The 57,671-nt window shown below is 45.0% G+C and carries 42 protein-coding genes (1 of these 42 running past the window's edge); 39 read left to right on the top strand and 3 right to left on the bottom strand.

Features of this window, described 5'->3' with window-relative positions; translation table 11 throughout:
* From SFV55_RS05245 to SFV55_RS05225, 5 genes are all read left to right on the top strand, one after another.
* On the top strand, nt 1-752 hold the 3' portion of the coding sequence (locus SFV55_RS05245) for an acyl-CoA desaturase (RefSeq protein ID WP_320028418.1). It extends 433 nt beyond the left edge of the window; only the last 752 of its 1,185 coding nucleotides appear in the window; its start codon lies beyond the left edge, outside the window; its stop codon occupies nt 750-752.
* Nucleotides 724-1,431, top strand: coding sequence for a DUF2334 domain-containing protein (locus tag SFV55_RS05240; RefSeq protein WP_320028417.1), 708 nt, complete (start codon nt 724-726; stop codon nt 1,429-1,431). The genes SFV55_RS05245 and SFV55_RS05240 overlap by 29 nt, the downstream gene beginning before the upstream one ends.
* Complete coding sequence (locus SFV55_RS05235) at nt 1,419-2,165, top strand: glycosyltransferase (protein ID WP_320028416.1); 747 nt, start codon at nt 1,419-1,421, stop codon at nt 2,163-2,165. Before SFV55_RS05240 ends, SFV55_RS05235 begins: the two co-directional genes overlap by 13 nt.
* A 64-nt stretch (nt 2,166-2,229) precedes the next feature.
* Nucleotides 2,230-4,806 carry a DUF5686 family protein gene (locus SFV55_RS05230; protein ID WP_320028415.1) on the top strand — a complete coding sequence of 859 codons (2,577 nt, stop codon included), beginning with the start codon at nt 2,230-2,232 and terminating at the stop codon, nt 4,804-4,806.
* Nucleotides 4,807-4,818: 12 nt separating this feature from the next.
* Entirely contained in the window at nt 4,819-5,259 is a 441-nt protein-coding gene (locus SFV55_RS05225; protein WP_320028414.1) for a DUF2141 domain-containing protein, read from the top strand.
* Nucleotides 5,260-5,348: 89 nt separating this feature from the next.
* Here the strand turns inward: SFV55_RS05225 and SFV55_RS05220 are convergent, their stop codons facing one another.
* Nucleotides 5,349-5,756, bottom strand: a complete 408-nt coding sequence (locus SFV55_RS05220; RefSeq protein ID WP_320028413.1) for a PepSY-like domain-containing protein — start codon at nt 5,754-5,756, stop codon at nt 5,349-5,351.
* A gap of 151 nt (nt 5,757-5,907) precedes the next feature.
* On the opposite strand from SFV55_RS05220, the gene SFV55_RS05215 reads away from it, so the two are divergent.
* The 4 genes from SFV55_RS05215 to SFV55_RS05200 are packed head-to-tail and all read left to right on the top strand — an operon-like array spanning nt 5,908 to nt 12,237.
* Nucleotides 5,908-7,146, top strand: coding sequence for a TolC family protein (locus tag SFV55_RS05215; RefSeq protein ID WP_320028412.1), 1,239 nt, complete (start codon nt 5,908-5,910; stop codon nt 7,144-7,146).
* A 20-nt stretch (nt 7,147-7,166) separates the two neighbouring features.
* Nucleotides 7,167-8,108 (top strand): efflux RND transporter periplasmic adaptor subunit, encoded by a 942-nt coding sequence (locus SFV55_RS05210; RefSeq protein WP_320028411.1) that lies wholly within the window; start codon nt 7,167-7,169, stop codon nt 8,106-8,108.
* A gap of 10 nt (nt 8,109-8,118) precedes the next feature.
* Nucleotides 8,119-9,135 carry a YncE family protein gene (locus SFV55_RS05205; protein ID WP_320028410.1) on the top strand — a complete coding sequence of 339 codons (1,017 nt, stop codon included), beginning with the start codon at nt 8,119-8,121 and terminating at the stop codon, nt 9,133-9,135.
* A 21-nt stretch (nt 9,136-9,156) separates the two neighbouring features.
* Nucleotides 9,157-12,237 carry an efflux RND transporter permease subunit gene (locus SFV55_RS05200; RefSeq protein ID WP_320028409.1) on the top strand — a complete coding sequence of 1,027 codons (3,081 nt, stop codon included), beginning with the start codon at nt 9,157-9,159 and terminating at the stop codon, nt 12,235-12,237.
* Between the two features lie 15 nt (nt 12,238-12,252).
* Here the strand turns inward: SFV55_RS05200 and SFV55_RS05195 are convergent, their stop codons facing one another.
* Together SFV55_RS05195 and SFV55_RS05190 are read right to left on the bottom strand one after the other, a co-directional pair.
* Nucleotides 12,253-13,512 (bottom strand): HAMP domain-containing sensor histidine kinase, encoded by a 1,260-nt coding sequence (locus tag SFV55_RS05195; protein WP_320028408.1) that lies wholly within the window; start codon nt 13,510-13,512, stop codon nt 12,253-12,255.
* Nucleotides 13,509-14,189 carry a response regulator transcription factor gene (locus tag SFV55_RS05190; RefSeq protein ID WP_320028407.1) on the bottom strand — a complete coding sequence of 227 codons (681 nt, stop codon included), beginning with the start codon at nt 14,187-14,189 and terminating at the stop codon, nt 13,509-13,511. Before SFV55_RS05190 ends, SFV55_RS05195 begins: the two co-directional genes overlap by 4 nt.
* Before the next feature lie 81 nt (nt 14,190-14,270).
* Between SFV55_RS05190 and SFV55_RS05185 the strand changes: the two genes are divergently transcribed.
* The 30 genes from SFV55_RS05185 (at nt 14,271) to SFV55_RS05040 (ending at nt 57,579) form a co-directional block, all read left to right on the top strand.
* Nucleotides 14,271-14,819 (top strand): hypothetical protein, encoded by a 549-nt coding sequence (locus tag SFV55_RS05185; protein WP_320028406.1) that lies wholly within the window; start codon nt 14,271-14,273, stop codon nt 14,817-14,819.
* A gap of 67 nt (nt 14,820-14,886) precedes the next feature.
* Nucleotides 14,887-17,073, top strand: a complete 2,187-nt coding sequence (locus tag SFV55_RS05180) for a TonB-dependent receptor family protein (RefSeq protein WP_320028405.1) — start codon at nt 14,887-14,889, stop codon at nt 17,071-17,073.
* A 194-nt stretch (nt 17,074-17,267) separates the two neighbouring features.
* Nucleotides 17,268-17,687, top strand: coding sequence for a hypothetical protein (locus SFV55_RS05175; RefSeq protein ID WP_320028404.1), 420 nt, complete (start codon nt 17,268-17,270; stop codon nt 17,685-17,687).
* Between the two features lie 78 nt (nt 17,688-17,765).
* Nucleotides 17,766-22,121: a CusA/CzcA family heavy metal efflux RND transporter gene (locus tag SFV55_RS05170; RefSeq protein WP_320028403.1), complete on the top strand. Its 4,356-nt coding sequence runs from the start codon at nt 17,766-17,768 to the stop codon at nt 22,119-22,121.
* A gap of 11 nt (nt 22,122-22,132) precedes the next feature.
* Nucleotides 22,133-23,383 (top strand): efflux RND transporter periplasmic adaptor subunit, encoded by a 1,251-nt coding sequence (locus SFV55_RS05165; RefSeq protein WP_320028402.1) that lies wholly within the window; start codon nt 22,133-22,135, stop codon nt 23,381-23,383.
* A gap of 72 nt (nt 23,384-23,455) precedes the next feature.
* Entirely contained in the window at nt 23,456-24,187 is a 732-nt protein-coding gene (locus SFV55_RS05160) for a ZIP family metal transporter (RefSeq protein WP_320028401.1), read from the top strand.
* A 40-nt stretch (nt 24,188-24,227) separates the two neighbouring features.
* Nucleotides 24,228-26,249: a heavy metal translocating P-type ATPase gene (locus tag SFV55_RS05155; RefSeq protein WP_320028400.1), complete on the top strand. Its 2,022-nt coding sequence runs from the start codon at nt 24,228-24,230 to the stop codon at nt 26,247-26,249.
* 126 nt (nt 26,250-26,375) lie between these two features.
* Nucleotides 26,376-26,780 carry a hypothetical protein gene (locus tag SFV55_RS05150; protein ID WP_320028399.1) on the top strand — a complete coding sequence of 135 codons (405 nt, stop codon included), beginning with the start codon at nt 26,376-26,378 and terminating at the stop codon, nt 26,778-26,780.
* 72 nt (nt 26,781-26,852) lie between these two features.
* Nucleotides 26,853-28,382 (top strand): efflux RND transporter periplasmic adaptor subunit, encoded by a 1,530-nt coding sequence (locus SFV55_RS05145; RefSeq protein WP_320028398.1) that lies wholly within the window; start codon nt 26,853-26,855, stop codon nt 28,380-28,382.
* An 11-nt stretch (nt 28,383-28,393) separates the two neighbouring features.
* Entirely contained in the window at nt 28,394-31,483 is a 3,090-nt protein-coding gene (locus SFV55_RS05140) for an efflux RND transporter permease subunit (RefSeq protein ID WP_320028397.1), read from the top strand.
* Nucleotides 31,480-32,664: a TolC family protein gene (locus SFV55_RS05135; RefSeq protein WP_320028396.1), complete on the top strand. Its 1,185-nt coding sequence runs from the start codon at nt 31,480-31,482 to the stop codon at nt 32,662-32,664. Before SFV55_RS05140 ends, SFV55_RS05135 begins: the two co-directional genes overlap by 4 nt.
* Before the next feature lie 92 nt (nt 32,665-32,756).
* A complete protein-coding gene (locus SFV55_RS05130; RefSeq protein WP_320028395.1) occupies nt 32,757-33,959 on the top strand; it encodes a di-heme oxidoredictase family protein in 1,203 nt (400 codons plus the stop codon).
* 4 nt (nt 33,960-33,963) lie between these two features.
* Nucleotides 33,964-34,404, top strand: a complete 441-nt coding sequence (locus tag SFV55_RS05125; RefSeq protein WP_320028394.1) for a ubiquinol-cytochrome c reductase iron-sulfur subunit — start codon at nt 33,964-33,966, stop codon at nt 34,402-34,404.
* On the top strand, nt 34,401-35,636 hold the full coding sequence (locus tag SFV55_RS05120; protein WP_320028393.1) for a hypothetical protein: 1,236 nt from the start codon (nt 34,401-34,403) through the stop codon (nt 35,634-35,636). The genes SFV55_RS05125 and SFV55_RS05120 overlap by 4 nt, the downstream gene beginning before the upstream one ends.
* Nucleotides 35,637-35,749: 113 nt before the next feature.
* Nucleotides 35,750-36,196: an HYC_CC_PP family protein gene (locus SFV55_RS05115; RefSeq protein WP_320028392.1), complete on the top strand. Its 447-nt coding sequence runs from the start codon at nt 35,750-35,752 to the stop codon at nt 36,194-36,196.
* A gap of 145 nt (nt 36,197-36,341) precedes the next feature.
* Nucleotides 36,342-37,229 carry a DUF2911 domain-containing protein gene (locus SFV55_RS05110; RefSeq protein WP_320028391.1) on the top strand — a complete coding sequence of 296 codons (888 nt, stop codon included), beginning with the start codon at nt 36,342-36,344 and terminating at the stop codon, nt 37,227-37,229.
* Between the two features lie 52 nt (nt 37,230-37,281).
* Nucleotides 37,282-38,307, top strand: a complete 1,026-nt coding sequence (locus SFV55_RS05105) for a YncE family protein (RefSeq protein WP_320028390.1) — start codon at nt 37,282-37,284, stop codon at nt 38,305-38,307.
* Nucleotides 38,308-38,374: 67 nt separating this feature from the next.
* Entirely contained in the window at nt 38,375-39,382 is a 1,008-nt protein-coding gene (locus SFV55_RS05100; protein WP_320028389.1) for a heavy metal-binding domain-containing protein, read from the top strand.
* A 39-nt stretch (nt 39,383-39,421) separates the two neighbouring features.
* A complete protein-coding gene (locus SFV55_RS05095) occupies nt 39,422-39,817 on the top strand; it encodes a heavy-metal-associated domain-containing protein (RefSeq protein WP_320028388.1) in 396 nt (131 codons plus the stop codon).
* Nucleotides 39,818-39,890: 73 nt separating this feature from the next.
* Entirely contained in the window at nt 39,891-43,037 is a 3,147-nt protein-coding gene (locus SFV55_RS05090; protein WP_320028387.1) for an efflux RND transporter permease subunit, read from the top strand.
* Between the two features lie 2 nt (nt 43,038-43,039).
* On the top strand, nt 43,040-44,206 hold the full coding sequence (locus SFV55_RS05085; RefSeq protein ID WP_320028386.1) for a TolC family protein: 1,167 nt from the start codon (nt 43,040-43,042) through the stop codon (nt 44,204-44,206).
* Nucleotides 44,207-44,247: 41 nt separating this feature from the next.
* A complete protein-coding gene (locus SFV55_RS05080) occupies nt 44,248-45,957 on the top strand; it encodes an efflux RND transporter periplasmic adaptor subunit (protein ID WP_320028385.1) in 1,710 nt (569 codons plus the stop codon).
* Between the two features lie 43 nt (nt 45,958-46,000).
* Nucleotides 46,001-46,450 (top strand): 5-fold beta-flower protein, encoded by a 450-nt coding sequence (locus SFV55_RS05075; RefSeq protein WP_320028384.1) that lies wholly within the window; start codon nt 46,001-46,003, stop codon nt 46,448-46,450.
* A 140-nt stretch (nt 46,451-46,590) separates the two neighbouring features.
* Nucleotides 46,591-47,880 carry an efflux RND transporter permease subunit gene (locus SFV55_RS05070; protein WP_320028383.1) on the top strand — a complete coding sequence of 430 codons (1,290 nt, stop codon included), beginning with the start codon at nt 46,591-46,593 and terminating at the stop codon, nt 47,878-47,880.
* Between the two features lie 2 nt (nt 47,881-47,882).
* Nucleotides 47,883-49,808: an efflux RND transporter permease subunit gene (locus SFV55_RS05065; protein WP_320028382.1), complete on the top strand. Its 1,926-nt coding sequence runs from the start codon at nt 47,883-47,885 to the stop codon at nt 49,806-49,808.
* A complete protein-coding gene (locus SFV55_RS05060) occupies nt 49,795-51,048 on the top strand; it encodes a TolC family protein (RefSeq protein WP_320028381.1) in 1,254 nt (417 codons plus the stop codon). Before SFV55_RS05065 ends, SFV55_RS05060 begins: the two co-directional genes overlap by 14 nt.
* A gap of 17 nt (nt 51,049-51,065) precedes the next feature.
* Nucleotides 51,066-52,367, top strand: coding sequence for an efflux RND transporter periplasmic adaptor subunit (locus tag SFV55_RS05055; protein WP_320028380.1), 1,302 nt, complete (start codon nt 51,066-51,068; stop codon nt 52,365-52,367).
* A gap of 2 nt (nt 52,368-52,369) precedes the next feature.
* Nucleotides 52,370-53,578 (top strand): efflux RND transporter periplasmic adaptor subunit, encoded by a 1,209-nt coding sequence (locus tag SFV55_RS05050; RefSeq protein ID WP_320028379.1) that lies wholly within the window; start codon nt 52,370-52,372, stop codon nt 53,576-53,578.
* Between the two features lie 135 nt (nt 53,579-53,713).
* Entirely contained in the window at nt 53,714-55,408 is a 1,695-nt protein-coding gene (locus SFV55_RS05045; RefSeq protein ID WP_320028378.1) for a multicopper oxidase domain-containing protein, read from the top strand.
* 92 nt (nt 55,409-55,500) lie between these two features.
* Nucleotides 55,501-57,579 carry a M43 family zinc metalloprotease gene (locus tag SFV55_RS05040; protein ID WP_320028377.1) on the top strand — a complete coding sequence of 693 codons (2,079 nt, stop codon included), beginning with the start codon at nt 55,501-55,503 and terminating at the stop codon, nt 57,577-57,579.
* Nucleotides 57,580-57,671: the final 92 nt, after the last annotated feature.

Raw genomic sequence — 57,671 nt, 5'->3', positions numbered from 1 at the left:
AGCATGACTCAGATATGGAACTGACTTCGCTCATTTTACTTGATCTCGATACAGCAGAGGTAAAATGGTATCATCGGTACCAACATCTCTATGCACCATTTTTGTACAGTTTTGCGTCCTTTTACTTACTTTTTGTTCAGGATTTTAAATTTTTCTTTCAAAAAAATCATGCTAATCTCCACATTGCTAAAATTCCGACGATTGAATGGGTGAAAATGATTGCGTTTAAAATCCTTTATTTCGGACTTGTCTTTGGGTTGCCTATGACTTATGCGGGGATTGGATACTGGAAAATTGCCTTAGCTTGGGCTTTGGTGCAAATGGTGATTTCTATTTTTGTAGCCTTCACTTTTTTTATTTCTCATCACGTTTCAGAATTGAAATATATAGCCCCCAACTCAAAAAATAACTTAGTGGCTGACTCTTGGATTCACCACCAAATCACCACGACAATCGATTTTGAGCCTGAAAACCGGATTGCAAACTTCATTTTTGGTGGGTTCAATGTACACGTAGCACATCATGTTTTTCCCGAAGTATCACACGAACATTATCCTGAACTAACACGCCTGATTCGAGAAGTTTTGGCAGAAAACAACATAGCCGATTGGTACAAATCTTTCTCCTTTATGAAGGGTTGTGTGTCACATTTACAGCACTTGAAGAATGTTGCACAGCAGGCATTTGACATTAAGAAAAAAAGACCAATCAATTTACCATCTCATGAAAACAGCCATCATTTCTTTACATGATGTTTCTCCACGTTTCAACACCGAGGTCAAAACAATTCTACAGCATTTCGAGGATTTACCATTGTCGTTGCTTGTTACGCCATTATGGGACGGGCAAAATCGACTAACAACCGATTTTGTCAAAATTTTGGGTGGACTTGAAAAAGTGCTGCATGGCTTAACGCACTACAACAACCGCCAGGATTGGATTGGTAAAATCTCTTCTTTGAGGCAACGTTCTGATCGTGAATTGTTTGGACTAACTCAAAATGAAACGGCCAACTTGATTGTCAAAAGCAAATATTTGTTTGAGGATGCTTTCGGTGAATCCCCTACCGGGTTTGTGCCGCCAGCTTGGTGCCATAACCAATATTCCACAGGTTTACTTCAGAATATGGGCTTTTCATATACGGAATCTGCTTGGCAACTTTGGGATTTGAACCGCAAAGAAAAGGTAAAAACACCTGCTATTTGTTATGACTACGGAAATAACGCCATGGTAGAATGGTTTTCTATCTCTTTTTGGTCACAGGCCCTTAAATACACTTCGCCTGATTTGGTGAGAATCTCTATACACCCCAGCGACCTCGAAAATGGTTTCCTATGGCATCTTGATCAAATAATTGTCTTACTTAGGGCAAAAGGTTACATTTTTCAAACTTATCAAGGTTTTTTAAAAAACAGGCCATGCTTTCAATAATCATCTGTACCCTTAACGAGGAACTTTACCTACCAAAACTTTTAGATAGCCTTGGCGCTCAAACTTACCGCTACGACTACGAAGTTCTGGTTGTTGATGCTGGTTCAACCGACCAAACAGAAGTGGTAGTTAGACAATACCAGGTCTCCAGGCCTTTCTCTTTGCGTTTTGTGGCGTTCAATCAACGTGGTATTGCCCGCCAACGCAATGAAGGAGCAAACCTCGCTCAATATGAACAACTCCTTTTTCTGGATGCTGATGTGGTATTGGATGAAAAGTTTCTGACGACAGCAATGCAGCAAATCGCAAAAAAAAAATTGCCGATCGCAGGAACGAAACTTTACGCAGCTGAGCCTGCTATCGGATTTCGGGCGGCTTATTGCCTCTACTCAAACATCTATCTACCGATCATACGATGGTTCAATCCGATTATTCATGGCTGCTCAATTTTTGTTACCAAAAAAATGCACCAACAAATTGGTGGCTTTAAAGAAGGCATCTTGTTTGAAGATCATTTCTATGGCTCGGAGGCTGCCAAAATTTTTCGCCCGCCTTTACTCAAAGGGCGGGCATATGTACGCACTTCGGCGCGGCGGTTCTACAATTTTTCGCCAAAAGCAATTGGAGAACTGGTCTGGGGAAGTTTCCAGTCTTTTTACAAAGCAGGTATTGACCCTGCTACAATGTCGAGTTACGAGCAAAACACGGGAAATCATACCCCACCACACTATTGACTGAGTACAGAATATTTAGTGATCTGTGGATTGAAAAATTCATAATTAATCCAATGTCAAAGCAATGAAACGGAATATAATCGGTTCCATTTTCCAAAACATTTTTGTTGCCAGTTTTTTCTTATCACAGATAGTGATCGGAAAAATGGTAGCTCAAACTACTATGATTGAAGGCTATATCGTCGATGTGCTCAAAGGAGATACTATTCCTTACGCAAGTATTGGCCTTGTTGGTACTTCAATGGGTACATCGGCAGACGAACATGGCTATTTCTATTTTGCTTTTTCAGACTTAAAAGATACTTTAGAAATTTCAGCAGTGGGCTATAAACCATTCCTTCAGCGCGTTCAAATTGGCAAATCCCAATTGTTGACCATTCGACTAGAAAACGTAGTTGTTGACTTGCAAACGTTCGTCGTGCGCCCTGCCCGTTATCGAAATCGTAGCAATCCCGCAGTAGACCTCGTTCAAAAAGTCATTGCCCACAAGGCTGCCAATAGAATTGAAAGCCACAATTTTTACCAATATGAACAGTATGAGAAAATGACGTTGGCTCTGGTAGACGTTCCCATTAAGGTCAAGAATGGACGGCTTTTAAAGAATGTAAAGTTCTTTTTCGCAGATGCCGATACCGCTTCAATAAAGGGAAAAGAGTTGATACCTGCCTACCAAAAGGAAACGGCAACGGAGGTTTATTTCCGAAAATCGCCTAACACTAAAACGACTATTGTACGTGGGACAAAACATACTGATTGGGTAGGCGCGTTCGATGATAATGGCGTAGCAGCTTATTTGAAGCACCTATATATTGATGCGGATATTTACGACAATGAAATCCTTCTATTCAAAAAAGCTTTTCTTAGTCCTTTATCTCCTTTATCACCCCAATTGTACCGATTTTATATTCTCGATACTTCAATAGTTGACGGCCAACGCTGCATTAATTTGGCATTTTTTCCTCGCTCAAAAACAGATTTGACTTTTAAAGGAAATCTCTATATCACTGATGATACAACTTATGCAGTTCGGAAAGTAGAGATGAGTATCCCAGGGAACATCAATATCAATTTTGTCAATGGCTTGAACATTATTCAGAATTTTGACCTGCTCCCTAATATAGGCTGGAATCTTGTGCGGGATGAAGTCAGTATCAATTTTTTAGGAGGCGACGATTCAACCAAGACTTTCGGTGTCTATGGTAAAAAGACTACTTTTCGAAAGCAGTTTGTTTTCGACCAAGCGGCAAATACGGAATTTTATCGCAGCGACCAGGCTATTGTCAAAATAGCTGATGCCGATAAACAGCCCGATAGTTTTTGGTCAACTTTCCGCCAAGAACCCCTCAGTATCAGTGAACAAGTGGTATATGCGAAAGTAGATAGCCTAACCAAAACCGCAGATTACAAGCTATTTGTAGGTTGGAAATACTTTTGGACAACAGGTTATTGGAAGAACAAGGGCCTTGAGTTCGGTCCTTTTGGAGCATTGTATAGCCACAATGCACTTGAGGGTGGCCGTATTCGCCTAGGTATAAGGACAACCTATGGCTTGAGTCATCATTGGAGGGCTGAAGGCTATAGCGCTTATGGCGTTTTGGATAAAAAATGGAAATATTCAGTAGCTCTTACTTATCAAATCAATGATAATTTTTTTAATAATCGTCCACAAAATGCCTTCCATCTTTGGTTACTTAATGATGTAGAAGTACCTGGGCAAACCCTTGAAAATGTATCAGGTGATAATGTATTGACCTCATTTAGTCGAGGTAAATTCGACAAAATGTACTACAAAAAAGCGGTTGGGATTAACTACATCAATGAAAACAACGCAGGGGTAACTTACCAAATTGGTCTTCAGCACAGGCAACTTACTCCTGCAGGTAGCCTTGGGTTTGAACTCATGGGTCTTGATTACCCTACCAAAATCAAACACCTCACCACAAACGAAGCTACAGTTAATTTACGCTTTGCTCCAAATGAAGAGTTTTTTCAGGGGCAGACTTTCCGAAAGCGTATTGTCAATAAATACCCTGTTTTCGGCTTGCATTATACTTATGGGATTGGGAGTGATGGGGCTGCCAATACTTTCAAATACCATAACTTCAGCGCGGATGTCTTCAAGCGTTTTTTTATTGCACCATTAGGATACACTGATGTACGCTTGGATGTAGGGCGTATTTTTGGGAATAACCTGCCGTATCCAATACTCCATGTGTTTCAAGCCAATCAGACCATGAACTACGAACAGTTCGCTCTAAATCAAATGAACTACCTTGAATTCATTAGCGATAAATACGTATGCTTGAATGTAGAGCATGCTTTCGATGGTTTTATTTTGAATAAAATTCCTTGGGTTAAAAAACTCAAACTGCGCGAATATACCATGTTTAAAGCTGCTTACGGAGGCTTAGATACAGTGAACAATCCTCTGATCAATCCCTCTATTTATCGCTTCCCGACTGATGCTAATGGGCAATCCCTGACCTATAATTTTAATCAGCAACCTTATTTGGAAGTAGGTTTTGGTATTGGCAACATCTTTAAACTTCTTAGAGTAGACCTTACAAGGCGTTTGAATTATCTCGACCATCCCGATATTTCAAAGTGGCGGATACAAGGGGAGATTTTATTTAGCTTCTAATAATTTCATAACATGAAATTTCTTGTTTTTACAATTTTAGGGGTTCTGCTTTGTGTTCAAGTTTCAATTGCCCAAAACAGGCCACAGGTAGGCACCTTGACGGTTAATGTCAGCAATGTACAGCACAGAGTAGGCAACCTAAAAGCTGTTTTACAAAATCGTTCAATTTTTTTGACTCCTCAGTTTATTGCTTGTATTGAAATCCACCCAACAAGCAATGAGGAACAAATGATTTTTAAAAACCTCCCATTCGGTGATTATGCCGTAATGATTTACCATGATCTCAATACCAATGATATTTTTGATCGCAATTTGTTGGGCTACCCACGCGAGCCATTTGCAGTTTCTAATAATTTACACATTTTAAGGTTGTTACGCCCTTCATTTGATGCGGTAAAAATCACGCTGTCAAGTAGCGAAATGGCTGTAAATATTAATTTATTGCATAATTAGTCATCGGTTTGAACAAAAAAATAAGGGGACGATGTCTTGATCATCGCCCCCCAAATTATAGAAATCACAATTGTATCAGCAACAAAAACTCATTCCTTGCTTTGTGGCTGAAGCTTTCCGCTGGCATCAAAAATAAGATCCTGGTGCACTTCTGCTTCGTATACGGTTGTGCCGTCAGCTCGAACAATTTTGGCGGCTTCACCAACCTTTTTTCCTTTCAGTGCAGCCTGTACCGCAGCCGGTAATTCAGCAAACTTGATTTCAGTTTCGGTTTCTAGCCATTTGCCATCAGCAGAAAAATTTGCACTCATTTCAAGGCCATTGTTCTTAAACTCGGCTTCCCATTCGCCATTTTTTTCTTTCCCCCATTCAACTCCTTTCACATCCTTGAATTTTTTATTGAATGCAGCAACAACCGCAGTTGGTGGAGATTTTTGAGCGATAGCGGAAAAACCTACACCACAGCAAAGTGTCAGAAGAAACAGAATTTTTTTCATGATTGAATTTTTTTTGATGATTGATAGCACAAAGCTATGGGTTGATTTAGGAGATATTCTGGATTGGTATTCAACTTCAATAATTCAGAATGTCTCCTAAATTGCGACCTATCTTTGTGTCCTATCAGCCTCTCAAAAAATCCTGATGTTTATGCGCTATATCGTTTTTCTGTTTTTAGGGTATACATCGGTACTCTTTGCTCAGGAGCGGGATCTGGACTTCTTTATCAAAACGGCCCTCAGCAATGCCCCTGCTTTTCGGGACCTCCATAACCAGGTAGCCATCAACCGACAGGATAGCTTACTGATCCGAGCCAGTTTGCGCCCGCAAGTGATAGCTGGTACTGCTGTCAGCATTGCTCCTCATAAAAAAGGTTTTGGTTATGATGTGGCGATAAGTAATGGTGGATACCTCAGTACCCTTATTGGCGTAAGCCAGCCTGTTTTTGTGCCAAAGCAGAACCTGACAGCCCAATTCAATACGCTTGCTGTCCAGCAAAAGGGCCTCGATAATGCTGCCCGGCTTACAGAACAAGACCTTCGACGTACAGTTGGAACACAATACATCACCGCTTACAGCACGGCGCAACAATTGACCTTCAACCGGGAAACCCTCGATTTGCTCCAGCGCCAGGAACTTGTCTTCAAGCGGCTTACCGAGCAAAACATCTATCGCCAAACCGACTATCTAACGTTTTTGAATGCACTACGTCAACAGGAAACGACAGTGCAACAGCTCGAAGTCCAATACCGCAACGATTTGGCCACTTTGAATTACCTCTGTGGAATTACCGATACCACTAGGGTTGCTTTGGCTGTCCCGGGATTGCAACTACCCGTTTTACCACCCGTTGAGCATACCGTTTTTTATCAAAAATACACGATTGATAGCCTGCAAATCCGCACTGCTGATCAATTGATTGACAACCCCTACCGCCCTACCGTTGCCATTTTTGGGGATGCAGGCTTTAACTCTTCATTTATAAGTCAGGGTTGGAAAAATTTTGGATTCAGCATTGGAATTGGAGCAACTTTGATCATTTCTGATGGCAAACAGCGCCAGTTGCGCCATGAAAAGTCAGTGCTGCTCGAAAACACTCGACAAGGCTACTCCAGGTTTTTTCTTCAACAATATGCACAAGAAATTGCTCAGGCACGTCAACAACTTGCTGCGCTCGACCAGCTGGATCTTTCAGTCAAGGCCCAGCTTCAAAACATTCACTTACTCATCGAAGCTACTGGCCGTTTGATTCGTACGGGCGATGCCCGGGTTTTGGATTATCTGATCGCGATCAGCAATGAATTGAATGCCCAAAATCAATTGACCCTCAACCAAACGAGTCGGCTTCAAATACTCAATCAACTTAATTTCCGCAATGCGCCGGAGTGATCCCTGTAAATTTCCACTAGATGTCTATTGCTAAATATATACCCATTTTGCTTGTTTGGCTTGCCTTGGCTTGCCATTCCAATGCCCCAACTGCACTGCCTAAATCGCCACCATCGATTCCTGGAACACCAGTTACACTGACGACTATCGAAATTAGCGCGATGCAAGAAACGATTGAGCTGAATGCAACTGCAGCGTTTTTGCAAAAAAGCATTGTAAAAGCCAATGCCAATGGTTACCTGCGCAGTTGCAGTATTCAATTGGGTCAGTTTGTGAAGGCTGGGCAACTCCTCTATACCCTTCAAAACAAAGAATCCAGTGCCCTCGGCAATCTTTTAGTAGAGGTAGACACGAGTTTCCATCCCAATAAGTTGATTAATATCTTTGCCAATCAAAGTGGTTTTGTCACCCAACTCGATCGACTAGCTGGCGACTATGTGCAGGATGGCGAACAGTTGGCCCTGATCAGTGATGCCCGCAGTTTTGCTTTTGTTTTGGATTTGCCCTTTGAGCTGCGCGGCTACTTGCCCCAAAATCACTCGGTGGAACTGATTTTGCCCGAGAATACCCGACTGCGGGCCACGCTTACTTCGGCTTTGCCTTTCGTGGACCTTGTTTCACAAACCCAACGTTTTGAACTCAAAGTACCCAGCGCCTCTGCTGGGCGCAGCATACCTGAAAACTTGATCGCCAGGGTTATATGGGTCAAATCACTCAAACCCCAGGCGGCTTCTTTGCCAAAAGCTGCCGTGCTCACCAACGAAATGCAGGATGAATGGTGGGTCATGCAACTCATCAATGATAGTACTGCGGTAAAAGTACCCATCCGGAAAGGCATGGAAACAGTAGATCGGGTGGAAATTTTATCGCCCAAATTTGGGGTGAACGACCAGATTTTACAGAGTGGCAACTTTGGATTGGAGGATACCGCGAAGGTGATTGTATTAAAACACGTCAATTAAAAATATACCTATGAAAAATGCATTTCTTGGTCTTTTTACTTTAATGGTGCTGTTTGCTAACCACAATAGGCCCATTACGCCTGTGCCACCTTACAAAATTACCAATCGAATCCACTTGGAAGGTGATGGATTCTGGGATTACTTGACAGTGGATCAATTGACCCAACGACTCTATGTCTCACACGGAACCCAGGTTCAGGTGATCGATTTGAAAACAGACAAAGTCATTGGGGCCATTCCAAATACCAAGGGAGTTCATGGCGTCGCCATTTCAACAGATTTTGGCAAAGGTTACATCAGTTGTGGCGGAGATACTTCTATTGCTGTATTTGATTTGAAATCATTGACCATAACTGGCAAAATCAAGGCTACGGGTGCAAACCCCGATGCCATTCTTTACGATGCTTTCAGCAAACGGGTATTTGTTTTCAACCACAGTGGCAAAAATGCAACGGTTATCGATGCTGCCAGGAACAAGGTTGTTGGAACAATCCTACTTGATGGTACGGTCGAATTTGCAGTAACTGATGGCAATGGTAAGGTATTTGTCAACATTGAAGACAAAAGTTCCATCGCCGTTATCGATACAAAATCCTTAAAAGTTGTCAAGGAATGGCCTGTTTCTCCTGGTGAAGAACCTACGGGATTGGCCTTTGATGCTAAAAACTACCGCTTGTTTTCTGTTTGTAGCAACCGAAAAATGGTGGTTCTGGATAGCAAAACAGGCAAAGTTGTGCAAACATTGCCCATTGGTGCAGGTTGTGATGGTGTCGCTTTTGATGTAAAAATGCGACGGATTTACTGCTCCAACGGTGAAGGAACGATGACCGTTATTGAGCAAAAAAGCCCGAATGAGTACCAAGTAGTAGAGACAGTAACTACCCAGCAGGGGGCAAGAACCATCACCCTCGATTCAAAGAGCCATCGGCTGTTTTTGTCCACCGCAGAACGGGAAGCTCCAGTGGGCAACGCAAGACCAAGCCTCAAGCCTGGCACCTTTGTGGTACTGGAAATTTCTCCGCTGTAAGCTTGTTAAACTATAATACCAATGTCGAACACCAATCGTCCTTTCTTTTTCAATTACCGTAGTCCAATAGCTGTGCTGACCCTTTTGTTGGTGTTCGGCGGTTTTTTCGCTTACCGGAATCTGCAAACTGCATTGTTTCCGGAAATCACTTTTCCTAAAATCAAAATCATTGCAGATGCCGGGCAACAGCCAGTGGACAAGATGATGATTGCGGTCACCAAACCCCTCGAAGATGCAGTGAAGCAAGTCCCAAACCTTAAACTTTTGCGCAGTACTACCAGCAGAGGGAGCTGTGAAATTTCGGCTTTCATGGACTGGAATACGGACATCGACCTGGCTAAACAACGCATTGAGAGTAAATTGAGCCAGGTGCGCAATAGCTTGCCACCCAATTTGCAAGTGTCTGTCGAAAAAATGAACCCTTCCATTTTGCCAGTTATGGGTTACACCTTGGAAGCCAAACACCGCAGCCCCGTTGAACTCAAACAACTTGCCCTTTTTACCATCAAACCCTTCCTTTCACAAGTTGAAGGGGTGAGCGAAGTACGCATCATTGGGGGCAAAACCAAAGAATATTGGCTCCTGCTCGACGTGCCAAAAATCAGCGCATTAGGCATCACCCCAGACCAAATCAGTGCTACTCTGGCACAAACCAATTTTGTACAAAGCAACGGCTACCTCAACGACTACCGCTACATGTACCTCAGCCTCACCGATGCTGTGGTCGACAAACTGGATGAACTGGAAAACCTCGTAGTCAGTAACGATGGCAAACGGATTACCTTGCTGCGCGATATCGCTAAGGTGCAGGTTCAGGAGGCCAAAGAATATGTAAAGATCAACGCAAATGGGCGAGATGGCATTCTTTTGGCCATTGTCAAGCAGCCCAACGCCAATCTGGTGGCACTTTCCGATAGTATGGAAAATAAAGTTGCTGACCTGCATAAGATTCTTCCCAAAGATGTGAAAGTGAAGCCCTATTACGTCCAGGCGGATTTTGTGAAAGACGCTGTACGCAGTGTTATGGATAGTCTTTGGATTGGGTTATTGCTGGCCATCGTAGTGGCCATGTTGTTCCTGCATTCCTTGAAAGCAAGTGCTACGCTACTCATTGTTGTTCCAGTTACGCTCGCCTGTACTTTGCTTGTATTGTACATTACTGGAGAAACTTTTAATATCATGACGCTTGGGGCCATCGCTGCCGCCATCGGCCTCATTATTGACGATGCCATTGTGGTAGTCGAGCAAATCCACCGAACCCAGGAAGAACACCCTGACGAAGCAACACCAGATTTGGTTCAAAAAGCCTTGCATTACTTATTGCCGGCCATGATTGGCTCATCCATCAGCACTATGGTCATCTTTTTACCTTTTGTATTGATGAGCGGAGTGGCTGGTGCGTATTTCAAGGTAATGACCAACACGATGATGATCACGCTGGCTTGTTCGTTTTTTGTTACCTGGCTGGCCTTGCCCGTTGTTTATTTGCTCTTTTCTAGAAAAACCAAAGCCGTAAAAACGGCCCAAGTTCATGGAGAAATCAAACGAAAGTGGGTCGTTTTTTTTATCCAACGCCCTTGGTTAAGCGTGATGTTCGTACTCTTGTTGTGCGGGCTGATTGGGTGGGTTTTTCCAAAATTGCAAACTGGCTTTCTGCCGGATATGGATGAGGGCAGTATTGTGATGGATTACAATTCACCGCCAGGTACTACGCTTAACGAAACGGATAGAATGCTGCGTGAGGTGGAAAAAATTATTGTACGTATACCGGAGGTGGCTACCTACAGTAGGCGAACAGGCACCCAAATGGGCTTTTTTATTACTGAACCCAACCGAGGCGATTATTTGATCCAGTTGAAAAAAAATCGTTCGCGTACAACTGAAACGGTAATCGCCGACATCCGTGACCGGGTGGAAGCCACTCAACCTGCTTTGACGATTGATTTTGGACAAGTGATCGGTGACATGCTGGGTGATCTAATGGCTTCTGTCCAACCCATTGAAGTCAAAATTTTTGGGGCAGATCGAAACCAGCTTCAAGCACTCTCTCAGCGTGCGGCAGGGCTAATTGAAAAAATTTCAGGAACAGCAGATGTGTTTGATGGCGTCACCATTGCTGGTCCTTCTGTCAATGTAGAACCTGATTTTACGCGTTTGGCACAATTTGGTATCACACCCATCAGTCTTCAATATCAAGTACAAACCGCTTTGGAAGGAAATGTAGTTGGTCAGGTTTTTGAACAACAACAATTGGTCAATATTCGCTTACAATATCCAGGCAGCAGCAACCTTAGCATAGCCGCATTGCGGAAACTCCCAATTTTTCTACCCAACGCCAAACGTATTCCCTTAAGTGATCTGGCCAAGGTAAATCTATCTCCTGGCGATGCTCAAGTTGAACGCGAAAACCTACAACCACTGGGTGTGGTCAGCGCCCGACTGGACAACCGTGATCTTGGGAGTGTTATGAACGATACTCGCCGCGTTTTGGCCGATAGTCTCCAGTTGCCTGTGGGCTATCACCTTCAATATGGTGGTGCCTATGCGGAACAGCAGCAATCTTTCCAGGAGCTTTTGCTCATTTTGCTTACCGCCAGCTTTTTGGTTTTCGGTGTCATGTTGTTTTTGTTCCGAGAATTTGGTGTTTCCTTGCTTATTTTATTGGTTGCAGTACTCGGTATTGCTGGTAGTTATGTTGCTTTGTATGCCAGTAATACCCCACTCAATGTAGGCAGTTACACTGGACTGATTATGATTGTGGGCATCATTGGCGAAAATGCTATTTTTACCGTATTGCAATTTCGCGACAATCTCCACACCCGTGGGGTCGATGACGCCTTGGCTTTTGCTATCTCTACTCGCTTGAGACCCAAATTAATGACGGCCTTAGGTGCAATTATCGCCCTGATGCCCTTGGCTTTGGGCATCGGAACGGGTGCTCAACTGCACCAGCCCTTGGCCATTGCAGTCATTGGGGGTTTTTTGACTGCTTTGCCCCTGCTGTTGATCGTGTTGCCGGCTGGGCTGCGGGTAATCAACGGGGGCAGATGGTGGCCTCAAAAAACTGGATCAAAGCAAAATGATCAATCAATTAACTCATAAACACGCCAAAAACGATTAGATAGAATGAAAGTGTACAATGCTAGTCCAGTTTCCATTTTCAAACTTGACTTCCAGTGTCCAGCCTTGTTGATCACAGATCTCTTTAACAATCGCTAATCCAAGACCTAGCCCTTCACTTTGGCTATCACCACGTCGGAACCGGGCTAAAAATTCAATTGGGGGAACTTCCGGTTGAGTGCTCGAATTGCAAATATTCAGACTTGATTTATCCAATTGTATTTGGATCGATCCCCCCTTTAAGTTGTGTTTTACGGCATTGCTGATGAGGTTGCCAATCAAGGTTTCGGCTAAAAAAGGAGGGAGCAATATTGAAAAATCTTCGCATTCATTGCTGATGTGTAGGTTTTTAGACACAATAAAATCTTCAAGCATTTCCAGTTTGCTGGCTATTAGTTGCTTTAAACTGATGCTTTCTTGCCCTCGAAATTGGCTGTTTTCAATTTTTACCAACAACAATAAATTTTGTTGTAGGCGGGAAAGGCGAGCAGCAGCGCGTTGCGCATTGTGTAAATGCGTTAGCTGTTCTTCATTTAGCCCTGCTGATTGAAGGAGTGTGTCCAATTTGATCCGAATTACAGCCAAGGGTGTTTGTATTTCATGGCTGGCATCTTCGGTAAATCGTTTGAGCGAACGATAATCATGCCGTACCCTTTCGCTTAGTCGTTCGAGAGATGCGTTCAGTTCCACAAATTCATCCGTTGTCGTTTTTGCAAGCAATAATGGGTCTTTTTGGGTAAGATGAAACGAACGTAGGCTTGCTAGTGTGTGGTAAAAAGGCTGCCATAGGCGTGCGGATAATTTTTTTTGTGCCCAAAATAGTCCAAACACCGTAGCTAAAATTAAGATTAAATTGAGCGACAAGACCATGCCTACTATATCTTCCGTTTCAACAACGGATTGCAATATGTCGATTTGATAGTTTTCATCCCTTAGTCGAAGCCCAAAGCGCAGGCAACGAAAAGGTTCTTTTTCTTGCTCTATGTCATTAAAAAGAGTGGTGTCTCTAAAAGAATTTCCCTGCATAGCGACTGAACGATGTGCCAAAAGTTTTGCACTGGTACTTTGAAAAAAAACGGGCAAACTATCATACCTATGCACATAATTCAGCACTTCTGCCTGCAATTGAACAAGTCTTTCATCAACAAAGTGATCAAATAATTTACTTACGCCCCACAACAAAGTAACGGTATTGAGCACCAGTGCGATTAAGGAAATGTAAAAATAGCGCCGATTGGTTTGGGTTAATAATTTCATGAGTTTACCGAAAATTTGTACCCCACGCCATAGACTGCTTTCACGTAATCATTGGCGCCATGGTCGTTGAGTTTTTTACGCAGATTTTTGATGTGCGAATAAATGAAATCAAAGCTATCCATTTGATCAGCATCATCGCCCCAAAGATGCTCGGCGATGGTTTCACGGGTCAATACTCGGTTTTTATTGATGAAGAGAAAAAGCAAAAGGTCGTATTCCTTACGGGTCAGGTCGATGGGCTTATCCAACACAAATACCTGCCTTGCATCCGGGTTGATTTTTATTTCTGCATAGGAAAGCTCAGCATTTCCTGCAAATTGCCGTCGCCGGAGTATGGCTTTTATGCGCGCATTGAGCTCCGCGAGGTGAAAGGGCTTGGCGAGGTAATCATCAGCTCCAAGCTCTAATCCTGTCAGTCGATCATCGAGTGCATTTTTTGCGGAAAGGATCAAAATTCCAGCTGCTGAGGCTTGTTTTTTTAAACTGTGAACAAGATCTAGCCCACTACCTCCTGGTAGCATAATGTCTACCAAAATGCAGTCGTATTCATACACTTCGATCTTTTGCACTGCTGTTGCAAAATTGAGCGCATGTTCTATCAAGTAGCCATCCTGGCGCAAGTACGCTATGATGCTTTGCGCCATAACGTGCTCGTCTTCGATGAGTAATAATTTCATTTCCCTTTAGTTGGCACTAAAGATAAACCGTAATCTTGTAGAAAATTTGGAGGGTGATATGGCTTTGTATATCTTTGATCCGTGAAACGATTAAGCGCTATATTTCTTCTAGGCCTGGTTCTGTACAACGCCTTTGGCTATCATTTACTGCTTGCCTATGAAAAACACCAAGCAAGACAAACGGCTATTTTACATACCCCAGAATCCTATTTTAAAGTCATCAAAATCAAAGTAGCACTTTATACCTCGATATCAGATACGGACTTCGAATATGTAGACGAAGAATTGCGGTTAGAAAATCAGGTATATCACATCGTCAAAAAACGCATAAAAAACGATACAGCAGAGCTTTATTATTTCCGTAATTTTCATCAAGAAAGCCTAACTAAAAAATCATTTCAATTTCTGAACAATCTTTCCTCCGCCTCATTTCCAAACTCAAATAACCCACTCAAAAATTTACTGAAGGCCTTTTTAAAAGATTATGTACCCATCGAAAGCAATTACGAATTCTTTGATGTAAAAAAGGGTTGTCTTGAGTTTGTTTGTCGCATGATTCCTTTTGAAGCGGACCGAATGCCCTTTATCTTTCAACCCATTCTCACCCCCCCTCCAGAATGCTTGTCCTGAGCTAACGCTTAAGTATAGTCATCATGACTATGCTTCGAATTTATTTTTTCATCTGAAATTTAATGTCATGCAAGTCAAATTAATGCTTGTCACTGCAGCCTTGCTGCAAATGGTCTTTTTATTTGGTCAAACCAAGGATACCATCAAACCTCAAACCCTTGAGAAGGTTACAGTTCAAGGTTACCGTTTGCCATTTCAAGAAGAATTACTCCTTGGTAATCTACACAATACCTACATCACTACTGGAAAAAAGAGTGAAGTAATCACAGTCCAAGATTTACCAGCAAATCTAGCCGAAAAAACAGGGCGACAGATTTTTGCGAAAATTCCTGGTGCATTTATCTATGATATGGACGGTTCTGGAAACCAAATTAATGTGTCTACTCGTGGTCTTGACCCACACCGCAGTTGGGAGTATAACGTAAGGCAGAATGGAGTCATGACCAATTCAGATTTATATGGATATCCTGCGAGCCATTATAGCCCCCCCATCGAGGCAATTCAAAAAATTGAAATTATCCGGGGAACGGCTTCCCTACAGTATGGTTCTCAATTTGGCGGAATGATCAATTATGTCGTTAAGCCTGCAGATACTAGCAAAGTTGCAAATTTTGAAAGCATCAATTCAGTTGGTTCTTACGGCTTAATGAGTTCTTTCAATGCATTGGGAGGAAAGATTGGCAAACTGAAATACTATGCTTATTATCAGCGCAGAGTTTCAGCGGGTTATAGAGATAATGCTCGCTCTGATGCACAAGGCCAGTTCTTTAGGATTCAATATGCAGCTTTTCCTAACTTTGAAGTTAAGGCTGAGCTGGGGCGGAGTCAATACATTTACCAAATGCCTGGCCCACTAACCGATGCGATGTTCCATGACCAGCCTCGTCAATCTACGCGTAGTCGCAACTATTTTAACCCGGACATCTATTTACCTTCTTTAACTTTTGATTGGAAAATAGGCACCAACACACGGATTAATTGGACGAGTTCAGCAGTATTGGGAGCTCGAAATAGTGTCCAATTCATCGCTTTTGCCGATATAGTTGATGCCATCGACCCGCTTACGCTACAATACAAATCTCGGCAAGTAGATATTGATCAATTTCACAGTTACAGTAGTGAATGGCGCTTACAGCAAGACTATCGGATTGGTCGACTAGCCCAGTCACTAGTAAGCGGAATTCGTTATACAAACAATGATTTACATCGTCAGCAACTCGGAAAAGGCTCAAGTGGAACCGATTTTGATTTAAGTATTACTGGTGATTTTGGTCGGGATATACACTTCAAAACCCAAAACATTGCCCTTTTTGTAGAAAATTTGTTCAAAATAAGTGAAAAACTTAATGTCTCTGCTGGAGTAAGATGGGAAAACGGCCTCAGCAAAATGAGTGGAAGAATTGCTTATCTTCCAAATGATCAAGTTCCACAAACAATTGAACACCGATTTCCTTTATTGGGAGCGAGTGGGGAATATAAAATTGATGCAAAAAACAAGATTTATCTGGGATGGTCGCAAGCTTATCGGCCCGTAATTTTTGCAGATGTTATCCCAGGCACCTTGTTGGAACAAACAGACCCAAAACTACAAGACGCATTTGGTCACAATGCAGAAATTGGCATAAAGGGTACAATATTCAAGCGACTGAACTACGATGTCACAGCTTTTCAAATCTTGTATCGGCATCGCATCGGGTCACTTGTATTGAGCAATGATATTGGACAGTCCTACATATGGAAAACCAACATTGGTGATAGCCGTACCAATGGCCTAGAAGTGTTTCTCGATTACAAAATAGTAGATCAAGCCAGGTACCGCATCACTTTGTTTACCGCTTCATCCTATTTTGATGGCGTATATTTGAATGGTCAAATTCGAAACGGAAATGAAAATACGGAGATCAAAGGCAACAGGCTAGAAACCGTTCCTAAATGGATTTCTCGGAATGGTTTACAGGGGGCCTATAAACAGTTTGCAATTGTGCTACAGTACAGCTACGTATCTGAAAGTTTCTCTGATGCTGTCAATACCCAAAAGCCAAGTGCAAATGGAGCTAAAGGACTTGTGCCAGCCTATAGTCTTTGGGATTTAAATGGTTCAGTGCGCATCACAAGCAGGCACATTTTACGTGTGGGCGTCAATAATCTGGCTAACAAGCAATATTTCACCAAGCGCCCAGTAGGGTATCCTGGGCAAGGCGTTTGGAGTTCTGATGGTCGAAGCATTGTTGTGAGCTTGGGAATAAAGCTGTAATGACCAGCCATTAGAATTAGGGAAAAGAGCATGGTCTGTACTTCTGAGCTGAGCCGTCTTCGGGTAGTTCAAAAGTACAAATCTTTTTGATGAAGTTTTTCTTGTTAAAAACCTGTTAAACCTCCTTGTTTCACTAAATTGGACTACCTTTTCCACTGAACCAACAAAATATCCATTATCTTTGTACTCAAATGATGCACCAACGTTTAGGCATATTATTACTACTTACCGCACTATTTTCCGTTACATCGGTCAATAGCATCAGTGCATGTAATGATATTTCTGAATACCATACGGGCATAGTCAGTGAAAATAACGCTGAACAAGCCAGGTATGGAGAAGACATTGACAATTGTACTCAAGTCTTTGACGACTGCACCCTTGCCCATCCAGGCCAAGATTGCCCCCCCGATTCAGATGGATGTGGGCATTGCCACTGCCCAGGCTGTGGCTCTATTTTTAATATCTTAGTGGTACATGCAGCATTCGCTCCTTATGTCTGTCATACTGTAACCTTGTCGGCAGCCCTTGCTCGGCAAGCATTTTACTTTGCCAAGCATGTACCCGAACGCCCTTACCTCCCCATCTGGCAGCCGCCGCAAATAAGAGCATAATAGTTTTCTGTTTCTCAATTACGCCGCTCCAACCCTGGTTTCGAGTGGGCGATTTTTATGCTTTTATTTGAAAACATCATGCTGGATAAGATCATTCTTTTTTCCATCAAGAATAAGTTCATCATTGGCTTATTCACCCTGGCATTGGTACTAGTCGGGATTTATTCCTTATCCCGATTGCCCATCGACGCCCTGCCTGACATCACCAATAATCAGGTGCAAATCATCACTTCCTCGCCCACCTTGGCTGCGCAGGAAGTAGAGCAATTCATCACCTACCCCATCGAACAATCGGTAAAGCCTATTCCCAAAGTGTTGGAGTTGCGTTCCATCAGTCGCTTTGGTTTGAGTGTAGTGACGGTTGTATTTGAAGAGGAGGTCGACATCTATTGGGCAAGAGCTCAAATATCCGAACGCCTCAAAGAAGCGGAGGACAATATTCCCACCGGCTTGGGTATTCCCGAAATGGCCCCGATCAGCACAGGGTTGGGGGAGATTTATCAGTACGTGGTTTTTCCCAAAAAAGGCTTTGAGCGCAAGTACGATGCCATGGAATTGCGCAGCATCCAGGATTGGATCATCAAACCCCAGCTGATCGGCACCAAAGGCGTAGCAGAGGTAAACACCCTGGGCGGTATGCTCAAACAATACGCGATAGCTGTACAACCGGATAAGCTGCGCAGCATGAACACCACCATGGTGGAAATTTTTGATGCCCTGCGGCGCAACAACGAAAACACGGGTGGAGCGTACATCGATAAAAAACCCAATGCCTACTTTATTCGGGGCGTAGGGATGATCAATTCCTTGGAAGACATCCAAAAAATTGTCATCAAGAACCAAAACGGCATTCCCATTCTGGTACGTGATGTGGCCAGTGTACAGTACGGTAGTGCCGTGCGTTACGGAGCTACCACCAAAGATGGAAAAGGCGAAGTGGTCAGCGGCATGGTGATGATGCTCAAAGGCGCGAATAGTGCTGAGGTAGTTGGATTGGTCAAAGAAAAAATGGAACAAATCCGCAAATCTCTGCCCAATGGGGTGGAGGTGGAACCATTTCTGGACCGCACCAAACTAGTGGATAATGCCATTGGTACCGTCGAAAAAAACCTCCTCGAAGGGGCTTTAATCGTGGTATTCATTTTGGTGCTCTTGATTGGTAACTTCCGCGCTGGCCTGGTGGTTGCCTCCGTGATTCCCCTGGCTTTGCTCTTTGCCGTCACCATGATGAATATTTTTGGGGTGAGCGGCAACCTGATGAGTCTGGGAGCCATCGATTTTGGGTTGATTGTGGATGGAGCGGTGATCATTGTGGAAGCAATAGTCCACCGTTTGCAAATCGGCAACAAAGGCAAACTCAGCGCTGCTGAAATGGACAACGAAGTGTACCAGGCTTCTTCTAAAATCAGAAGCAGTGCTGCTTTTGGCGAAATCATCATCCTGATTGTTTACCTGCCTATTCTGGCACTCATTGGCATTGAAGGCAAGATGTTTAAACCCATGGCCCAAACGGTTTCTTTTGCCATATTGGGCGCTTTCATTTTGTCTTTGACCTATGTACCCATGATGAGTGCCTTATTTTTGAGCAAAAACACTGGGCATAAGCTCAATTTATCCGACCGCATCATTGCTTTTTGTTACCGTGTATATGGCCCACTGTTGGAAGGGGCTTTGAAAATGAAGGTGTTAGTGGTAGGATTGGCTTTTGCATTTTTTATCATTGCAATGCTCATCTTCAGTCGCTTGGGAGGTGAGTTCATCCCCACCTTGGAAGAAGGCGACATTGCTACTCACATCATTATTCCGCCAGGTAGTTCCCTTTCTCAGGAAATCGAAGCAACCACCAAGGCCGAACAAATGCTCAAAGCCAAATTTCCTGAAATAATAGAAATTGTTTCCAAAATTGGCAGTGCCGAGATTCCAACCGACCCGATGCCGATGGAGGCCGCTGATGCCATGGTCGTGATGAAGGACAAATCAGAATGGACTTCTGCCAGCACCAAAGAGGAAATGATGGAAAAAATGGAAGAAACCCTGGATAACATCCCCGGGGTGACTACTGAGTTTACGCAACCGATCCAAATGCGTTTTAATGAATTGATGACCGGAGTGCGCAGCGATGTAGCCGTCAAAATCTTTGGAGAAGACATTGGCCTTTTGGCTTCCCTGGCCGAACAAGCCCTGCCGATGATCCAAAGTGTAGCTGGAGTAGAGGATGCCCGCGCCGAGGCTGTAGCGGGCTTGCCCCAAATTACCGTCCGCTACAACAAAGATAAACTAGCACTATACGGTTTAAATGTGGGCGACCTCAACCAGGTAGTGCGTACAGGATTCGCGGGTGAAAAAGCCGGAGTGGTGTACGAAGGTGAAAAGCGCTACGACTTGGTGGTGCGCCTGGACAAAAGCCAGCGACAAGACATCACTGACCTCAAAACCCTTTACGTATCACTGCCTTCGGGTAGCCAAATTCCACTGGAACAGGTAGCAGATATTGATTTTGAACCTGGCCCCATCCAGGTCAGCCGCGAAGAGGGCAAACGACGTATCGTGATTGGCTTCAATGTACGCAACCGGGATGTAAAAAGTGTCGTCAACGATATTCAAGCTATTCTGGAGCAAAAAATGGATTTGCCTGCCGGGTATTATGTGACCTACGGGGGGCAGTTCGAAAACCTGGTCGAAGCCAATAAACGTCTCGCTGTGGCTGTACCCGGAGCTTTGGCACTCATTTTTGTACTGCTGTACTTTACTTTTGGTAGCATTAAACAGTCTCTGCTCATTTTTACGGCTATCCCCTTATCGGCCATCGGAGGGGTATTTGCGCTCTGGCTGCGGGGAATGCCCTTCAGTATTTCGGCTGGTGTTGGTTTTATTGCCTTATTTGGAGTAGCAGTGTTGAATGGCATTGTGCTCATCGGTTATTTTAATCAACTCAAATCCGAGGGCATGAGCGATGTGCTGGAACGGATTAGAGAAGGCACTAAAGTCCGTTTACGGCCAGTCATCATGACAGCTGCGGTAGCCTCGCTGGGTTTTTTACCGATGGCGATGAGCAATGGTGCTGGCGCAGAGGTACAAAAACCCCTCGCCACAGTGGTGATTGGTGGCTTGATTACGGCCACTTTACTCACGCTCATTGTGCTGCCCATCCTGTACTACGTTTTTGAAGAAAAACTAAAAGGCAGGATAAAAAAAGTGGCTTCCGTTTCCGTTCTGCTTTTGTTGTTTTTTGGGCTTTCCAGTCCTTTGAATGCGCAAGTGTCAACAATCTCGCTTCCTCAAGCCCTGGAAATGGCTTACCAAAACAATCAACTGCTGCAAGCCAATGCTTATGAGCTACAATCGCAACAAGCGCTACAAGGGGCTGCGACAGTGTTGCCCAAAACCAACATTAATGCTTTGTTGGGGCAAACGAACAGTTATCGTTTTGACGAAAACATCTCCATTGCGCAGGACATCCCCAATCCTGCTCTGGTTAAAGCTCGGCGAAGTTTGGCCATCCAAAAAGTAGGCGTCAGCCAAAGCCAACTGAACATCAGCAAGCAGGAACTGAGCTACCAAATTCGGCAAACCTGGTATCAAGTGCTGTATTTTCAAGCACTGAAAAAGGTACTGCTGCAAGAGGATAGTTTGCTTCAGGAGTTTGTACGCGGCGCATCGCTGAAATTGAAAACGGGCGAAAGTAATGTATTGGAAAAAACCACGGCGGAGACCAAACAACAGCAGTTGCTGCAAAGCATTCAACAAACCGAGGTTTTGCTGGCCACCGAAAAACTCCGCTTGCAACAATGGATGAACACCACCACGGATTTTACACCCACTGAGACCAGCTTTACTGCGCTGACTTTTAACGAAGCAGCGGACACCAGTTTGCTGAGCCGCAATCCTTTGTTGTTGTTTGCCCAACAACAAATTGCAGTACTGGAGGCCGAAAAAAAGGTAATCAAAACCGAGGCACTACCCGATTTCACCCTCGGCTACTTCATTCAATCCCTGGGTGGTCCGCAGGAAAGGGACGGCGAGGTAGTGAATTACAATGGAGTTCCCCGTTTTCAAGGTATACAATTGGGCATCAGTTTGCCGCTGTTTGGAGGCAAAGTTTACAAGGCCAGAAATGAAGCGGCCAATTGGCAAGTGCAGGCACAGCAGAAAAATCGCGAGTACCTGCAAGCCCAATTGTACAGTCAACTCCGTGCGTATGTGGGGGAGTATACCTTTTGGCAAAGCAACATCGCGTATTACCGCAATTCCGCTCTGCCCAATGCCCGATCCATCGTCAGCAATGCCACCCGTGGCTACCAAAGTGGTGATATCGGTTATGTTGAGTACGCACAGGCTTTACAAACCAACCTGGATATTCAAAAGGCTTACCTGGAGGCCATCAACAATGCCAACCAAGCCGTGATTTCCATCCAATTCCTCATCAACCAATAAATTTTAAAGCAATGAACAAACAACTCAAAATATATGGCGGCCTGGCTTTGGCCGCAATCCTTGGTTTATCCTTGTATTTTGCCTTCCGCCCTGCAGCTGTACATGCTGAAGGGGATGGGCACGACCATGAAGCAACGGAAGCACACGATGAGGAAGGACATGCCGAGAACCCAATGGTCAAAGAAGTCCACCTCAATCAGGCCCAGTACCAGGCCGCAGGGGTAGAATTAGGTGGCTTTGAAAAAAAGAACCTCAGCGATGTGATCAACGCCAATGGCTACACAAAATTGCCGCCCCAAAACCAGGCCCAGGTGAGCGTACCCCTGCCTGGTACCATCAAAACCATTAAAGTTATTGAAGGGCAGTATGTCAAGGCAGGGCAAGTTTTGGCCACCATGCAAAGTATGGCGTACAACAATTTGCGCCTGGAGCGGGCAAAACTGATGGAGCAGCTGAGTGCTTCACAAACCAACCTGGAATACTTAAAGTTAGAATTCACCCGCCAAAAAGAATTGAGCGATGAAAATGTAAACGCCAAAAAAGTATTTCAAAAAGTGAGCGCTGAACTAAACGCCGAGGAGGGCAAAATCAAAGCCTTAGAAGCGCAAATCAGTATTTTAAGCCAAAACATCCAAATCGGTGGCAATTCCACCTCCCCTATCATCAACATCACTGCCCCCATCAGTGGCCACATCACCGAAGTAAACGTGACCATTGGCGCAGCTGTCGATGTGGCTAAAGCGCTGTTCAGCATTGTGGACAACTCCCAAATGCACCTCGACTTGTTGGTATACGAAAAGGATTTGTTCAAAGTGAAACCGGGCCAAACGGTACGTTTTGTGTTAACCAATCAAAACAATCAGGAAATCAAAGGCAAGATTTTTAGTGTGGGCAAATCTTTTGAAAATGAAACCAAATCGGTTGCCGTCCACGCAGATATCATCAACGAAAAACAAATGCTCATTCCCGGCATGTACGTCAATGCTCTAATAGATGTGGGCAGCGACGCGGTAGATGCACTCCCCATCGATGCGATCATCAAAGCAGATGGACGGGAGTTCATTTTTGTTTTGGAGGAAAAAGACCAGGATGAATACCATTTTCAACGGATTGAGGTAAAGTCCAGTACCACTCAATTGGGGTATGCGAAGATCAGTGTATTACAGCCTCTGGAAACCAAGCAAAACATTGTGACCAAAGGAGCTTATTACCTACAATCCCATTTGACCAAATCTGAAGGTGGTGGTGGTCACGAGCATTGATCCCAGCCACAGATTGCATTCATTAAACTGAGCCTAAGCATAAGTTTAGGCTCAGTTTAAAAACTTCCAAAAATGAAATCACTTTTTGAAGTTTCTATTTATGCCCTAATCCCTTTTGTATCCATTATCCTTGGTGGGATTGTTGGGGTGTTAAAAAAGCCTAGTGGAGCGTTCAATAGTTCTATTTTACATTTTGCCGCTGGTGTGGTTTTTTCGGTAGTTGCTGTAGAGTTATTGCCCGATATCTTAGAAAAGCACTCCCCCATTGAAGTAGCAATTGGTTTTTCCTTGGGTGTTGCTACTATGCTTTTGGTGAAATATTATGCAGAGCAGCTTGCTAAAAAAGACAAGAACCTTGCTTCAGAAAGTACACTACCTATAGGATTGCTTGTGACCATGGCCATCGATTTATTAGTGGATGGCTTATTGCTTGGAGTAGGCTTTGCTGCTGGAGATAAAGAAGGGATATTGTTGTCGGTAGCCTTGGCATTCGAGGTATTTGCATTGGGGCTGGCACTCAGCCTTACTTTTAAGAAAAAAGGGATGTCAACCAGGCAGAATATTGGGCTTTTGGCAGTACTGGGACTAACTTTTTGTGTCGGTGCTTTGATTGGAATTTCTTTGCTTTCCAACCTTTCCACCGAAATGCTTGAAATGGTGTTGTCCTTTGGGCTAGCTGCATTATTGTTTTTAGTGATCGAAGAGCTACTCACTGAAGCGCATGAGGAACAAGAAACCTTGTTTCAAACTACTTGCTTTTTTGCAGGATTTTTACTGTTTCTGATTATTGGTATGATTGCCTAGCGGATCACTGTGGGCACTTTAATACACAAAAAATAAAACAATGGAAAACAACAAAACGACAAACCATGTGCATCGCTATGACAAAAATGGCAAACAGCTTTGTTGTACTTTGGAAGAAAAGATCAATCAAAATACTTCACCGCAAGAAGTACATGATGACCACGATGGTCATGATCATGACCATACAAAAGGACATAGCGATTTCCAGCTATTCCTCCCTGCTTTAATTTCCTTCATACTACTCATGCTTGCCATTGCTTTTGACGCTGACTGGATTCCCAAACCAGCCCTTTTTATGGGCAACATTCGCTTGATTTGGTACATCCTAGCCTACCTACCCGTGGGATTTCCTGTACTGAAAGATGCACTAAAAGCAATGGGCAAAGCCGAATTTTTCACCGAATTCCTGCTGATGAGCATTGCCACCATTGGTGCTTTTGCCATTGGGGAATACCCAGAAGGAGTGGCCGTCATGCTTTTTTACGCCGTAGGTGAAATCTTCCAAACCCTGGCCGTCAGACGAGCCAAAAGCAACATCAAAGCCCTGCTCGACCAACGCCCCGATGAAGTGAACATCCTGGAAGATGGGCAGCCCAAAACCATGAAAGCCGAAAAAGTGGAGATCGGAGCAATCATCCAGCTCAAACCCGGCGAAAAACTGGCTTTGGATGGTGCGTTACTTTCGGATACTGCATCTTTCAATACTGCGGCCTTAACCGGGGAAAGCAAACCCGACACCAAAGCAAAAGGAGAAACGGTATTGGCGGGCATGATCAACCTCAACACGGTGTCTCAGGTGAAAGTGACGGTAGCTTATACTGACAGCAAACTCTCCAAAATCCTGGATTTGGTGCAAAATGCGACTGCACAAAAAGCACCCACGGAATTGTTTATTCGCAAGTTTGCGAAGTACTATACTCCTGCTGTGGTGTTGCTGGCGGCCTTGATTTGTCTGGTTCCTTATCTTATTGTAGCAGATTACAACTTTCGAGATTGGCTTTACCGGGCGCTGATTTTTTTGGTCATATCTTGTCCTTGTGCCCTGGTCATTTCGATTCCCCTGGGGTATTTCGGGGGTATCGGTGCAGCTTCCCGCAATGGCATTCTGTTCAAAGGCAGCAATTTTTTGGACATCATGGCCTCGGTCAAAAACGTGGTGATGGACAAAACAGGCACCCTAACAGAAGGGGTATTCAAGGTACAGGAAGTCAACATAAAGCCCGGATTTGATCAAGCTGAAACGCTAAAATGGGTCAATGCGCTGGAAAGCAAGAGTACCCACCCGGTCGCAACAGCCATTAGTCAATACGTGGGTGAAGTAGATCATGCATTGACATTCACTGAAATAGAAGAAATAGCCGGGCATGGCCTGCGTGCCAACTTAAACGGCAAAGAGGCATTGGTTGGTAATTTTAAACTAATGGACAAATATGGCGTTGCTTATGACCTTGATCCCGCACAGGTCGTCTATACGGTCATTGCCATTGCGTTGGACAAGCAATTTGTGGGCTACCTCACCATTGCCGATCAAATCAAGGAAGATGCCCAGACCGCAATCGATAAACTTCACCAATTGGGGGTAAAGCTGACGATGCTGAGTGGCGATAAAACTTCAGTGGTCAAATACGTAGCAGAAAAATTAAACATTGACACGGCCTTTGGCGACCTTTTGCCCGAAGACAAAGTAAATAAAGTCAAGGAAATTAAAGCCCGCAATGAAACCGTAGCCTTTGTGGGTGACGGTGTGAACGATGCCCCTGTTGTAGCGTTGAGTGATGCGGGCATCGCCATGGGTGGCCTGGGTAGCGATGCCACCATTGAAACTGCCGACATTGTGATTCAAGACGATAAGCCTTCCAAAATCCCGATGGCCATTCGGATCGGGAAAACCACGCGGCAAATCGTTTGGCAAAACATCACCCTGGCTTTTGTGGTCAAGGCTGTAGTATTGTTACTCGGTGCTGGAGGACTGGCCACCATGTGGGAAGCAGTGTTTGCCGATGTAGGGGTGGCACTTCTGGCCATTTTGAATGCAGTGCGGATACAAAGGATGAAGTTTTGAAAAGTTGTTGAAATTTAGACAGGAGTGTGTTTGGCATCCAGCAAGCACTCCTGCCTAAACTTTCATCTTCATTTTAAACAGCTTTAGTTCTAAGTTCATATCTTTAAGCTTGAATTTTGTGTGTACATGAAAAAATGCCTATTGATTTATCTGGTCTTTAATCTGCTGGCAGTCAACCTGCCCAAGGACTATGTTATTTCAATTTGCAAACTCGGCAATTTGTTTGTCCACTATTACCACCATGCTCATGAAAAAAACGAGCACAATATCTTTGATTTTTTAGCCGATCACTACGCCGGGCACAAGCACCACCAAGCTGAGCACGAAGACCACGAAAACTTACCTTTCCATCACCACCATCAGGAAGATTTTTCTCATTTTGCCGCTCAGCCTATTTTTGTCTTGCCTCAATCGATGGAAAAACTGGCTTTTTTCCCCGTACAGAGGGTCATAAAAGCGCTGAATTTTTCGGCACCAAAATGGTATGCTCACCAAATCACTGGAGACATTTGGCAGCCACCCAAAGCTTAATTCGCCCATCTGAACCGCACGATCGCTGCGGCTACATCATGCCATTTTTCTCTTAATTTCAATTGTAACCTAATGAAAAAGTCATTGCTGCTTTTGGCAGCGTTGTGCTATCTATTGGTGGCCTGCAACAGCAATTCGCCCGTGGCGGAAGCTGATCATGCTCACGATGCAGCAGGCAATCACCTTGCTGAACTCGAAGCCTTGGCGTATACCCTATACACCAACAAAACCGAACTTTTTGTGGAATTCAAACCCTTGGTGGTGGGAACCGAAAGTCGCTTTGCAGCACACTTCACCGCGCTTGGGGATTTGTTCAAAGCCATTGGCAAAGGCACCATCAAACTTTCACTGGTAGGCCAGGGCACCAGCCAGTCCATCACGGCCACGGCACCAGAAGTGCCTGGCATTTTTCGCTTGCGTATAACGCCTGAAAAAGCTGGAGACTACCAGTTGGTTTTTGACATCCAGACCCCCACTTATACGGATCAGATCATCATCGAAAACGTAAAAGTTTACCCCGATGAAAAAACCGCGATCGCCCAACAACCCGCAGCATCTGGCGGCGGTAGTGATATCACTTACCTGAAAGAACAGGCCTGGAAAGTGGAATTTGCCAACGCTCCCGCTCAAATAGAACCTTTCAGCGAAGTGATTCGAACGGGAGGACAAATTCTAGCTGCTCCTGGCGACGAAGCCGTAATAACCACACAGATCAGTGGGGTTATTTCATTTATTGGGAAAAACTTTGCCCCTGGCAGCGCCATTCCTGCTGGTATGTCACTTTTTATGGTAAAAAGCAACGAGGTGGTGCAAAGCAACCTGGGGGCAGAAGTGACCAAAGCGGAGACGGATTTGGCTACAGCCAAAAAGAACTTTGAACGCTCCGGTGAATTGATCAAAGACAAAATCATTTCCGAACGGGAATTTTTGGAGGCACAATTGCGCTATGAAAATGCTCAGACACAACTCAAGTCCGTATCCGTTTCCAGAAATTTCAACCAAAACCGACAAAGGATCACCGCACCAATGGGTGGTTTTTTGAAAAACATCCTGGTGGAAAACGGGCAATTTGTAAACGCCGGGCAACCTCTGGCCACCGTTTCCAAAAACAAAAAATTGCTCTTGCGGGCCGATGTGTCGCAACGCTACTTCCCAAAACTTGCGGCGATCACGGCAGCCAATTTTAAAACTACCGATGGCGACCAGGTTTTTAATACCCGGCAATTGAATGGCAAGGTCTTGTCCTTTGGTAAAACTGCGGCGGCCAATTCTCCCTTCGTACCCTTTACCTTCGAAATAGACAATGTTGGTAATTTCATTCCCGGCTCCGTAGTGGAAGTGTTTTTGCAAGCAGCTTCCCAACCCGCTTTGGTGGTGCCAGTGACCGCATTGCTCGAAGAACAAGGTGTTTTTTACGTGTACGTACAAACCGCAGGCGAAAGTTTCCAGAAACGGGAAGTAAAAATTAGTGCCGCGGATGGACTCCGGGTACAGATTCTTTCTGGCATTGCCGAAGGTGAACGTGTAGTGACCAAAGGGGGGTATCAAATTAAATTGTCAACCGCGTCAGGGACCCTGCCTGCCCATGGACACGAACACTAAAACCCCGAATCATGCTGAATAAAATAATTGATTTTGCGCTGCACAACCGCTTGTTGGTCGTTGTGGCCTCGGTTTTGCTCATCGGGTTCGGTTCCTATGTGGCCTCGCGGATGGAAGTAGATGTATTTCCTGACCTCACGGCACCAACGGTGGTGGTACTCACCGAAGCACACGGTATGGCCCCCGAAGAGGTCGAAAAACTGGTTACTTTCCCCCTGGAAACGGCAGTCAATGGCGCTACCAATGTACGCCGGGTTCGCTCTTCCTCCTCAGCGGGTATTTCAATTGTATGGATAGAATTTGAATGGAATACCGATATTTTTAAAGCCCGGCAGATTGTCAATGAAAAGATAGTTGCCATCAGCGAACGGCTCCCGGTTGGTGTTGGCACGCCAACGATGGCCCCGCAAGCGAGCATCATGGGCGAAATCATGCTGATCAGCCTAACTGCCGACAGCACTTCCCAAATGGATTTGCGCACTATTGCCGACTGGTCGCTGCGCCCGCGCTTACTGGCTACTGGCGGTGTGGCGCAGGTAATCGTCATTGGTGGCGAGTACAAGCAGTACCAAATCCTGGCTTCTCCCCAAAAGATGAACTACTTCGGAGTATCCTTCAATGAGCTTTTAAAAGCCTGCCAGGAAGCCAATGGCAATTCATCGGGTGGTTTTTTGAATGAATACAGCAATGAGTACATCGTGCGCGGCATGGGTAGAACCAGCGATTTGGCTGAACTCGGAAAATCGGTCATCAAAACTACAGCACAGGGAACGGTGAAAATTGAGGATGTAGCTAAACTTCAAATTGGTGCTTCACCCAAAATCGGAGATGGCGCTCTGCGCGGAAAACCTGCGGTGATCCTTACCGTGATGAAGCAACCTGCTACCAATACCCTGGCTTTGACGGAAACCATCGACCAGGCTGTTGCCGATTTATCAAAAACCCTGCCTTCCGATGTTCACATCAATACCCGTATTTTCAGGCAAGCGGATTTCATCAAAGCTTCCATCAGCAACATTCAAAAAACCCTCTTGGAAGGCAGTGTTTTTGTGGTGATTATCCTCCTCTTGTTTTTGATGAACTGGCGCGCCACGCTCATTTCCTTGCTGGCCATCCCCATTTCACTGATTGTAGCCATTTTGACCTTGCGCTACCTGGGTTTTACGATCAACACCATGAGCCTCGGAGGTATGGCCATTGCCATTGGCGCCTTAGTGGACGATGCCATTATTGATGTTGAAAATGTATTCAAACGTTTAAAACAGAATGCTGCGTTGGAACCCGCTGAACGAAGAGGAATCCTCCCCGTCGTTTTTGATGCCTCAGTAGAAATTCGAACCAGCATCATCAATGCTACCTTCATCATCATTGTGGCTTTTGTGCCACTGTTTTTTTTGTCGGGTATGGAAGGTAAACTACTGGCCCCGCTGGGCATCGCCTTCATTGTGTCCTTGTTTGCCTCGCTCATTGTGTCGATAACCCTTACGCCAGTGCTGGCAACTTACCTCTTGTCGAACGAAAAAATGTTGCAACGACAGCATGGCGAAAGTTGGTTGGTACGGCACTTACAAAACGGGTATGCTGTAGTGTTGAAAGCAGCCATGCGGGCCAAATTCGCAGTCATTGCCTTAGCCTTGGTATTGCTTGGCGTAGCGATTTATCTGCTTTCCGGGTTGGGTCGTAGCTTTTTACCGGAATTCAATGAAGGTTCGCTGGTTATTTCTGCGGTCAGTTTACCCGGCATTTCTTTGGCGGAGAGCAACAAAATTGGGAATAGGGTAGAAGCAGAGCTGCTTAGTATCCCTGAAATCCAAACCACCACCCGGCGTACAGGCAGAGCTGAACTGGACGAACATGCCCAAGGGGTGAACGCTGCCGAAATAGACGCACCATTTGTGCTCAAAGACCGGACACGCGCTGAATTCATGGAAGAAGTGCGGGCTAAATTGGCCAATGTTTCGGGGGCAAACATCACCATTGGGCAACCGATTGGTCACCGCATCGACCACATGCTTTCCGGTACACGCGCCAACATTGCCATCAAAATTTTTGGCGCAGATTTGGCAAAACTGTTTTCCTTGTCCAATGAAATCAAAACCGCGATTTCCGCTATCGACGGCTTGGTAGATTTGAGTGTGGAGCAGCAAATTGAAATTCCACAAATACAAATTAAAGCAAAACGGGATTTACTCAGCCATTACGGCATCTCAATTGGCGCTTTTAATGAATTTGTAGATGTGGCTTTTGCAGGGGAAAAAGTAGCTGAAATTTATGAAGGCAGCAAAAGTTTTGACTTAATGCTGCGCTTTGACGATGCCAATCGGGGCACCATCGAGAACATTCGCAATACCCTGATTGATGGCGCAGATGGACAAAAAATCCCTTTGCACTCCGTTGCTGAAATTGTCAGTACTGCTGGCCCAAACACCATCAACCGGGAAAATGTACAACGCAAAACAGTGGTATCGGTGAATGTAGTTGGTCGGGATCAAAAGAGTGCCGTTGAAGAAATTCAAAAAGTAGTGGTCGAAAGTATTCAGTTGCCCGAAGGGTACCGCATTGAGTATGGCGGTCAGTTCGAAGCTGAAGCCGAAGCCTCCAAAACCTTGATGTTCGCTTCACTACTTTCCCTTTTGGTGATTTTCCTTTTGCTGTTTCAGGAATTCAAAGACCTAAAAATGGCTTCCATCATCCTGTTGAATTTGCCACTGGCCTTGATTGGCGGGGTATTCAGCATTTGGGTCACCTCCGGGATTTTGAGCATTCCAGCGATCATTGGGTTCATCACCTTGTTTGGTGTAGCCACCCGCAACGGTATCTTGCTGGTATCGCGTTACCAAACGCTGCAAAATGAAGGCAGACCACTTTATGAAACCGTGATCAGCGGGTCGATTGACCGATTGAGTCCCATTTTGATGACCGCGCTCACCGCTGGGCTTGCCCTGATTCCGCTGGCTATTGCGGGTGACTTGCCCGGCAATGAAATCCAAAGCCCCATGGCCAAAGTGATTCTGGGTGGTTTGCTCACTTCTACCTTGCTCAATGTGTTCATTGTGCCCGTGGTCTATTTTCTCATCCATACCAAAAAGGAAGTACAATGAGCCGCATAAGCATATTAATCCAACTGTTGATCTTGCTTCTGGTTGTGAGTAGCCAAGGGCAAAACAACATTAAAAACGTTTTGGCTTCCATCGAAAAAAACAATAAAACGTTGGTTTCGCAGCGTCAATATTGGGAAGCCAAAAAGTTGGAATACAAAACCGGGCTGACCTTGCCTAATCCGACCGTTCAAGGTCAGTACCTGCTCGGCTCGCCCGCCACGGCAGGCAACCAGACGGATTTTTTTGCGGTACAGCCTTTTGATTTTCCAGGAACTTATAAAAAGCGGCGACAACTTGCCGAAACACAAGCAGCTCAATCAACTGCTGGATTGGCAGCTACCCGCCAACAAGTGTTGCTGGAAGCCAAATTGAGTTGTGTTGAACTGGTTTATCGGAATAAGTTGAGGGCGCATTTGTCTCGTCGTCAAGTGGCCCTGGAGCGCATTGGACGTGATTTTCAAACGAAGTTGGATCAAGGTGAGGGGAATATCCTCAATGTCAATAAGGTCAAATTGCAGCTTTTGGAACTTAGTCAGTTGATTAAGGAAAACGAGACGGCGCAACAGGGACTGTTAAACCACCTCAGGGCCTTAAATGGAGGATTGGCCATCGTTTTTACAGACACCATTTATCCGCTTGCGCCGAGCAATTTGAGCTTTGAACAAATTGAACAGGAAAATGAAGCTGCTGATCCGCTATTGAAAACCCTGGAACAGGAGCAAGTCATCGCGGAAAAACAGGTGGAACTCAGTAAAATCTGGCGATTGCCCAAATTTGAATTGGGGTACCATTACCAGAGTATTCTCGGGCAGCGTTTTAATGGCATCCACACTGGACTTACGCTGCCACTTTGGGAGCACAAATACCGAAGAGAGCAGCAGCAAGCCTTGTTGCAGTTCACCAACTTGCAAGTACAGGATCACCGCAACGAGCATTTTTACACCATCAAAAAACTGTATGATCAACAAGCTGCTTTAAAAACTGGGCTGGAGCAGTATACCTCCGTTTTGTCAGGCATTCAAAGCATTCCACTGTTGGATAAAGCATTGGCCATGGGCGAAATCACTACGGTTGAGTATTTTTTAGAAGTGAGTTTGTATCAAAATGCTTTACTGTATTTTTTGAGGACGGAATGGGAGTACCAGGGACTTATGGTGCAGTTGTTTAAGTATCAGTTGTGATTTCAGGTGGATGAGGTTTTTAGATTGGTCTAAAATAATTTTTCAATCAAACGAAATAGGTTTACCTTTATACCAAGATAAACCATTTGGTCATGGAAAAAAACTTCATCTACCTTTTATCCATCCTCTTTTGCTGCGCCATTTTGTTCAGCACCTGTGAAAAAATTCTACCTCCTGCTCCCGCTGATCACGAGTTGCTCGATGGACCCATTTCTGGATTAAGTGGTGCAGAAAACGCCCGCTTCCTCAAAGGAGACATTGCCTTCAATGATGAGGTTTTTACTACCCAAACTGGTCTAGGCCCGCTCTTCGTAGCTACCTCTTGTGGCTCTTGTCATGCTGGCGATGGCAAAGGAACACCCTTTACCACGCTTACCCGCTTTGGTCAAGTAGACCACACTGGCAATCGCTTTTTGCACTTGGGGGGGCCGCAATTGCAGCACCGTGCGGTGCTTGGCATCCAGCCTGAATACATTCCTGTAGGCGCTACCTTTGCCAAATTTACGCCGCCCGCCAATACTGGCCTGGGCTTCTTAAATTTTGTAAGCGACGAAGATTTACTGGCCCTTGCTGATCCCGAGGATGCCAATGGCGACGGAATTTCAGGTACGCCCAACTGGGTCACCCTGCGTGTTTACCTGAGCCCTCGAACAAATGCCATCAGTCGAGATGGAAAGTACATTGGGCGATTTGGCAAAAAGGCCGCAGCATATGATCTTCTACAGCAAACCGCTAATGCCTACAATCAGGACATGGGCATTACCTCTAATTTTGAACCTCACGATACGTACAGTGGCCACGAAGTCGACCCTGAAGTATCCAATCAGACCATCCAGGACGTGGTCTTTTATTTGCAAACCCTCAAGACACCCCTGCCCCGCAATGTGAGCAACCCACTTGTCTCAACGGGTAAACTGCTTTTCCAAAAAATCCAGTGCGCGGCCTGTCATCGCTCCGAACTCAAAACGGGTTATTCGCCTATCCCCGCCTTGTCTTTTAAAACATTCCAACCATATACCGACTTGCTCCTGCACGACATGGGCGCTGCACTCGACGATGGCTACACGGAAGGCACTGCCACCACTGCTGAGTGGCGTACTCCACCACTTTGGGGCTTAGGTTTGTCCAAAAATTCACAGGGTGGCAAATATTTCTTGCTGCACGATGGACGTGCCAAAAGTATTGAAGAAGCCATTTTGCTGCATGGGGGCGAAGCCCAAAAAAGCAAGAATCAATACCAGGCGCTTTCCAGTATCGAAAAACAACAATTGATTCAATTTTTAGAAAGCCTGTAAGGTCATGGAAAGACGAGACTTTATCAAAAAATCCTGCCTGACTTGCGCGGGCTTGAGTTTGTCCACCGCATTGATGCAAAGCTGTAGTTCTGCTTATGTAGTGATGGGAAGCATTGTGGACAATCGCATTGCGTTGAAAAAATCGGAGTTTTTTTACCTCAAAAAGGAAAAACCCATGATCCGGGAATGGGTATTGGTGAAAACTGAAAAAATCCCGCTTCCCATTGGTGTGTACCGCTTTGATGACCACAAATATGCCGCGACCTATCTGGAATGCGCCCATCAGCAATGTGAAGTGGCACCCGAAGGTGACCACTTGCAATGCCCTTGTCATGGTTCGGAGTATTCCAATACGGGCAAGTTACAAAAAGGACCCGCTGAAGCTGATTTAAAATCCTTTCCCCTCAGCACCGATGAGGAGCATATCTATATCCTGTTGAAATGAAAGCACAACGCTACTTAATCTGGGGAGCATGGCTTTGCTGTGCAACTTTTGTGCAGGCACAAAACGACACCACTTTTTTGAAAAGAATCAATGTTGGAGATTCTACTAAAAGTCTGCTCAACCTCGATGCGGTATACAATCGCCCTTTTTTGCAGGTAGGCAAAACGCCCGTTGCAGTGGGAGGCTATGTGGAAAGTAAAGTGGAGTACCTGCAAACTGATGGAGTATCCGAGGGTTACCAATTTCAGATGCAACGCATGACCTTGTTTGTGTCTTCCTCCATCCACCGGCGCATTAAGTTTTTGTCTGAAATTGAATTTGAAGAAGGCACCAAATCAATCAACATTGAGTTTGCTTCCTTGGATTTGCAATTCAACCCAATGTTCAACCTGCGTGGTGGCATTTTGATGAATCCAATTGGTGCCTTCAACCAAAACCATGATGGCCCCAAATGGGAATTCAACGACCGACCCATTGCTGCTACCCAAATGTTGCCTGCTACTTTTAGCAACGTGGGCATGGGCTTGTGGGGCAAATATGCCAAGCGAAACTGGATTTTTGCTTATGAGGCTTACCTGAGCAATGGTTTTGATGAGCAGATCATCAACAACACCGAAAACAAAACCTTTTTGCCTGCTTCCAAACTGAATCCTGACCGCTTTGAGGAAAATTCCAATGGCCGCCCCTTGTTTACAGGGAAAATTGCCTTGCGCAATCGCAAGTTTGGTGAAATTGGCCTTTCCACCATGCAGGGCATTTACAATAAATTTGTTGATGATGGGTTGATCCTGGACGAAAAACGAACGGTGCGGGTTTGGGCAGTCGATTTTAATACCACGATCAATAAGTGGAACACGTTCATCAATGCAGAATGGGCCTGGGTGGCTGTGGATGTGCCTGAAACCTTTACCCAACAGTATGGCAATCGACAAAGTGGTGGCTTTATCGATATTGTTCAACCTATTGTCAAGCGCAAGATTTTTGGCTTTGATAACGCAGTTGTAAATTTGGCCTGCCGCCTGGAGTTTGTGGATTGGAACATTGGCACGTTTAAAGAAACGGGCGACTCAATCGGAGATAATGTTTGGGTAATTGTACCCGCACTGAGTTTCCGGCCTTCGGCTCAAACAGTGCTGCGCTTGAATTATCAGTACCACGCCCAGACAGATATTTTGGGAAATCCCGCCGCTTTGACGGGTGGTTTTCAATTTGGTTTGGCTAGTTATTTTTAGCCACCCCAAATTTTAACAACTCATTACCAACTAAGTAAGGCAATTAAGTGCAATAAAATGCTGTATGTAAGCATTTAAGTAGTATCTTTGTAGAAGAATTCATAAAAAAGAGTATGCTTAAGTTTTTGCACATCATTTTGGCGCTCAATGTGCTGTTATCCACCAGCGGGGTAACGGTATTCGAGCACTTGTGCCAAATGAATGGCAGAACTGTAAGTATTTTTATACAGCCCAAAGGATGTTGTAAATCCAAAAAAGTTCCACAAAATTCCTGTCAAAAGGCTGCGTGTAGCCTCAAAGGTCACCACCACCCCTCTTTATCTAAAAAACCTTGTTGCGAGGATAAATCTCAACTCCTCAAATCAAATGCTGAGGGATCTACCCAGAAGATTGTTACCCTTGATTTCAATTTTGACTTCATAACAGTCAATTTTTTGCCTTCCATCGTATGGGCAAAAACCATTACACCAACCAGTCAAAAAGCACTTCGCTTCTACCTGTATAAACCACCTCCCATGGTGACCGATATTCGGGTGTTTATACAGTCTTTCCTTTGTTAGATCATTCCTGCTCTATTTTGCCGTTCTGGCAAAATTCGAAGCCAGTCCGGCTTTCTATTCATCTCTATTTTTCTTTATCCACAAGATCAGTAGCCACCTATTGCTTTAAACAATAAGGCCTAATGATGTTGTAAACTTTTCAGCAATGAAAAAGTTATTGATGGCTAGCCTGTCACTGCTTTTTGTATGGGCTTGCTATGCCCAAACACCAACTAAAAAGGCAGACTTTAAAGTCCCTACCGCAAGCCCAGATGCTACTTTTACCCAACATTTTGGGGAAAGTGAAATCAAAGTTACTTATGGTCGTCCCCTTGCCCGAGGGCGTAAGGTTTTTGGCAGCTTGGTTCCTTTTGATAGTCTATGGCGCACCGGAGCGGGCGATTGTACCACGATTGAACTAAAAGAAGAGGTCGGTATTGGGGGTAAAAAAATGGCTCCAGGTAAATACGCCTTATTCACCATTCCAGGCACCGAAGAATGGACCGTTGTCCTCAATAGTGATGTAAGCTTGCATGGCGCTTTTGGGTATACAGCTCAAAAAGATGTACATCGCTTCAAAGTGAAGGCTCAAAAAACAGAACGTTTCTACGAGACTTTTACCATCGAAATCAATGATTTTGCAGCGGATGGAAGTGCTGCTCTGAATCTAATTTGGGAAAATACCCAGGTTAAAATTCCACTGACCACCACTTCCGATGAGCGAATTATGGCCGAGATTCGCCAAAGACTTTTGGAAAACAAGGAGCAAGACGCTGACTTGCTCTTCCAGGCTGCTAATTATTACTACACTACTCGACGCGATCTGAAGCAAGCGACTACTTGGGCCTCAGCAGCCGAAAAACTGGATGCCGAAAACTTCGCCATTCCAAACCTCGCACAGAAAATTTTTGCGGATACAAAACAGTACAGCTTGGCCATCGATGCGGCCAAACGTGCCATTGTTTTGGCAGAAAAACAAAATCGTACTAGCGCAGTAGCCAGTTTGAAAAAACGCATTGCCGAGTGGCAACAGCTGCTGAAATCCAAACCATAACCCTTGTGCAAAACACAAGCCAAATTCCTTGAATCACCAAAATTGATTAACCATGAAACTATTGCATTTTTTAGGGACATTGCTGTTGTTGAGTGCTGTTTTTTCTTGCAAAAAATCAGAACAGCTCAATATTGATTATCCCGCAGCTTTTGTTGTGAATGGAGCTTCCAATAACGTGGCGGTAATTGATTTAAATACCGACTTGAAGACGGGGACACTCGGCCTGGACGGTGCTACTTTTCCTCACCATGTGTACCTCCGCCCCGATAAATCTCAAATCGCTGTGGCCATCACTTCTACCGATTTAAGTGCTGGCCATGGTGGGCATGGTTCCAAAACTGCTACTTACAAGGTAATTATCCTTGATACAAAAACTGGTGAAATCCATCACTCCATTGCTCTTGATAAGTTGCCCCACAATGCCGCCTATTCTCCTGATGGCAAAGAGCTTTGGGTTGGACAGGCAGATGCTACGCAAAGCAAAATTTTGGTGTTTAACACCACTGATTTTTCACAGAAGGCCAGCATCAATGTTGGCAAAGGACTTTCTGAAACCACATTTTCTGTAGATGGCACCAAGGTTTATGCCGCCAATACCGACGACAATACCATTACGATCATCAAAGCTGCGGATAAATCGATCCTCGCTACTTTGCCCGTAGGTATAGCTCCAGTTGGCGCTTGGCCTGCCGAGAATGGCAAAATGTATGCCGATAATGAAACCAGCAAAACTGTATCCGAGATCGATGTGGCCACCAATGCCATTACTGCTACTATCGACTTGGGCTTCAAGCCTGGCTACGTAGCCTACAGCGATCACCACGCAGAATTGTGGGTGAGTGATGCCGATAATGGCAAGGTTGTTTATTTCAAGTTAGTGGCTGGTAAATGGGCCAAACAAGGTGAAATAAAAACTGGTGCGGATGCACACGCCATCGCTTTCAACGCGGATGGCACCAAAGCCTTTGTCACCAACCAAGGCGCTGGCACCTTGTCCATCATCAAAATGAGCGATCATACCAAGATAAAAGACATAACCGTGGGTGATATGCCCAATGGTATTGCCCTCAATCTCTGATCATTATTCGTCAATCTAGCTCCGACTGGGCACAGTCGGTAAAACAAAGCTTTAAACAATCAATGGTATGAAAAACGGATTCATCGCAAGCTTGGTTCTTGCTCTTTCTTTTGGCTTGTTCAGTGCTTGCCAAAATTCAGCCTCCAAAACACCTGTAGAAACTGTTGCTGCTGGGGTAAAATACATCTGCCCCATGAACTGTGAAGATGGCAAAACGTATTCTGAACCAGGTTCTTGTCCAGTATGCAACATGGATTTGGAACCGATGAAGGAAGAAGTGGGCAAAAATACGGCGGAATACTATACTGATTTCGTCAATAGCCCTGCTCAACTGGAAGCAGGAAAATCGGGCATGATGTCTTTTACCCCCAAGATCAAAGACAAGGATGGTACTGCTGTTCCGCTGGATTTGGTGCATGAGAAAAAAATGCACCTCATCTTAGTCAGTGACGACCTTTCTTGGTTTGATCACATTCACCCTGAATATTCAACTTCGGGTAGCTACGACATCAAAGTACTGGCTAATGGGGAGAATTTTACCAATGGCCGTGGACACAATGAAACCCGCTTTGAGGGCGGCGGCAAGTATTGGGCTTTTGCTGATTTTAAACCCACTGGTGGCCTCAATCAAGTCAACAAAATTGAAGTGGATGTTGCCGGGGCACCCACCAAGGCGCTTAGCTTTCCGCAAGCAAAAATGACTACTTCGATAGATGGGTACTCATTGACTATGGAGGCTGGTCACTCCGGTACTGGCCTCGTTTCGGGCAGCCAACAACACATTCCTGTTTCCATCAAACAAGGTGGAAAGGCGGTTGATCCAGCCACTTTTGAAAACTACTTGGGTGAAAAAGCTCACCTGGTGATGATTGAAGTGGATTCAAAAGAATATGTACACACCCACCCAGCCGTGGAAAATGGTAAACTGGATGTACACACCACTTTTGCAAAACCGGGTACTTATCGGGGTTGGTTGCAGTTTCAAACGGCTGGCAAAGTCCATACTGCCGATTTTGTAATCAAAGTTCAAGAGGGCTCAGCGCATGCTGAACACGATGGCCATGCAGGTCATTAAAAACGACAATACGATTTAGAATCATTAAAAAATTCAACCATGAAAATTTCCATCATCCTGTTTTTCTCTTTCTGTTTTGCACAGCTTGCTGTTGCTCAACAGGCGAATACCAGCAACGACAATTTGCAAACCGCCCAATTCAAAGTTTTGGGCAATTGTGGCATGTGCAAAAAGACCATCGAAAAGGCCGCCTTGGGCGCCCAGGCTTCTACTGCCGTATGGGATGTTAAGACGGATATGATCAGTGTCGCTTTTGATAGCAAAAAAACATCGAAGGAGGCCCTCCAAAAAGCCATCGCTTTAGCTGGTTACGACAATGCAGGTTACAAGGCCGATGATGAAGCCTACAAGAAACTGCACGGTTGCTGCCAGTATGACCGCACGGGTGAAGCAGGCGGAACGAAATCATGTACCGCCAACGATCAGGAGCATTAAGATGATTGTACCATAAATTTTTATTTATGTGTTGGGTTCCGGGCCATCGGCCCGGAGCCTTTATTCCTTCCTTATGTTGAATCGAGTTATTCAATTTTCTTTACAGAATCGACTGTTTGTTGTTGCTGCTGCAGCACTCTTACTGGTGTGGGGCACCTGGACTACGGTACATTTACCCGTCGACGTGCTGCCCGACCTCAATCGTCCTCGCGTGACCGTGTTTTTGGAAGCGGGTGGGATGTCTCCAGAGGAAATAGAAGTGCAAGCGGTTTTGCCCATCGAAACGGCGCTAAATGGCTCTCCTGGGGTCGAAGTGGTGCGCAGTAGCTCCTCGCGTGGGATCGGACTCGTGTTTGTAGAGTTTGATTGGGACGTGGATTTGTACCGTGCTCGGCAATTGGTAGCAGAAAAACTCAGCACCGTACCCCTCCCTAATGGCATTGTACCCGTCATGGGGCCAATCTCTTCGGTGATGGGGCAAATTATGTTGGTTGGGGTAACGGCTAAAGTACCCAAAGACAAAACCATCGACCCTGTGAAGGCTGCGGAGATCCGCACCTTGGCTGATTTTACCATTCGCCGCCGCTTGCTGGCCATCAAAGGGGTTGCCCAGGTGATTCCCATCGGTGGAGACCGCCTGCAATACCAGGTGCTGGTGTCTTCAGCAAAACTTAAACAATACAATTTAGCCCTCGAAGACATTAATCTGGCGCTTGAAAAGGCCAACCTGAATTCTACCGGAAGTTTTTTTAACCGCTACGGATCGGAGGTATTGATTAGTGTCCTGGGGCGGGCAAAAAACCTGGAGGATTTACAGCGCACGGTTGTGGTCAATCAAGTGGGCAGCCCTGTACTGCTGAGCCAGGTAGCAGAGGTACAGTTTGGCGCAGCCATCAAACGGGGCGATGCTTCGATCAATGCCAAACCTGCGGTAATCCTGACCGTTGAAAAACAACCCGGTGCCAATACCGTTACTTTAACGGAAGACATTGAGCAGGCACTGGATGAACTGAAAGTTTCTCTTCCCTCCGATATTGAACTCAATCCAAAGGTTTTTCAACAAAAAAACTTCATTGTACATGCCCTCAGCAATGTGGAAGAGGCACTGCGCGATGGGTTCATCCTGGTGATCATTGTTTTGTTTTTGTTTCTGCTTAATTTCCGAACCACCATCATCACGCTTACGGCGATTCCGCTGTCTTTGGTCATTACGGCATTGATTTTTAAATGGTTCAATATTTCCATCAATACACTTACTCTGGGTGGTTTGGCCATTGCCATTGGCGAATTGGTAGATGATGCCATTGTGGACGTAGAAAACGTATTCCGGCGCTTGCGCGAAAACAAAGAGCTGGAAAACCCCAAAAATGCTTTACAAGTCATTTACGATGCCAGTAGTGAGGTGCGCAATTCGATTGTATACGCTACCATTATTGTGGTGCTGGTATTTCTCCCACTCTTCCAACTTCAGGGCATTGAAGGCCGAATTTTCGCCCCGCTTGGCATCGCTTACATTACCTCTATTTTGGCCTCACTCTTGGTGTCGCTTTCGGTTACGCCGGCACTCTGTGCCTACTTATTGCCCAAATCCAACCTAAATGAAGGCAAAGAGTCCGCTCTGGTGAGGTGGCTCAAAAAACAGGATGTAAAACTCCTACACCTTGGTTTAGCCCATCCCCGGATGGTGCTTGGCTTTGCTTCTGCATTGGTTGTAGCCGCTTTGCTGGTGGCCATGCGCTTTGGTACCGAGTTTTTGCCCCCATTTAACGAAGGTAGCTTTACGGTCAATCTCTATGCTCCCGCTGGCACTTCTTTGGAAGAAAGCAATAAGATCGGTACAGTTGCGGAGCAACTCATGCTCAGGGTGAAGGATGTAGAATATACTGCTCGCCGCACGGGGCGTGCGGAGTTGGACGAACACGTTGAACCCGTGAGCAACTCTGAAATTGAAGTAGAGCTAAAAGAGGATGCGCGGCCACGTTCCGAAGTAGTGGCGGACATTCGGAAACAGTTGGCCAATCTTGTTGGGGTTTCCGTAAGCATCGGTCAGCCTATTTCGCATCGCCTCGATCACTTGTTGAGCGGGGTAAGGGCACAGATTGCCATCAAGATTTTTGGGGAAGATCTTACCGAGTTACGCGCATTGGCTGCCCAGGTTCAAGGGGTGGTAAAGGATATCCCCGGAGCGGTTGATGTTCAAGTTGAACGGCAGGTCTTGGTACCTCAACTAACCATTCGGATCGACCGCCAGGCTTTGCAACGCTACGGCATGCAAACGGGGGAAGTGGCACGCGATCTGGAGGTTTTGTACGGAGGACTGGTCGTTTCTCAAATTTTGGAAGGTCAAAAGACCTTTGACCTAGTCTTGCGCGCAGTGGCTGAGGATCGGGAGAATTTGGAAAATATTCGCAATACACAAATCCATACGCCTGAAGGCGTGCTCATCCCACTCAATAGTATCGCGGACATTGAATACGAAAAAGGCATCAATACCGTCAGCCATGAAAACAGCCAGCGGCGCATCATCGTCTCGGCCAACGTCCAGGGGCGTGACTTGGGAAGTACGGCTGCGGCCATCCAAAAGGTAGTAGGGGATAAGTTGAAAATGCCTCAAGGGTATTTTTTGGAATACGGTGGACAGTTTGAGGCGCAAAAAGAGGCTTCTAGGCTCATCGGTATACTGAGTGTGTTTGCACTTTTAGGTATCTTCCTGGTCTTGTATGCCCATTTTCGTTCCTGGCGGATTGTACTTCAGGTAATGTTGAACATTCCTTTAGCACTGGTAGGTAGTGTCATTGCAGTATGGTTGACTGGGGGCACTTTTTCAGTAGCCACGTTGGTGGGCTTTATTACCCTTACGGGGATTGCCTCACGTAACGGAATCATGATGATCTCGCATTACTTGCATTTGATGGAACACGAGGGCGAAAAGTTTGATCAACACATGATCATCCGTGGATCATTGGAACGTTTGGTGCCCGTATTGATGACAGCACTGGTTGCTGCGCTGGCCTTAATTCCGCTTACCCTCGATGCTCAAGCTGCGGGTAAGGAAATTCTTTACCCTGTAGCTACGGTGATTTTGGGCGGTTTACTTTCTTCCACCCTGTTGGACATGATTGTTACCCCCTCTATATTCTGGCTTTGGGGTGAAAAAGCGGTGCACGACTATTTTCAAGGCAAGAGGCAATCGGTCTCTCTAACTCAAGATAAGCATTGACTATGAAAACCTGGTTTTGTGGAATCATTCTGTTTTGCCTTTTGGCTTTTGCTGGCCATGCTCAGACCAATGCCGATGCTGCCGTAGCCGCTGCGCTGCGCAATAATCCGCTGATCAGAGCCGCTACACTCGAAACCGAGGCTAAAAAATACGCTGAAAAAAATGCGCTCCGTTTGCCCAATCCCGAGGTAAATGCAGAAAGCCCTACTGGAGAGTTTTATGCCATCGGTGTATTGCAGTCCTTTGAGTTTCCTACGGTATACAATCGACAAAAAAAGGTGGCGCAAGCAGAAACAGCCTTGGCGCAGCTTGGTCAAAGGGTGAGTGAAAACGATTTGCGTTTTGCAGTTCGTTCGCTTTACCTGGAAACGCAAGCCACGGAATTCCTGGCAAAACAATGGGCTCAACGCGATAGTTTGTACCAGTTGATCAATACTGCTGCTCAACGACAATTTTCCGCTGGTGAAATCGATTTGTTACAAAAAACTTTGGTGGAAAATGAATTGGGCACGATTCATCAAGAGCGCCTGAGTGCCGAACAACTGCTCAATGCACTTCGGCAGCAATTGGCTACATTGACGGGTATAGGGCAACTGGGCACTTTGACTCCACTAAGTCTGGATTCGATCCCGCCAAACTTTGTGCAAAATATTACGGGTAATCCCAATCTGGCTTTTGCACAGCAATCCGTTCAATTGGCGAACCAACAATTGGAATTGTCAAAAACGCAAGTTTTGCCTAATTTTTCAGCAGGGTACCTCAACCAGGGTGTGCGGGGCACCCCTCTGGACTACCGCTTTAGAGTGAGTATCGGTATTCCTCTTTGGGTTGGACAGTATCGCGCTGGGCTACAAAGCGCCGAAAGCCAAGTACAGGCGGCACAAAGCCGAGCTGCAGGCGAACTGCAAACGCTAAACCTTGAATTGTTTCGTGCTCAAGCGGATTGGACTACAGGACTGAACCAGGTGCGCTATTACGAACGGGAGGCATTGCCGCGTAGCCGAGCCATTATTGTCACGGCTACCCGCATGCGCGAGGCTGGCCAGGTAGACTACCTCACTTTTTTACGTACCCTCGACGAAGCTTTTACGATTCAACGTGAATATGTTGCGCAGCTTCAAAATGCCAACTTGTCCCGCATCAAATTACTTTATCTCGCTGGCCAATGATCATTAATATTAAGCTTTTTCATCTTTTTAAATCAGTAGCCATGAATTCGCTTTCGCTTTATCTACGCCTTTTTTCAGTAGTTCTGCTTTGTCTGAGCAGTGCTCCACTTGCTTTTGCGCATGGAGACGCGATTCCTACGGATCCTGGGGTTGCCAAAGACCATTTTACGCTATATGGCCAATCCGAACGGTATGAACTCAGCCTTTACTACCCCGAGTTGAAACCCGACGAAGATGCTCACCTGCGCTTGTTTGTGGCCGATTACCAAAGCAACAAACCAATTGATAAGGCTTCGCTAAAAGTTAGCAATGCCGATGGCAGCGCTTTAAATGTTGAGGTCAAGGAGGTCGCTCCGGGAGTGTACGAGTTACACACCAAGTTTCCTGCAGCCAAAATTTACAACTTGAATATCCAAATTAATCACCCCAATGGAGCTGACTTGATTGGCATTCAAGGGCTACAAGTAGGCAAAGCCCTCGCGCTTGCCGAAGAGGCAGCAGACAACACTGCTGCAGGCACGTCTATGCCCTGGCTATGGTTGTTAGTTGGAGTAGCACTTGGTGCGTTGTTGATGAGTTTGATCAGTCGTCGCAAACGTGTACTTACCATTGTGCTCTTGCTGTTGAGTGCCTGGTTTACCATGCCGAATACAAATGCGGTTTTCGCTCACGGCGACGAGGATCATGGCGCCAGCGCGGCAGGAGGGAGCAGTTTTGGAACGGCAGTATACACACCTAAAGAAACCCAGTTCTTGTTTGAAATCTTCACCGAAGCCATTACCATTGGGGATTATCAATCGGCTGCCACGATATTCGGAACGATCATTCCTGCTTCCGAAGGCTTAGGGGCAGTGGTGGCTCCTCAGTCGGGCCGGGTCACCAAAGTGAATGTTAAAGTAGGTCAGAAGGTAAATGCAGGCCAGGTTTTGGCCATTATGCGGCAAAGCATCGGTACGCCTGATCAGGTTGGAATTGTAGCCAATAATGCTGGTTTAGCCGTGCAGATCGAAACGGCTAAAACCCGCCTTGCCGCTGCTAAGCGCGAGTATGAACGTTTGAAAAAAATTGAAGACATCGCGGCTGGTCGAGACGTTCAAGCTGCTGAGGCCGCCTATAATGCGGCTTTGGCTGAATTACAAACACTGGAACGCCAGGCTGTGGGTGCCAATACTTCTGCCAATAGCCGTACCCTTACTTTGGTGGCACCCATCTCAGGGGTGGTGGGGGCTTTTACCCTGACACCTGGTTCGGAAGTCGTGGCCGGACAGGCATTGCTGACCGTAACCAATTTGAACAAGGTATATGTAGAGGCTCAGGTTTTTGATCGGGATATTCCTTTGATTCAGATGAACAATGATTTTATGGTCTATCGCTCTACTGCCGACCATAAAGCGGTCAAAGTACGCCTGCTCTCCCCAGCACAGTCCATGAATGCTACCAACCAAAGTCAAAGAGTGCTTTTTGAAATGGACAACCCGCAAAATGAGTTCAAAATCGGGGAGTTTGTTACGGTCAAAGTATTGAATCAACAGCGCAGTCGTCAGCTTACTGTGCCCAACTCGGCGTTAACTGAAATCAATGGCCGAACGGCGGTCTTCATCAAACACGCTCCGGAGGAATACGAATTGGCTTATGTCCAAACGGGTGAAGACGATGGTACGCGTACGCTGATTCTGAAGGGACTAGAAGAAAGCAATAAGATTGTTATCAACGGAGCTTACGAAGTGAAAATGATGTACCTAAATCAATAGGGTAGTTGCCCATTGATATTTTTTCATATTTAAAATAATAAACATGAAAACGCTATTGTGTGCTGTTATTTTACTACTCGCTGGGCAAATGTTGTTGGCTCAGCCGATGACGGATTCTAAAGGCCACCGAATCCTTGATTACAAAGGCCGAGTTTACCTGGAGAGTATGAAGTTGGGAAAAATCACCAAAGACAGCATTGTCAAAAATGCCCAGGGTAAAAAAATCGCCTTCGTTCGACAAGGCGGAATCCTGGAGGATGTAGACGGAAAAACGATCGGCCAGATGGGCAAAGACGGAAAAACTTACTACAATGCAAATGGACAATTGGTTTTTAAAGTCAAAGAAAATACAAACTCTGAAACCTGTGACATTCTGGATGCCGATGGCAATGTGATCGGTAATGTGCACAACACGTATAAGCCTTTGGTTTGTGCTATGCATTGCTTTATGAATGGTATGGATCCTCGAACGCATAAAAAGGTCAAGAAATGATTTTTTGATGAATGGTATAACCGTAGTGGGTTACAAAAAAACACTTACGGTTATACCTTCAGCTTGGCGCTAAAGCAGGAAGCTGTTCTTAGAGCAGGTCTAAAAAAGCTGCTGTTGATAAATGCTTATAAAACTTCGTCATGGTTCAAAAAATAATTGAACTGGCCTTACAAAACAAGTTGATGGTATTGATGATCTCAACTGCTTTGTTCGCATATGGTCTTTACTCCATCCAGAAAAACCCTATTGACGCGATTCCTGATCTAAGTGAAAATCAGGTCATCGTTTTTACGGAGTGGATGGGACGTAGCCCCCAGGTCATCGAAGATCAAGTTACCTATCCCTTAGTGAGTAACCTGCAAGGTATCCCACAGATCAAAAATATCCGTGGTACCTCGATGTTCGGGATGAGTTTCGTCTACGTGATTTTTGAAGACAATGTAAACACTTATTGGGCCAGAACCAGGGTCTTGGAGCGACTGAACTTTGCACAACGATTGTTGCCGCAGGGCGTAACACCTTCATTGGGGCCGGATGGAACAGGAGTAGGTCATATCTTTTGGTATCATTTGGAGGCCCCAAAAATGGATCTCGGAGAACAAAGGGCTTTGCAAGATTGGTACATCAAATTTGCCTTACAAACTGTCTCCGGAGTGGCTGAAGTAGCCTCTTTTGGCGGCTTTGAAAAGCAATACCAGTTGGTCATTGATCCGGTGAAATTGCAGTACTACAATATTTCACTGATGGACGTCATGAATAAAGTCAAAGCCAACAACAATGATGTCGGAGGCAGGAAATTTGAAATGGCAGATATGGCCTACATCATTCGTGGCCTGGGGTACATCAAGAACAAGCAGGATATAGAAGAGATCGCTTTGAGTAACTACAATGGCATCCCAATAAAGGTAAAAGACATCGGTAGAGTACAAATGGGTGGAGACTTGCGTCTTGGAATTTTTGACATGGACGGCCAAGGCGAGGTAGTCGGCGGAATTGTGGTGATGAGGTATGGCGAAAATGCCAATAAGGTAATCGAAGCCATTAAGGAAAAAATGCAAGAAGTGGAAAAAGGACTGCCAGAAGGGGTGACTTTTAAAACTTCTTATGACCGCAGCACCTTGATTCAAGAGGCGATAGAATCCGTAAAAGGTACCCTGATTGAAGAAATCATTACGGTTTCGATTGTGGTGTTTATTTTTCTTTTTCATTGGCGAAGCGCCTTAATCATCCTCATTCAATTACCCATTTCAGTAGCGGCTGGTTTTATTTTCCTTGAGTTATTTGGCATCTCTTCCAACATCATGTCATTAACGGGTATCGCACTGGCCATCGGAGTTGTAGTGGACGATGGTATTGTAATGGTAGAAAACGCTTATCGACACATCAGCGAGGCTCAGGTAGAAAAATTCAATTCAACTCCTAAATTGTGAGCATGACAAACAGGTTCAAACGAAAAAAAGACCCATTGACTGCTGAAGAAAGGGAGGCAATCATTAAAAAATCTTCCCAGCAAGTTGGTCCGGGGGTATTCAATTCCACGATCATTGTGGTTGCTTCATTTCTTCCGGTATTTCTGTTGACCGGGATGGAGGGCAAACTCTTTCATCCACTGGCCTGGACGAAGACATTCATTCTACTGATTGATGCAGTTTTGGCGATTACGCTTACTCCTGTATTAATTACATTTTTTCTGAAAGGAAATTTAAAACCCGAAAATGCCAACCCCATCACCAGAACTTTGGAAAAAATCTATACGCCTATATTGACTTTGTGTTTGAAGTGGCGCAAGACGACCCTACTGCTCAATATTGCTGCCTTGGCTGCTGGTTTTGTGATGCTGACCCGTCTGGGCTCAGAGTTTATGCCTCCATTGGATGAAGGCTCTTTGTTGTTTATGCCGGTTACTTTACCCGATGTTTCCAATTCTGAGGTCAAGCGATTGTTGCAGGTGCAGGATAAATTAATTCGCACAGTGCCTGAAGTTGCTCATGTATTGGGCAAAGCTGGCCGGGCGAATACGGCTACAGACAATTCCCCCATTAGTATGATTGAAACCATCATTCTCTTGAAACCCAAAAATGAATGGCGGGAAGGTTTAACCAAAGAATCCATCATCAATGAATTGAACGCGAAAATGCAGATACCCGGAGTGACCAACGGGTGGACACAACCCATCATCAATCGGATCAACATGCTTTCCACCGGCATCCGTACCGATGTGGGCATCAAAGTATACGGGCAAAACCTGGATAGTATCTATTCCTTTGCACAGACCATTAAAAAACACCTGGATGGAATAGATGGTGTAAAAGATTTGTATGTAGAGCCTATCACCGGAGGAAAGTACATTGACATTAGTATCAAACGGGACGAGGTTGGCCGCTATGGGTTGAGTGTAGACGATGTAAATTTAATCATTGAAAGTGCACTCGGTGGAATGAAGCTCACTACTACCATTGAAGGACGTCAGCGTTTTTCGGTGAATGCGCGATATGGGCAAGACTTCCGCAACAACCTCCAAGCCTTAAAAAGACTACAAGTGCAGACCATGAATTTTGGCCCGATTCCTTTGGAGGCAGTTGCCGACATCCAACTTAGCAATGGCCCGCCCATGATCAATTCCGAAAATGCCATGCTGAGAGGTACAGTGCTGTTCAATGTGCGAGAAAGAGACTTGGGCAGTACCGTTCAGGAGGCCAAAATGAAACTGGATCAGATGCTGACCAAGCTCCCTAAAGGGTATTTTTTGGCCTGGAGTGGACAGTGGGAAAACCAAATCCGCGCCAATCGTACCCTGAAAATGATCATTCCTATCGTACTCAGCATCATTTTTATGATTTTGTACTTCACCTACCATTCCGTTAAAGAAGCCCTGGTCACGATCATTACGGTACCGTTTGCGCTGATTGGTGGGGTTTTTATGGTGTACTTCTATGGGGTAAATTTATCCGTTGCCGTAGCCGTCGGCTTTATTGCATTGTTTGGCATGGCCGTGGAAACTGCCATGCTCATGACCATTTACCTCAATGAAGCCATGGAAAACATGGTTAACAAACATGGCAACTCCAAGGCAACGCTCAGCCCGGCAATCATCCGATCCTTTGTCATAGAAGGTTCTGCCAAAAGATTGAGGCCTAAACTCATGACTGTGTCCGTCGGATTGTTTGGCTTGATTCCGATCCTTTGGGCCAGCGGAGTAGGTAGCGACATCATGCGACCCATTACCATACCTCTGATTGGTGGAACGATTAGTTCAACCATTTATGTGCTACTGATCACTCCAGTGATTTTTGAAATGATCAAGGAAAGGGAATTGAATCGAAAAGGCAAAATTGAATTGATCGATGTCAAAGAATAAACTCTTGCTGCTCCTTTTTGCGCTTGGCTTTGGAGGAAGCAGTTTTACACAAACCATGAAGCTGGATGCCATCATCGACAGTGTCATTGCATCGCACCCAGTGGTAAAGATGTACAACCATGAAATCCGCTCAATGGATGAAGCGGCTAAGGGGGCACGAAGCTGGATGCCCCCACAATTTGGTTTAGGGCAGTTCATGACTCCCTACAACGTAGGGCTTTGGCGCAAAAATGGCGACATGAATGGTATGGGCTCGGTCATGCTTTCTGGCGAACAAATGTTTGCCAACCAGAAAAAACTGGATGCTGATGAACGCTACATGAAAGCCATGTCTTCGGTAGAAAAAGAAAAACTAAACGCCACACTGAATGAGTTGATCAACGACGCTAAACAAGCTTATTTCGAATTGATCATCTTGGAAAAAAAGATAAAAATTCTTGAGCAGAATGAAAAGTTGCTGAATTTCATGATCAAGAATGCAGAAATACGCTACAAGAATGGCCTGGAAAAAATCAGCGCCTATTATAAAGCCAAAGCAGCCTTGGGCAATTTGTTGAACATGCGGCTGATGTTTGAAAATGACATCCGGGAAAAATTCGTACGCCTTAATGTACTCATGGGCAAAACCGAAGTACGGGTTTTTGAAATCGATACAGCCTACGTATTGAAGGATTATGCAGGGATCGTTTTCGACAGCACCCTGTTTTACAATAAACGCAGCGACATCAAAGCCATTGACAAAGACATCAACCTGATTCACTTAAAGCAGGAAACGGAAAAACAAAGCCTCCGACCACAATTTGGCCTTCGTTACGATCACATGATTGGTTTTGGTGGTCAACCTATGTTGTATACCATCATGGGCATGGTTAAGGTGCCAATGACCAAATGGTCCTCCAAAATGAATCAAGCCAACATAGAAAGCCTTAAATGGAAGGTCAACGCCTTGCAATCGCAAAAGGAAATGATGGTCAATGAATACAGCGGCATGGCCCAAAGCATGCGGAACGAAATAGAGTTGAAGAAAAGACAACTTAAACTCTACGATGACAACATCATACCGGCTTTAAGAAACAATTACAAAAGCATGCAATTGGGGTACGAGCAAAATACCGAAGAACTGTTCATGCTTTACGATGCCTGGGAAACCCTGTACATGACGCAATTGGACTATACCGAATTATTGAACCAGGCACTCCAGATGCAAGTCAACCTTGAACGGGTTATGGAAACAAAATAGGTTTAAAACGTAGGGTCATGAAAAATGAAAAAAGATATTTCGCGTCCAATTCCAATATTGCTCGGCCTTTATGGTTTGCCTTGCTTGTATCCTTGTTTGCCGCAAGCTGCACCAAGAAAGACGGCCCTGTTCAACATTCACACGCTGAGTCAGCCGAGGCAGTGTACACTTGCCCCATGGATCCTGAAGTAATCAGCGACAAACCAGGGTCTTGCCCGATTTGTAAAATGGATTTGGTGTTGAAACAGCCTGCTGCAACTAAACCAGTTGAAATCTTGAAAACAAAAGAGGTCAAACTTGAAGCCTTACTCAATCCAACCAATGAGTTTGTGGTATCGAACATTCCGGTTACCAGCCCCCAAAAAAGTGCAGAGCAGATCAAAATTGAAGCCTTGGGAAACATTGCCTACGATACAAGGCAAGTGGGTAGTATTTCTGCCAGGGTGTCCGGTAGAATTGAAAAGCTGTATGTACGTTATCGCTTTCAAAAAATCACCAAAGGACAGCGCCTGCTGGATATTTACAGTCCGGAGTTGATGACTGCCCAACAAAACCTGTTATTCCTGCTGAAAAATGACCCCGGCAATACCTCATTTATTGAAGTGGCCCAGGAAAAACTGCGCTTACTTGGTTTGAACGACGCACAAATCAAACAATTGATTCAATCAGGAAAACCTTCGCTGACGCTTCCTATTTACAGCAACTACACTGGACACGTGCATGAAGCTGCCAATGGTAGCACTATGTCCGCCAAGTCCGATGCGATGAACGACCTTTCTTTGCTCACCGAAGAGCTTTCGCTAAAAGAAGGAATGTACTTACAGAAAGGCGAATCCATTTTTACCGTGTACAATCCAGATCGCGCTTGGGCCATTTTGAGCATTTATGGAGAAAGTCAGGGATTGGTGAAAACTGGTAACCTGGTTGAAATTACGCCAGAAACCGCTCCAGATAAAACCTTTGACGCTACCATTGACTTCATCGAGCCCTTCTTCCGCAACGAAAGTAAAACCTTGAGCGCACGGGTTTACTTCAACAATAGCCAGTTGAAAATTCCCATTGGCAGCCAGGTAAAAGCTACCATTTTCGCAAATACGAAAGCTACGTATTGGTTGCCCAGTTCAGCAGTGCTGTCTTTGGGACTTGATGCCGTCGTCTTTCGAAAAACCCAAAGTGGGTTTAAAACACTTAAAATCACAACTGGAATCAGCTATCAGGATTACATTCAAATACTGAGCGGCATCAACAGCACCGATACAGTAGCCATCAATGCGCAGTACCTAATGGATAGCGAAAGTTTAATCAAGATAAAAAAATAAACATGCGACGCATCACCATAATTGTATTATCGCTCGCGCTACTGGTGGTAGCCTGCCACAACCAAATGGAGACGCCCCATGCTACAGATGTCTATTACACTTGTTCGATGGATCCCCAGGTGGTAGAACACAAACCGGGTAAATGCCCCATTTGTAAAATGGATTTGACTCCGGTAAAGAAAAAAACGGGCAAAAACAACGATGAAATCGAATTGAGCGAGCAGCAAATCCAACTCGGCAATATTCATACTGATACCATCCGCAATGGAACAATTGACGACCAACTGCTACTGAATGCAACCCTGAATTTTGATCAGACGAAAACTTCTTCGCTGAGTTCAAGGGTGAGTGGCAGAATTGAAAAATTGTATTTTAAGAATAGTGGTGATTTTATCAAAAAAGGGGATCCCTTGTACGACTTGTACAGCGAAGAATTGAACAATGCCAAACAAGAATACTTACTGGTGTTGGAGCAACGTAAGGCATTTGCTTCCGAAACGGTCATGGATTTTGAGCAATTGCTGCAAAGTGCCAAAAATAAATTGCTGCTCTGGGGACTCTCCGAAGCTCAAATTCAGTACTTGGCCAAACAGAAGAAAGCTACGCCTACTACCACTTTTTACAGCACTGCATCAGGCTACCTGACTGCGCTGGAAATCCAGGAAGGGAATTATGTGATGGAGGGAAGTACAATGGTTAAACTGGCCGATTTATCCACGCTGTGGGCAGAGGCACAAATGTATACAGCTCAATTCTCCACCCTAAACCGCAACAGCATTGCCACCGTCCAACTTCCCGATGCAAGCGGCAAAAAAATACAAGGGAAGATCGAATTTGTAAATCCAGAAATCAACCCCGATACAAGAATCAACTTGATTCGGGTCTCTATCCCCAATCCTGACCATCAACTCAAACCGGGCATGCTCGCTTATGTATCGCTGAAAAGTCCAGCACGGAATACCTTGTCTTTGCCAATTGATGCAGTTATCCGGGATGGAAAAGGGGCAACGGTATGGATACAAACTGCCAATCGAATTTTTAAAAGTGTAATGGTACAAACGGGTCTGGAAAGTGATGATCGAATCGAAATTACTTCCGGCTTGAAATCTGGAGATATCATCGTGATATCAGGGGCCTACTTGTTGCAAAGTGAATACATTTTCAAAAAAGGGGCAAATCCTATGGCTGAGCATGATATGAGTAAGATGTAGTCATTGAGTAAGGATAAAACCTGCCCTGCTTCAGTGATAAGATTGCAAATAATGGATTTTACTGAGTGAAAAGGATGTACCTAATCAACGGAGCGTTAAGCTCTTTGATGTTCTTTCATATTTAAATTGACTATCATGAAAAAGCTATTTTGTATGGTTATTTCGCTGCTTGCTGCGCAAATTACGTTTGCTCAAGCGATGGTGCCTATTCCAGCTACCTTGGAAGGGAGCATTTTTAACCTAAAAGTACAAAAAGGCACTTCAGAAATCTTCCCCGGAAAGCGTACCAATACCATTGGTTACAATGGGGTACAGCTGGGGCCTACCCTAATTATGCAGAAGGGCGAAACGGTGACGATCAATGTCAACAATCAACTTGATGATACCACTACGGTTCATTGGCATGGCTTACACCTATCTCCTGCCAATGATGGAGGCCCACACACGCCGATTATGGCTGGAAATACCTGGTCTCCAAGTTTCAAAGTAATGGATCAAGCCTCAACTTATTGGTACCATCCTCATTTACATCGCAAAACTTTAAACCAGGTCGTTAAAGGTGCCGCTGGTTTTATTATCGTACGTGATCCGGCAGAAGCCGCTCTGAATCTACCCCGTACCTATGGCGTTGATGATGTTCCTTTGGTTTTTCAATGGAAAACTTTTGATGAGTCTAAGCAAATCGTGGAAATGGATGAACTTGATAATGACGTGTTGGTGAACGGGGTTCTAAAAGGGGCTACCCTTAATTTACCGGCACAAGTTGTGCGCTTGCGATTGTTGAATGGCTCAAGCCACCGATATTTCAATTTTGGCTTTTCTGATAACTTGGTATTCAAACAAATAACTGGTGACGGAGGCTTGTTGGATGCCCCAGTGGCGATGACTAAACTAATTTTAGCGCCTGGTGAACGTGCTGAGATTTTGTTAGATTTAAGTAAGTCATTGGGACAAAAACTGATCTTGCAGCACTTCGGTACAGAATTGCCCATGGGGTATCCGGGTGGAATGATGATGATGATGGGCGGTACGGAGAATATGATGGGGCCACTTGATGATACCGATTTTGAGCTAATGCAAATCCAGGTTGTTTCTCCAACACCTAATGCCATTGGTTCTATTCCCCCAGCATTGATCACCAATACCCCCCTGTCAAGCAATGGTGCTTCCAATCGCACTCTGACCATGACGGCACGGCCTCAAATGAGCATGACCAATTTTTTCCTCAATGAATCAAAATTTGAGATGAATACCATCAATTTTAAGGTTTCGAGGGGCGCCGCTGAGGTTTGGACCCTGACCAATCAGACGATGATGGCTCATCCTTTTCATCTACATGGAAATTCATTTTGGGTTATTTCGGTCAACAATCGCAAACCTGCTGCAAATCTTCTTGGACGTAAAGATGTAATTACTGTACCACCTATTAATGGCTCTGTAAAAATAGTGGTGCGCTACGACGATTTTAGCGACCCTGTCACACCATATATGTACCATTGCCATATTCTCAGCCACGAAGACAATGGCATGATGGGACAGTTTTTAGTCACTCCATTATTGAGTGGTACCCATGATAACTTGAGTAAAGAAAAACTAAAGTTTTACCCCAATCCTGCTGATAAAATGGTAGTGTTTGAAACTTCAGAAAAATCACTTGGAAAAGGGAAATTTCAGGTTACGGATGTAATGGGTAGAGTCGTGTTGGAGCAACAAATACAAATCATCAACGGCCAGGGTAATACTTCAGTTGAACAGCTTACACCCGGTACTTACACGGTGAATATGTTACTGCAAGACCAATGGTATACTGGAGTTTTTATAAAACAATAAGCCTTTCATGTGCCGGATCATAATTGTCACTAATTATGATCCGGCACTTTGAGCAACCAAACGCACGAAATTCCAACCAAAATTCTGTCACAATGGGCAAATTGGCACCCTGTTTTTCATTCTTCTTTATGATGATGACTTATGGATTCAACATCCTATGGCCATATCAAAGTGCATTTGCCCAAACACCAACCAAGCACCTCAGCTTGTGCCTTTTTGATTCACTTTATCCTTCAGCTAAACTTTATGCTGTAGAACCGAAGTTTCAAAAGTTGTTGAATACCCATCAACTGATTCCCTTAAAGCGTGATCAAGAAACGTTTAATACGATTCCTGTAGTGGTCCACATCATTCACAATGGTGGAGCCGAAAACATCAGTAAAACACAGATTGAACGACAAATTGCAATTTTAAATGAAGATTTCGGGAAGCTCCCAGGAACACCTGGTGAGGGCAAAGGTGTAGATACTCGTGTACGCTTTCGTTTGGCGAAGCTCGACCCTTTTGGCCGTTGTACCGATGGTATTGTGAGGCTAAATCCCCCCTTAACCAATCATCAGCCTGCTGATCGAAGTGCACTCAAAAATTTATCGTTTTGGAATCCAGCACGCTACCTCAATATTTATGTGGTGCGTACCATCAGCGGCGGAGTAGGAGGCTATGCTTCCTTTCCTTATGCTCCGCCTGATGAAGATGGTGTCGTAGTTCGACACGACCTTTTTGGCGATTCTGGAACGGCAGCAGCTTCTGGTGGTCGTACCTTGACCCACGAAGTAGGGCATTGGTTCGGGCTTTATCATACTTTTAGTAATGGCTGCGGTCAGGATACTTGCACTGGAGGAGATTTTGTCTGTGACACACCACCCGTAGCTGCACCCAATTATTCTTGTAATTTGAATGGCAATTCTTGTTCCAATGATTTACCCGACCTACCCGACCAGGTGCGAAATTATATGGACTACACCCCGGATGACTGCAAAAACATGTTTACTCCAGGACAAAAGAATCGTATTGCAGCCACCCTCAAGGGAGTCCGCTCCTTGATTGTGTCCGCCAGTAATTTGGCGGTTACGGGTTGCGATAGTGCTTATGTTAGGCCACTGATGTGCCCAGTGGCAGCGGATTTCATAACCTTAACTGCACAGGTGTGCCCTGGTACAAAAGTCTATTTTATGGATCGGTCGCTCAATACAGCTACCTCCTGGCAATGGTCTTTTCCCGGTGGTACACCTGCTTTTTCTATTTTACCCAACCCTACTGTAACCTATGCTAATCCGGGTTCTTTTTCAGCGGAGCTTATTGCTAGTAATGGCAACAGCACGGATACTTTGCAGTTGAACAATTACATCCAGGTTTCTAAACCCCAAATTGGACTGCCTTTACCTTTTATGATAAACTTTGATGATGGTGCTTTTCCTGCCCAGGGCATTCGTGTGAATAACCCTGATTTCAATCTTAGCTGGGGACTAGATACACTTGCTGCTCACTCCTTGCCCTACTCGGTCAGTATTGACAACCTGCGAAACCTCAACTATGGTACACGGGATGAACTCGTATTACCAGCTCTCGATTTAAGTTCATCACGGGTAGGTAATAATTTAATGCTGAATTTTTGGTGGGCTTATGCACGTTCTGATCCCAATTATTCTGATCAATTGGTTGTGCAGATTTCTAAAGACTGCGGTGCGAATTATTCCAATGTTTGGAGTAAATCCGGAGATGATCTGGCTACTGGCCCCACCCAAACCACTCCCTTTGTTCCCAACTCCACTCAATGGAATAAAGCTTCTGTTCGCCTTTTTCAATACAAAACGGAACAACAGCTCCAGATTCGTTTCGTAAACGTAACTGATGGAGGCAACCGGCTTTACCTGGATGATATCCAAATCAACGATGGGATTACTACCGGAACAAGAGAACCTCAAAATTTGAAACTACCACTTCAGCTCATCCCTAACCCTACTCAAAAACAGGTGCTTGTACATGTAAAGGGAAACTGGAGTGAACCTATTTACTGTAAGGTATACGATGGCTTTGGGCGTTTATTACGCAATTATGGAATGCTAACAGCACCTGTGCTCGACCTGATCGGCCTGCCTGTAGGCTTATTGTTCGTAAGGTTTGAATCAACTGGACGAATCGCTATTTTTCGTCTGATCAAAGGAAGTTAATTCAAGTAATATGAAAATTTTGACCAGCATACTGATCCTATCCTGTTGTTTTTTTTCACCGCTTTATCCTCAAGAGATAGGGTATAAAGAGA

This window comes from Haliscomenobacter sp., assembly GCF_033763495.1.
Classification (GTDB): Bacteria; Bacteroidota; Bacteroidia; order Chitinophagales; family Saprospiraceae; genus Haliscomenobacter.
The sequence above is the reverse complement of the archived record's forward strand: the minus strand, read 5'-3'. Positions and strand labels throughout refer to the sequence as shown.

Excerpts from the sequence above, each read along its gene's own strand:
- SFV55_RS05170 (WP_320028403.1), top strand. The coding sequence starts at position 17,766 with ATGCTGGATAAGATCATTCTTTTTTCCATCAAGAATAAGTTCATCATT.
- SFV55_RS05085 (WP_320028386.1), top strand. The coding sequence starts at position 43,040 with ATGAAAACCTGGTTTTGTGGAATCATTCTGTTTTGCCTTTTGGCTTTT.
- SFV55_RS05060 (WP_320028381.1), top strand. The coding sequence starts at position 49,795 with ATGTCAAAGAATAAACTCTTGCTGCTCCTTTTTGCGCTTGGCTTTGGA.
- SFV55_RS05225 (WP_320028414.1), top strand. The coding sequence starts at position 4,819 with ATGAAATTTCTTGTTTTTACAATTTTAGGGGTTCTGCTTTGTGTTCAA.
- SFV55_RS05190 (WP_320028407.1), bottom strand. The coding sequence starts at position 14,189 with ATGAAATTATTACTCATCGAAGACGAGCACGTTATGGCGCAAAGCATC.
- SFV55_RS05135 (WP_320028396.1), top strand. The coding sequence starts at position 31,480 with ATGAGCCGCATAAGCATATTAATCCAACTGTTGATCTTGCTTCTGGTT.
- SFV55_RS05115 (WP_320028392.1), top strand. The coding sequence starts at position 35,750 with ATGCTTAAGTTTTTGCACATCATTTTGGCGCTCAATGTGCTGTTATCC.
- SFV55_RS05140 (WP_320028397.1), top strand. The coding sequence starts at position 28,394 with ATGCTGAATAAAATAATTGATTTTGCGCTGCACAACCGCTTGTTGGTC.
- SFV55_RS05130 (WP_320028395.1), top strand. The coding sequence starts at position 32,757 with ATGGAAAAAAACTTCATCTACCTTTTATCCATCCTCTTTTGCTGCGCC.
- SFV55_RS05120 (WP_320028393.1), top strand. The coding sequence starts at position 34,401 with ATGAAAGCACAACGCTACTTAATCTGGGGAGCATGGCTTTGCTGTGCA.
- SFV55_RS05055 (WP_320028380.1), top strand. The coding sequence starts at position 51,066 with ATGAAAAATGAAAAAAGATATTTCGCGTCCAATTCCAATATTGCTCGG.
- SFV55_RS05065 (WP_320028382.1), top strand. The coding sequence starts at position 47,883 with ATGACAAACAGGTTCAAACGAAAAAAAGACCCATTGACTGCTGAAGAA.
- SFV55_RS05040 (WP_320028377.1), top strand. The coding sequence starts at position 55,501 with ATGGGCAAATTGGCACCCTGTTTTTCATTCTTCTTTATGATGATGACT.
- SFV55_RS05100 (WP_320028389.1), top strand. The coding sequence starts at position 38,375 with ATGAAAAACGGATTCATCGCAAGCTTGGTTCTTGCTCTTTCTTTTGGC.
- SFV55_RS05090 (WP_320028387.1), top strand. The coding sequence starts at position 39,891 with ATGTTGAATCGAGTTATTCAATTTTCTTTACAGAATCGACTGTTTGTT.
- SFV55_RS05180 (WP_320028405.1), top strand. The coding sequence starts at position 14,887 with ATGCAAGTCAAATTAATGCTTGTCACTGCAGCCTTGCTGCAAATGGTC.
- SFV55_RS05200 (WP_320028409.1), top strand. The coding sequence starts at position 9,157 with ATGTCGAACACCAATCGTCCTTTCTTTTTCAATTACCGTAGTCCAATA.
- SFV55_RS05150 (WP_320028399.1), top strand. The coding sequence starts at position 26,376 with ATGAAAAAATGCCTATTGATTTATCTGGTCTTTAATCTGCTGGCAGTC.
- SFV55_RS05165 (WP_320028402.1), top strand. The coding sequence starts at position 22,133 with ATGAACAAACAACTCAAAATATATGGCGGCCTGGCTTTGGCCGCAATC.
- SFV55_RS05210 (WP_320028411.1), top strand. The coding sequence starts at position 7,167 with ATGTCTATTGCTAAATATATACCCATTTTGCTTGTTTGGCTTGCCTTG.
- SFV55_RS05155 (WP_320028400.1), top strand. The coding sequence starts at position 24,228 with ATGGAAAACAACAAAACGACAAACCATGTGCATCGCTATGACAAAAAT.
- SFV55_RS05215 (WP_320028412.1), top strand. The coding sequence starts at position 5,908 with ATGCGCTATATCGTTTTTCTGTTTTTAGGGTATACATCGGTACTCTTT.
- SFV55_RS05095 (WP_320028388.1), top strand. The coding sequence starts at position 39,422 with ATGAAAATTTCCATCATCCTGTTTTTCTCTTTCTGTTTTGCACAGCTT.
- SFV55_RS05050 (WP_320028379.1), top strand. The coding sequence starts at position 52,370 with ATGCGACGCATCACCATAATTGTATTATCGCTCGCGCTACTGGTGGTA.
- SFV55_RS05070 (WP_320028383.1), top strand. The coding sequence starts at position 46,591 with ATGGTTCAAAAAATAATTGAACTGGCCTTACAAAACAAGTTGATGGTA.
- SFV55_RS05110 (WP_320028391.1), top strand. The coding sequence starts at position 36,342 with ATGAAAAAGTTATTGATGGCTAGCCTGTCACTGCTTTTTGTATGGGCT.
- SFV55_RS05160 (WP_320028401.1), top strand. The coding sequence starts at position 23,456 with ATGAAATCACTTTTTGAAGTTTCTATTTATGCCCTAATCCCTTTTGTA.
- SFV55_RS05080 (WP_320028385.1), top strand. The coding sequence starts at position 44,248 with ATGAATTCGCTTTCGCTTTATCTACGCCTTTTTTCAGTAGTTCTGCTT.
- SFV55_RS05145 (WP_320028398.1), top strand. The coding sequence starts at position 26,853 with ATGAAAAAGTCATTGCTGCTTTTGGCAGCGTTGTGCTATCTATTGGTG.
- SFV55_RS05175 (WP_320028404.1), top strand. The coding sequence starts at position 17,268 with ATGCACCAACGTTTAGGCATATTATTACTACTTACCGCACTATTTTCC.
- SFV55_RS05125 (WP_320028394.1), top strand. The coding sequence starts at position 33,964 with ATGGAAAGACGAGACTTTATCAAAAAATCCTGCCTGACTTGCGCGGGC.
- SFV55_RS05240 (WP_320028417.1), top strand. The coding sequence starts at position 724 with ATGAAAACAGCCATCATTTCTTTACATGATGTTTCTCCACGTTTCAAC.
- SFV55_RS05205 (WP_320028410.1), top strand. The coding sequence starts at position 8,119 with ATGAAAAATGCATTTCTTGGTCTTTTTACTTTAATGGTGCTGTTTGCT.
- SFV55_RS05230 (WP_320028415.1), top strand. The coding sequence starts at position 2,230 with ATGAAACGGAATATAATCGGTTCCATTTTCCAAAACATTTTTGTTGCC.
- SFV55_RS05220 (WP_320028413.1), bottom strand. The coding sequence starts at position 5,756 with ATGAAAAAAATTCTGTTTCTTCTGACACTTTGCTGTGGTGTAGGTTTT.
- SFV55_RS05075 (WP_320028384.1), top strand. The coding sequence starts at position 46,001 with ATGAAAACGCTATTGTGTGCTGTTATTTTACTACTCGCTGGGCAAATG.
- SFV55_RS05195 (WP_320028408.1), bottom strand. The coding sequence starts at position 13,512 with ATGAAATTATTAACCCAAACCAATCGGCGCTATTTTTACATTTCCTTA.
- SFV55_RS05235 (WP_320028416.1), top strand. The coding sequence starts at position 1,419 with ATGCTTTCAATAATCATCTGTACCCTTAACGAGGAACTTTACCTACCA.
- SFV55_RS05045 (WP_320028378.1), top strand. The coding sequence starts at position 53,714 with ATGAAAAAGCTATTTTGTATGGTTATTTCGCTGCTTGCTGCGCAAATT.
- SFV55_RS05105 (WP_320028390.1), top strand. The coding sequence starts at position 37,282 with ATGAAACTATTGCATTTTTTAGGGACATTGCTGTTGTTGAGTGCTGTT.